Here is a 57,025-nt window from a genome sequence, read left to right on the forward strand (position 1 = left end):
AAATCCAAGCGCAATCAAATTGGCAAAACGACCCATGAAACGAGTTACTTTCCCTGGGAAAGCATTGGATTCGTGAAGAATTACTTTTATTCCACAAAGCCTAGCTGCCACAATTGTTGGAGCTGCTATATAACCACCTGTAGTAAAAATAACGTCAATTTTTCGATCTTTGATCAACGTAACAGTCGACTTAATCGCAATAATTAACCTTACAGAATTGACAATTTTATTAAGAAAACTTCCTTGTAATCCTCCAGCTCTAATGGTTTTTAAATGATATTTTCTAGGAACTAAATCAATATCTAATCGATCAGTAACACCAAGCCAATAAATTTCCCAACCAATAGGTAAAGATTCTGCAATAGCCAATGCGGGGAAAATGTGCCCGCCAGTTCCACTAGCGGCAATTAAAAGATTCTTCATGAAAAACAAACACCTCCGTATAAACTTAATTTATAAATATTCTTCTGAAGAAATAAGTGCAGCATTTGCTTAAAGCCCTCTTTACCACGTTTCTAATAGGCATTAATACCATTCATATGCCATCATATGCACAAAAAATTGATTTTGGGAATATTGAAGAACGTCTAGAACGTGCATTAAACAAAAAAGATAAAAAGGTTTTAGAAAATTTATTTTCTAAAACCTTTTTATTAGAGATAACGCAAAAAAAAGAAGATTTTCTTAATCGATTCCCTGATTCGGAATGGATTATCAAGCGTAAGGAAATAGATAAGGATGCAAGGTTGATTTTAAATGTTTTGATTAAGGGTATAAGAGAGATTGATAATCAGAAATTCATATTAGAATCAAACCAAGATATAGCTATAACGATTGAAGAAGGAAAAATAAATAACTATCAAATCATTAAAGAGGTTGCAATACTGAGAAGCATTAAGAGCGAGTTAAAACTTAACATATCAATACCTGACAAGGTACTTACAGGTTCTAAATATGATGCTGATGTCATATTAGAGTATCCATTAGAAGATGATTTTATTGCAGGAGGCTTAATTAGTGTAGATAGAAATGAAATTAATAAAAATTTTAATCCTTATATCAATTTATTGCCTCTTAGTGCAGGAGGAATTTTTAAATCCATACAAGCACCGTTTAGTCCAGGTAGTCAAACTTTAGCGGCATTAATAGTTCATTCGAAAGGCATAGTATCAATTACAAAAACAATAATGGTAGTATCTGAAATGAAATAAAGTATATGAATTATATGGATAAAATATAAATATCTAATTAATTAATATTGAAAGTATTTTCTGACTATTGATCATCAAGGGCTGCAACACCAGGCAGTGATTTTCCCTCCAGCAACTCAAGGCTTGCTCCCCCACCAGTTGATATATGAGACATTGCTGCTGCGAGACCAGCCTTTTCTACGGCTGCAACTGAGTCTCCTCCTCCAATAATAGTACAGCAACCTTGTTTCCCTAATTCTGCCAATGTTGTAGCTATTGAATTAGTACCATTTGCAAACTTTTCAAATTCAAATACACCCATAGGACCATTCCAAATAACAGTTTTGCAATCAGTTAAAGCATCTTGAAAAAGACTTACTGAATCAGGACCAATATCTAGGCCCATCCATCCATCTGGAATTGAGTCTATTGAAGAAATTTGGCTAGATGCCTCTGGTGAGAAATCATCTGCAAGAACAACATCAGTTGGTAAAAGGAATTGAACGCCTTTTGCTTTTGCTTTCAATTCAAGCTCTTTTGCTAATTCAAGCTTGTCTTCCTCTACCAAACTCTTTCCAACAGATAGTCCCCTTGCTTTATAAAAGGTAAAAATCATACCTCCACCTATCAAAACCTTATCGCATTTATCTATAAGAGATTCAAGAACTCCTATCTTGCTACTTACCTTGGAGCCACCAACAATCGCTGCCAAAGGTCGCTTTGGCTCATCAATCGCACCTTGCAAGTATTGAAGTTCCTTTTCCATTAAATATCCAGCAACACAAGGACTTAAAAACTTTGTCACCCCCTCTGTAGATGCATGGGCACGGTGAGCTGCACCAAAAGCATCATTAACGTACAAATCAGCAAGAGAGCCTAATTCTTTTGCAAACTCTGAATCGTTCTTCTCTTCTCCAGCTACAAAGCGAACATTTTCAAGAAGAAGAACTTCTCCATTCAACATCTTCTGAACTTGTTCTTGAGCTGCTTCACCAAAACAACTTTGAGTTTTAGCAACTGTTTTGCCTAGTAATTCACCCAATCTTGTAGCAACTGGTGTCAAACGCATTGTTTCGTTGACTTTTCCTTTAGGCCTTCCAAAATGAGCGGCCAGAATTACACGCGAACCTTTACTTATAAGATCGTTAATCGTTGGTAAAGCAGCTCTAATCCTTGTGTCATCAGTTATTTCACCTTCATCATTAAGTGGAACATTAAAATCAACCCTAACAAGTACTCGCTTGCCGCATAGGTCCTCTGCTCCAAGACTAGACAGGGAACGCTTTGCCATGGGTGCCTCAAAAATTAAAAACTGGCTGACAATAACGCTTCACATGCCTCATTTGTATATTTTGGAGACAGAGAAAATAACTGGCTATTCCCTAAAGGGCCTATAACACAAGAAAATTGAAGAAATTCATCAAGAGTATTCAAATAAAAATTGAAATAATTTTATGAGAATTTTGTACGATAACTCAATTCGTCAAGAGTATTGAAAAGCAATCACACTTCAACTTACTTGTACACTAATTAATCCTCTATGTCCCCTTAAAGTTAAAGATTCATCTTGGTTGATAGAATCCTCTTTATATATTTTTAATTCTTAAAAGTCGAATAAAGATATTTGAAGAAAGGATAAAAATCAAAGCCTCTATAATAATTCCTGTGGACCTTCTGTATCTATAATTAGTGACATGAGTGCTCCGATAATTCAATGGTACCCAGGCCACATTGCAAAAGCAGAAAAACAACTCAGTAAAAATCTAGAAAAAGTTGATCTAATTATTGAAGTTCGTGACGCGCGTATCCCATTAGCTACATCTCATCCACACTTAGGGAAATGGATTAAAGGGAAAAAACATCTTCTAGTAATTAATCGCCGAGATATGATCAGTGTTGAAGCAATGAAGAAATGGGATAAATGGTTTAGAGACAAAAACGAAACACCATGGTGGTGTGATGCAAAATCAGGTACTGGTGTAAAACAAATTCTAGATGCCTCTACACAAGCTGGTGAAGAACTAAACGAAAGAAGAAAGTCTAGGGGAATGCTAAGTCGACCTGTTAGAGCTCTTACATTAGGATTCCCGAATGTCGGTAAATCTGCTTTAATTAATAGATTGGTACGCAAAAAAGCTGTCGCAAGTGCTCGCAAAGCTGGTGTTACAAGATCATTGCGATGGGTAAAAGTTGGTCAAGACCTCGACTTACTAGATGCGCCTGGAGTATTGCCATCAAAATTAGATGATCAACATGCCGCTTTATTACTCGCTTTATGCGATGATATTGGACAAGCTGCATATGATACAGAGTTAGTAGCTATTGAATTTTTAAAAATATTAATAGAGCTAGAATTAATTAATTATTCAGGCTTTTCTAGAGATGTATTAAAGGAGCGATATGGAGTAGATGACAAATTAGATAGACACAATGTTCATGAATGGCTCATCTCAGCAGCTTCCCTCCATACTTCTTCAGACACAAGTAGAATGGCTCAAAGGTTATTGGATGACTTTCGGAAAGTGCTACTTGGCCTTATCTCTCTCGAATTACCTTGATAATTGATAGCAAACAACAAGTCTTTGGAGAAGGAGATGGGGAGCTCTTAATACTCCATTATCATAAACCTCTACCTATGCGATTAGATCGCTGGCTTGTAAGTCAACGACCAGAACAAAGTCGTGCACGCATACAAAAGTTTATCGAAGCTGGATTTGTACGTGTTAATGAAATCACAGGAAAAGCAAAAACACCACTGAGGAATGGCGATGAGATCCAGTTATGGATGCCACCTCCCGAACCTCTCCCATACTTACTACCTGAAAAAATAAATTTAGATATACTTTTTGAAGATGACCACATAATAGTTGTCAACAAACAAACAGGAATAGCTGTTCACCCAGCTCCTGGTCATAAGGATGGAACACTAGTTAACGGTTTATTACATCACTGCAAAAACTTACCGGGTATTGGAGGTAAATTGAGACCTGGAATAGTTCATAGACTCGATAAAGATACAACCGGATGCATTGTTATTGCAAAAACGCAGAATGCTCTTGTAAAACTACAAATTCAAATTCAAAAAAGGATTGCATCCAGGAAGTATATAGCCATAGTCAATGGAGCTCTTCAAGATGCAGAAGGAACAATAATTGGAGATATTGGTCGACATCCTATTAATAGGAAAAAGTATTCTGTTGTTACTGATGGATCTGGACGTTATGCATGTACTCACTGGAAATTGGTAGAGCGACTAGATGATTACTCCCTAGTACAGTTCCAACTTGATACAGGGCGTACTCATCAAATTCGAGTACATTGTGCGCATATAGGACATCCAATTCTAGGAGATCCCATTTACAGTAGATGTAGAAAACTTCCTATTGTTTTATCTGGGCAAGCGCTACATGCTATACAACTTGGTCTAGTACATCCTGTTCACGAGCAACATATGGTTTTTGAAGCACCAATACCTAATGAATTGGAACGTCTACTAAAAATTCTAAGGGTTAGAAAAGTAACCCATTAAGATAGTTTTGGACAAGCATTGATTAAGTTTTTTGTAATCGAACTTTGAGGGTTATGGAAAATTTCTTCGCTTAGACCTTCTTCAATAATTTGACCATTATCCATAACAAATATCCTGTCACAAAAGCCATTAGCCAACAAAAGATCGTGAGTTACAAAGAGAATTGCAAGTCCAAGTCTTTTTTGTAAAGACTTCAATAAAGATAAAATTTCTACTTGTATTTCAGCATCTAACATACTGATACTTTCATCGCAGATAAGTACTTTTGGTCTCAAGCTAATAGAGCGAGCAATTGCTACACGCTGTTGCTGGCCTCCAGATAATTCATGGGGATACCTCTTTTCAAATAACTCAGGAGGTGTAAGACCTACATCTGTAAGTAATTCTCTTACTTTTTCTTTCGCTTGTGATTTATTACACAGCTTGTGAAGCAAAAATGGATCAGCAATTGCTTCGCTGACTATCATTTTTGGATTTAAGCAGGCTAATGGATCTTGAAAAACCATTTGAATTGCAATCCGCTTTTGCCTTAATAAAGGATGATGAGAATCCAAAAGTTTTATGCCACTTAGTTTGACAATTCCTCCTCTGATTGGCACTAAACCCATAAGAGCTCGGCATAATGTACTTTTTCCACAACCCGATGCACCAACAATCCCTAGGGTTTCTCCCTTAAGTAATTTAAAACTTATATTATCTACAGCTTTAAACCATTTAAACTGCCAAGGCCAACCAGAACAAGCATACCAACATCTGAGATTTTCGGCCTCCAGGATTATACTATGTCTAGATGTAGTGCTCAGTCTTTTCAATTGTCTACTTTTAGTAGCCTTTACAAGTTCTTTCCCGATTAATGATTGAGGTTGATTCAACAAAATTTCACTAGGAGCACTTTCAACAATCTTCCCTTGATCTAGAATCGCTGTCCTATGACACCATTTCCCCGCTAAAGCTAAATCATGGCTTATCAGTAACATCGCAGTACCAAGTTCATCACAAAGCCGAGTCAATTCGCTCATAATTTGACTTGCAATTAAAACATCCAAACTTGTAGTTGGTTCATCAGCAATCACTAAAGGAGGATTAAATGCAATCGCGAGAGCTATTCCTAGGCGTTGGCGCATTCCTCCACTAAATTCATGTGGGTAAGAGTCAAAAAGTCCAGGATCAATACCAACAAGATCTAATAACTGACAAGCTCTATCATATTTATATTTAAAGTCTTTATTTTTTGTATGTGAATTAATAGTATCTAGCAAATGGTTCCCAATACTCATCAAAGGATTCAATCGGGTCATTGGATCCTGAAAAATCAATCCAACAGACTCTCCCCTAAATTTTTGTAATGTGAATTTATCTAGATCTTTTAAAGATTGTCCACCCACAAATACTTTCCCCTCATATGTACACTTCGGAGGCAATAATTGGAGTATTACTTTTGCTAAGGTGCTTTTCCCACAGCCTGAACTCCCAATTAAAGCAACTCTCTCTCCACGTCGAATATTCAAGTTCAGTCCATTTAATGTCCAGTTCATACTGGTTGGATAACGTATACGAAGATTATCTATTTTCAAAGGGTCTTTTAAAGAATTGATCATTGATGTAGCAAGGATTGCTTGAACTGAATAAGATAAATAAATGGGCAAAAGTGCATGATTGAGGCAACCTCTATCAACAAGTTAGGTCAGGGAAAAAAGTCCTATGGCTCTTCATTTGCTTACGAGCCGCAACTTAAGGCAAACCCCATGAAAAAGTCAGAGGATTACAAAATTCCTTTACCAGACTGGCTTCAAACTTGTATTAACAGTAGTCCTCATACTCTAGGTGAATCTTGTCCATTACATTCAGAAACATTAATATCAATTGCTTTTGATTTAGCTTTCGAACTCCATCAAGGTCAATTCCGGGCTAGCGGTGACCCCTATATCAGTCACCCTATAGCCGTCGCTGATCTACTTAAAGAAATTGGTGCGAGTCCAAGTGTTATTGCTGCGGGCCTACTGCATGATGTCGTTGAAGATACGGAAATAACACCAGAAAAGCTTGAAGGTTATTTTGGTACTGAAGTTAGAGAGTTAGTGGAAGGTGTAACTAAATTAGGAGGCATACACTTTACTAATAGGACTCAGGCTCAAGCTGAAAATTTGAGAAAAATGTTTTTAGCAATGGCAAGTGATATAAGGGTTGTGCTAGTCAAACTAGCTGACAGGCTTCATAACATGCGAACAGTAGGTTCATTACCAAGAGAAAAACAAGAACGTATAGCACTAGAAACACGAGAAATATATGCTCCATTAGCTAATCGACTAGGGATAGGTAGATTTAAATGGGAACTTGAAGATTTAGCTTTTAAATATCTTGAACCTGACTCTTTTAGAGAGATACAGGAGTCAGTATCTGTCAAGAGAAGTGAAAGAGAAGAAAGGTTGAATGTGACTACAAGAGTTCTCGAAGAGAAACTTTCTACAACAGGTTTAACCAAGTGTGATGTTAGCGGTAGGCCAAAACATCTTTATGGAATATGGAGCAAAATGCAACGACAACAAAAAGCCTTTCACGAAATATATGATGTTGCAGCGTTAAGAATTATCACTCCTAATGTGGAGTCTTGCTATAGGGCATTAGCCGTAGTACATGACACTTTCAGACCCATTCCAGGCAGATTTAAAGATTATATTGGACTTCCCAAGCCAAATGGGTATCAATCACTTCATACAGTTGTCATTGGTCGTCATAGGCCTATAGAGGTCCAAATCAGAACTCCCGAAATGCATCAGGTCGCTGAGTTTGGTATTGCAGCTCATTGGAAATATAAAGAAGGTGGTTCCCCTGCTGCAAGCAATACTGAACGATTCAACTGGCTACGACAATTAATTGAATGGCAACAAGAAAGTGCTAATAGTGATCATAATGACTATCTAACTTCGATCAAAGAAGATCTGTTTGGAGAAGAGGTATTTGTATTTACACCTAATGGAGATGTCGTTGGGCTTAGAAAAGGTTCGACAGCCGTAGATTTTGCTTATCGGATTCATTCGGAAGTTGGTAATCATTGCAACGGAACAAGAATTAACGACAAACATTGTGCTTTATCTACTTCACTTAATACTGGAGACTTTGTTGAAATTCTTACAAGCAATTCAGCACATCCGAGCCTAGATTGGCTCAATTTTGTTGCCACGCCTACTGCACGGAATCGCATACGCCAATGGTACAAAAAAAGTCATAGGGAAGAGACTATACAGAGAGGAAAAGATTTACTAGAGAAAGAGCTTAGAAGAGATGGTTTTGATGGGCTACTTTATAGTGAATCAATGGAGAAAGTTGCTGAGAGATGTAATCTAAAATCAATTGAAGATTTATTAGCATCACTTGGGTTTGGAGGGATAACTTTACATCAAGTGACCAATCGCCTTCGGGAGGAAATCCATCTAAAGAATATTTCATCTGATATAGCTCTTAGCAATGAAGATATTGCACAAAAGATTGTAGACCAAGCTGATCAGTCAAGTTCAAAAAGACTCTCTAGTAATAAATCCCCGATTCTAGGAATAGAGGGACTTGAATATCGATTAGGAGGGTGTTGTAATCCTCTCCCAGGAGAAGAAATTATAGGTACTGTTGCATTAGGAAATCATGGCATAACTATTCATAGGCAAGAATGTATAAATGTAAGTTCAATTCCAACTGAGAGGAGATTAAGAGTCCAATGGAACAAGACAGATTTTGTGAAAGATGAGCGATATGAAGTGCAACTACGAATTGAAGTTATCGACAGAGTAGGTATTTTAAAAGATATATTGCTTCGTCTTTCCGATAGTCAAATTAATGTTAGTGATGCTCGTGTTAAAACTTCTTATGCTAAACCAGCATGTATTGACTTAAAGATAGAGCTCAAAAGTGCCGAACAACTGAAAGAAACTATTAATCAAATTAAATCTATGGCTGATGTTCTCGATATTGCTCGAATTAGCATAAGTTGAGACCGTAATTAGTAAAAGAATAATTAGGATCCTTTGAAAGCTTAATTAAATAAAGCTTATATGAATTGATAATTTGGAAGGAACGCTGGATTTGTTCAATGCAATCTTTTTCCTATTGGAAAATCCTTCAATAGGACGTACATGATGAAACCTATGAGTAATCCAAAAGTAATTCCTACAACCGTACTTCCAAGTAACAGTGTACTGCTTAAAACCCAGCCTTGTTCCCAAATATCTTGTAGAGTAAATCCTCTAAAATCTGTCCAATAGTTTGCATTCTGAAGAAAAATAGAGCCGATTTTATAATTGAACCAATATAAAGGTATATATGTGAACGGATTACTAATCCAAGTTCCAACAACTGCTAATAAGCGATTAGACTTAAAGAGACTTGCTAATATGACACTAAGTCCTGTTTGCAAACCAAAAAAAGGAAAGCATCCGCAAAATACTCCTATTCCTATTCCTCTTGCCCGCTCAGCAGAAGTACCATCTTGACTCCATATCCAAAAAAGAAATCTACGAGACCTTTTAAATAAGTTAATAAGAATTTGAATCATTTCACAACCTCATGAAAAGATAAAAGAAACAACCTGAGATAAGTTTATGAAATACTCTGAAGTAAATAATTAATGAATTTACCTTTCCATACCGAAGAAACAATCGCAGCTATTGCTACGGCAATATCCGCAGGGAAAGGTGGGATTGCTGTCATACGTATTTCAGGAAATTCAGCATTAGCAGTAGCAAAAAATATTGTCCATATACCTGGTACGAAACAATGGGAAAGTCATCATGTTCTTTATGGTCATGTACAAGATAAAGAAACTCGAGAAATAATTGATGAAGTTTTAGTGTTTTTCATGAAAGCTCCTAGAAGCTTTACAGGAGAAGACGTTGTTGAAATTCATTGTCACGGAGGACTAGTCGCTGTTCAAAGAGTCCTTCAGATAGTATTACAAAGCCCTTTAGCTCGAAGAGCACTTCCTGGTGAGTTTAGTGAAAGAGCTGTATTAAATGGTCGGCTAGATTTAACACAAGCAGAAGCAATAAGTGACTTAATTAGTGCACGAAGTGAAAAAGCTGCGAAATTAGCTGTTGTTGGAATATCTGGTGAAATAAATAAAAAAATTTCACACCTAAGAGAACAACTTCTTGATCAACTAAGTGAACTTGAAGCAAGAGTTGATTTTGAAGATGAGCTACCTCCCCTTGATCCCCAAAAATTATTAAATGAAATTCATAAAGTTGAGAATCAACTACAAGTACTTATAGATGATTCTAAAAGCACTTCATTTGTTCGCAACGGAATAAAAGCTGTCCTTGTTGGATTACCAAATGTGGGAAAAAGTTCATTACTAAATCGTTTAAGCAAATCTGAAAAAGCAATTGTCACAGATGTTCCTGGTACAACTAGAGATTTAGTCGAGATTGGAATTGTTCTTAAGGATGTCCCAATCACACTTGTTGATACAGCAGGCATACACTCTTCTAAAGATGCCGTAGAAAAAATAGGCATTGAAAGAAGTCATCAAGCAATAAAAGATGCTGATGTTATCGTTTTAATTTTTGATTTAAGTAGAGGTTGGAGTCAAGATGATCAAAATTTACTGGATCAAATACCATTAGAAATACCAAAAATTATTGTGGGAAATAAATCTGATATTGCTGCTCCATTGCAAAGCGTCAAGCCTAATATCAGGTTTAGTGCTTTAACAGGTGATGGTGAAGAGCAATTAATAACTAAAATCTTAACAGCTTGCGGAACGAGTAATATTGAGGAGTTAAGAATTAGTTTAAATGAAAGACAACTAGATTTAGCTATTCTAGCAAAATCTGCATTAGCTAGAACACAAGACTTAGCTTTTCAGGATTTACCTTGGGACTTTTGGACAATTGACTTAAGAGAAGCAATACACAAGTTAGGAGAATTATCAGGAGAGGAAATCACAGAATCTATACTAGATAGAATATTTTCAAGATTTTGTATAGGGAAATGAACTTTCGCTAAAGTGATTTTTATTTAAAGTATAACTTCCAATTTCACCAATTTTTTCTCAACGTGAACTTACTCACTCCATCCCTCAACAAACTTTTAGATCTTTGGATAGATGAAGATATTGGTCGTGGTGATCTAACTAGACTATCTGTTGACAATCAAATTGTTTCAGCATATTGGGTTGCAAAGGAAGAAGGTGTTTTTTGTGGTGGAACTTTAGTAGAACAGTTATTCCATAAATTTGATTCTGCAATACAAGTCAACTTAAAAGTTCAAGATGGGTGCAAATTTAAAGTCAATGAGCATATTTTGAGTCTCAAAGGATCTGCTGCTGCACTATTAGCTGCAGAAAGAACTAGTTTAAATTTAGCGATGCATCTTTCGGGAATTTCTACAGCCACTGCACTTCTTGTTGAGCAGCTCAAGGGTACAAACGTTCGTTTAGCCGATACTCGTAAAACGACTCCAGGACTTCGGGTTTTAGAAAAATATGCTGTAAGATGTGGTGGTGGCATCAACCATCGCATGGGTTTAGATGATGCGGCTATGCTTAAAGAGAACCATTTAGCATGGACAAATGGAATCGAAACCACAATTCAAACAGTACGAAAATCTTGTCCTTGGACATCAAAAATAATTGTTGAAGCTGAAACAACTGAGCAGGCTTTACAAGCTGTAGAAGGAGGAGCAGATGGAGTCCTTTTGGATGAAATGTCTCCTGAATTAATACTGACGCTTGTGCCAAGGTTAAGACATTTAGCTAAAGTTAAAAATCCCAACAGAAGTTCTAATCAAATTATTATTGAGGTCTCTGGAATAAACCCCAAGGAATTAAAAACCTACGCCAACACCGGTATTGATTTAATCTCAACAAGTGCACCTATAACTCGCAGTGCATGGATAGATTTAAGTATGCGTTTTGAAGAACATCACAATCAAAAATAATGCTAGAGCTCTCATCCAGTCTCAAAAAACAACTTGATTTGGCACTTCAAAATGCCTTTCCTGAAGAATGTAAGGCTGCATTAGCAGGCGGGAAAGCTCTTGACCCTTTATTAGCACCCGCTAGCAAGCCTGAGTTTGGTGATTTTCAAGTAAATGGGGCTCTAACATTAGCAAAAACGATCAAACAACCGCCTAGACAAATAGCACAATCAATTATTGATCAACTTAAAAAGAACGAAGAGTTTCTGAATGCTTTTGAATATCCAATAATTGCTGGTCCTGGTTTTATAAACATAACTATCAAAGTTAGTCAACTAATTGTAGAAATAAAAAAACTCTTAGAAAATGATCGTTTAGGTATCCCATCTATAGCATCTCAAGAAAACCAAAAGTTTAAAGGCCCAGTAATTGTGGACTTCTCAAGTCCTAATATTGCGAAGGAAATGCATGTAGGACATCTGAGATCAACAATTATTGGTGACTCACTAGCGAGGGTTCTCGAATTTAGAGGTTATAAAGTTCTTCGCCTAAACCATGTGGGTGATTGGGGCACACAATTTGGGATGTTAATCACATATCTCAAGAAAGTTGCTCCAAAAGCTCTTACAACTCCTGATCTGGTCAATTTAGGAGATCTAGTAACTTTCTATAGAGAAGCCAAAAAAGAGTTTGATGATTCTGAACAGTTTCAACAGTCTTCAAGGGAAGAGGTCGTTAAATTACAGCAAGGTGATTTGCTTAGCTTAAAAGCTTGGCAATTACTTTGTGACCAATCTCGCAAAGAGTTTAATAAAATCTACGATCGTCTTAATATCAAACTGATAGAAAGAGGGGAGTCCTTTTATAACCCATATCTACAAGATGTAGTTGATGATCTTCTAAAAGCTAATTTACTAGTTACAGATGATGGTGCACAATGTGTTTTTCTGGAAGGAATTAGCAGTAAAGAAGGTAAACCCTTGCCACTAATAATTCAAAAAAGTGATGGTGGTTTTAATTATGCAACAACAGACTTGGCAGCGATAAGATATAGATTTAATACGCCTCCCAATGGAGATGGGTCAAGCTACATCATTTACATAACTGATGCAGGGCAATCCAATCACTTCTATGGAGTCTTTCAAGTAGCTAAACGAGCTAAATGGATTCCAAGTAAATGTCATGTTGAGCATGTACCATTTGGCCTAGTGCAAGGAGAAGATGGCAAGAAGCTCAAAACTCGATCTGGCAAAACTGTAAAACTTAAAGATCTATTAAATGAAGCAGTGAGTCGAGCGAAAACAGATCTTCAAAAACGATTAAAAGCAGAGGGACGGACTGAAAGTATGGATTTTATTGAGCATGTATCAAATACAGTAGGCATTGCTTCCGTAAAATATGCTGACCTAAGTCAGAATCGAGTCACTAACTATCAGTTTAGTTTTGATCGTATGCTTGCTTTACAGGGAAATACAGCTCCCTATCTCCTTTATTCCTTAGTTCGAATTGCAGGTATTGCACGCAAAGGTGGGAGATTGGAAACCCTTGTAGATAATATGGAATTTAGTCAATCCCAGGAAATCAATCTAATCAAAGAATTACTTAAATTTGATGAAACCATATTTGCAGTGGAAAAAGAATTATTGCCAAATCGTCTATGTAATTATCTATTTGAACTGAGTCAAGTATTTAATCGCTTTTATGATCAAATACCTATCTTGAAAGCTAACGAGCCGTCCAAATCTAATAGATTAGTTCTTTGTCGTCTTACAGCAGATACTCTAAAACTTGGGTTAAATCTTCTTGGTATCGAAACTTTAGAAAGAATGTAATGAAATCCATTCAAGATCCATCAAAACTACCACTTCCTAGAAACGAAGTAGAGGTCATGAATAGCTATTCAGCCCCATTAGAAGGACGTAGAGATTTACTAAGACTAGATTTTAATGAAAATACACTCGGCCCCAGTCCATTAGTTATTGAGGCACTAAAAAAAATCCCTTCAAATCACATTGCAATTTACCCAGAATATAATGGTCTCAAAGCTGCTATTGCAGACAATCTAAATTTACATAATCGGACAAGTATCAAAAGTCAGCAAGTTGGGATTTTCAACGGAGTAGATGCAGCAATTCATGCCATTTTCCATGCTTACGGTGATGTTGGAGAACAACTCCTTACAACAATACCTACATTTGGTTATTACACTCCTTGTGCAAATATGCAAGGGATGGAAATTAATGCAGTCCCTTATCAAGGAGAGAATTTTCTTTTTCCCTTTGAGGAAGTCTCAAAAATTTTAGAAACTCAACAACCTAAACTTTGCGTAATATGTAATCCCAATAACCCTACTGGAACAAGACTTAGTCCTGAAAAAATTCTCAAACTCGCAACAATATCTCAGAAGACTTTAGTTGTAATAGATGAGTTATATGAAGCATTTACTGGTGATAGTATTTTACCTTTTACAGACTTCAATAAAACACCTAATCTAATAGTGCTTCGCTCTTTATCAAAAACAGCTGGACTCGCAGGGTTGCGTATTGGATTTGCAATTGGCAACCCTGAGGTTCTTAATTTAATTAATCGTGTAACAGGTCCATATGACATCAATAGTTTTGCAGTTACTGCAGCTTTTGCTGCTCTCAAAGATCAATCCTATGTAGATAATTATATTAAAGAAGTTTTAAATGCAAAGCTATGGATAAAGAAACAATTGAGCATGAATAAAATAGATCATCATATTGATGGAGGTAATTATCTTTTAATATGGCCAAATATATCCCCTAATAAAATAACAGCATCATTAAAACTAAAAGGGATACTTGTTAGAAGTATGGAAGGTAAATCCCTCATTGATGGTGCAATAAGAGTAAGTATTGGGACAATACCTCAAATGAAACAATTTCTAGAGGCATTCCTTCAGATTAATTAGATAGTCAATAAAGTTATAACCTAATCCATTAGTTTGATAGTCATATTCTTAGGAATCTTTCTTGATAATCTAAAACTTTTACCAACCCTTTGAACTTCTACATCATTCATGGCTTCCAAGAAGGGTTCAACACCTTGTTGATCACAAGTATTCGAAGATTTAGCCTGAGCATATTGCACTGGGAGAATTATTTTAGGCTTCAACTCTTTTGCCACAATTGAAGCTTCTCTTCCGTTATAAACCTTTGATCCTCCACCAACCGCAATAATCAAGACATCAGGCCGACCTATTAATAGTTTATCTTCTAACGATAAAGGAGCAGCAGCCCCTCCAAGATGAGCAAATTTCAACCCACCCTGCTCCCAGCTCCACAATGTTGCATGTCCAAAGCGTCTGCCGCCTAGACGATCATGGGGTACTTTGAACCCTTCTAAATTAAGACCATTTACAACATATGAACCAGGCTGAACAAAATACACTCCATTAGCAACTCTTGCACCTTCATCAGCCAATTGAGAACTAGCAAGAATAATATCAACGTTTATTTTAGGTTCGGTCAAACCCTTTGCACAACCTACTGCTTTGAATGGGTTAAGTAAAATAGATTTACCTTCTCCCTTTATTAAAAGAGCACTATGTCCATAATTTGTAATTTCCACTCCTTGTGCAAATGAGGGAGTCGCTACTACAAATAAAAAAGTCAACGCAGAAAAAATATGCTTAAAAGATGTCTTCAGGCTCAAGAGTTTAAGTGTCATGAAAAATCTAATTGTACTAAGTTCATTAGCAATATTTATATTACGCTTTAGCTGAGTCTAAAAAATTACTCAAAAGTGTATGTCCTCCCTCTGTTAACACACTCTCTGGATGAAATTGAACTCCTTGAAGATTATTGTATTTCGAATGGCGAATACCCATAATTGTTCCATCATCCAACCATGCTGTCACTTCAAGGCATTTAGGTAACGTCTCTTTATCAGCGATTAAACTGTGATATCTCGTTGCCAATAAAGGGTTAGGCAAGTTTTGAAAAAGGCCCTCGCAGTTATGCAAAACATGAGACGTTTTTCCATGCATCAACTCTCTAGCCCTAACAATCTTGCCGCCAAAAGCTTTTGCAATAGCTTGATGACCTAAACAAACACCTAGAATTGGAATATCCCCTGAGAGTTCAAATAAAATATCCATACAAATTCCAGATTGACTTGGATCTCCAGGGCCTGGGGAAAGAACAATATAGCTAGGATTAATATCCTTTATCTCCGCAATAGACAAAGCATCATTACGTTCAACTCTAACTTCTTTGGCTATAGGGTATTCGTCAGAGAGTTCCTCCAAATACTGAACAAGGTTGTATGTAAAACTGTCGTAGTTGTCAATAACAAGAATCATCAGATTTAAAATTCAGAAACTAAAGTCCTAATCGAATCCTTAAAGGCTGTAGCAATATAATGAAAGCTACCAAGACAGCACCAAAAGAAGCTATCAGAACTGCAGCAGCAGCACAATCTTTAGCAATTCGAGCAAGTGGGTGAAATTTGCGGCCAATCGCCAAATCAACAGTCGCTTCAATAGCAGTATTTATTAATTCAAGAATTAAAACTAAAGCAACCATGCAAGTAATTATCGACAAGTTTGTTGCATTAATTTCAAGAAATATTCCAACGATATATGTAAGAACACCTAAAATAATTTGAATACGGAAATTACGCTGGCTTTTCAGAGCATAGCCAATACCTTTCAGAGCATAAGAAAAGCTAGTAGGCAAATCTTTAGCTATTCTCCAAGAACTTCTTCGCAAATTAGTGCTAGGAAGACTAGAAAGATCTTTAATTTTTCCTCTTAAAAATCTAACCTTAGGAGAACTCATAATTGTTTAAATCATAGAACTGTGAGCAGCCAAGCTAAGTTTAAGAAGTTTGTCCTGAAATCTCAGCATCTCCTTAAGACTTTTCTGATCAGGGTGATCCCAGCCCAAAAGATGTAACAAGCCATGACTAACAAGCCATTGAAATTCAATAATTAATTCATGATTATGTTCTAAGGATTGCTTTTTAGCAGTGGGAACAGAAATAACTATATCTCCTAACTCAACCATATTATCTTCCATGTAAATCATATGAGGGTCCAATACAGGGAAAGAAAGGACATCAGTTGAATAGTTTTTTTTTAGCCATTTTCTATTTAATTCTTTAATTGTAATATCATCAGTAAATTTTAATCCTATGCTAAAAGAATTTAATTTTCTAATTTCATTTGGGCAAATACAATTAGAACTATTAAAAATATATATAAGCCAAGTTTTAATTACTTTATTCCAAAATTCACTATTTTTAAGTAATGATAAATCTAAAGGGTTTACGAATTGCATCAGATTTGGTTCTGAAATTGAAGTTAATGCAAGGTCAATTTCTAAGTCATATGATTCTTTAATTAGAAAACTCATTTATACTTTACTGTGGGATATGGGGCCTGGCTAAAGTTGCAATTAAAAGTATAAATACAATGAAACCAAAAAATGTTAAGCCGAGATGCATAATGCTTTGGCTACCTTTTCGAACCATATTTCTCATAGCTAACTTGACGAAGCTAGGAGGTGGTGCATTCTTAGAAGATTTTATTTTTTCAGTCAAATAAGTATTAATTTGATTAGTCATAATGATGACTCATTTTCTGTTTTGTCTGCTTCTTTCCTTAATAAAGCTTGAATAAAATGATCTAATTCTCCATTCATCACGGCCTCAACGTCTGTTGTCTCCTCAGAAGTACGTAAATCCTTGACCATTTGATAGGGATGAAAAACATAATTTCTAATTTGATTACCCCAAGCTGCTTCTACAACATCACCTCTAATGTCAGCTATCTCAGCAGCCCTCTGTTCTTGAGCAATCACCATTAATTTAGCCTTTAATAAAGCCAACGCTTTTTCTTTATTTTGTAATTGTGAACGCTCTTGTGTACAGCGAACTGCTAAACCTGAAGGTATATGAAGAATACGAACAGCTGTTTCAACTTTGTTCACATTTTGACCACCTGCTCCACCAGATCTACTTGTAGTAATTTCTATGTCTTTTTCTGGCAAATCCAGAACAACCTCTTTTTCAAGCTTCGGCATAACCTCAACTCCAGCAAAACTTGTTTGCCGCTTGCCATTTGCGTTAAAAGGGGAAATTCTTACTAAACGATGAGTACCTTTTTCATTCTGTAAATATCCATAGGCATATTTTCCATTAATCTCGATAGTCGCACTTTTAATCCCTGCTTCTTCTCCTTCAGAAAGTTCATTCACTGTTGTATTCATACCATGATCATCAGCCCATCTTGTATACATCCTTAAAAGCATTTGTGCCCAATCTTGAGCATCAGTGCCACCTGCTCCTGCATTTATAGAAAGGACAGCGCCTTCCTTGTCATATATACCGCTTAAAAGACGTTCAAGTTCCCATCTGTCCAATTCCTGTCTTAATTCATCCAAGCCTTCCTGAGCCTCAATCAGCATTTCATCATCAGACTCTGTTTCACAAATTTCCAAATAGACATTTGCATCTTCGATTTGTTTTTTCCATTTATGTAAGGTTTGAAGCTGATCTTTCACATCATCAAGCAATTGCATCTGCCTTTGAGCCTCTTCTTGATTAGTCCAGAAGTCTGGCTGAGAAGCAAGTTGCTCTAGATCAAGCTGTCGAGCTGTCAAGGCAGGAACGTCAAAGACACTCCTGGGCTTTGCCCAGACGATCAGCAATCACTGAAAGATCTCTTTTAAATTCAGTTACGTCAAACAAAATAAGTAAATAACCTCATCCATAAGAAACTATCAGGGGAGGTGCCTTAATAAGATCATAATCAATTCTTAAATCTGAAATGGCAAAAGTTGAAATCTACACATGGCGATTTTGTCCATTCTGTATTAGAGCTAAAGAGCTTTTAAAGAAAAAAAAGGTGGATTATATTGAATATGCAATTGATGGGGATAATGAGGCTCGCAGTGTAATGTCTGCACGTGCTAATGGGAGAACAACAGTTCCTCAAATTTTTATCAACAACAATGGAATTGGTGGTTGCGATGAGCTTTATCAACTGGAACAGAACGAGGATTTAGATCAATTACTTGCCTCATTGCGTTAAAACGATGAAACAACTATTTGTACTTGACCCCATCAAGCAAATCAATCCTTTAAAAGATTCATCTGCTGCATTAATGGAAGCAGCTCAAAGGCACGATATTGAAGTTTGGATTTGTTCGCCTTCAGACTTACAAGCAAGAGGTGATAAAGCCTGGGTAGCTGCGAGTTCAGTAAATACGAAGCCCTGGATTGAAGTACATCAATCTGAAAGTATTCCGTTATCGGATTTTTCTTGTATTTGGATGCGTAAAGATCCTCCTGTTGATGAAGCTTTTCTTTATGCAACTCATTTATTAGAAGTTGCAGAAAGAGATGGAGTTCTTGTTTTAAACAAACCTGCCTCATTAAGAGCATGGAATGAAAAGCTTGGAGCATTACGTTTTAGTGATCTAATGGCACCAACTTTTGTTGCAAGCAGAGTTTCAGAGTTAGCAGCCTTTGCACAAGATCAAGGTGAAGTAGTAATTAAGCCATTGGGAGGGAAAGGAGGCCAAGGTGTTGTTCGTGTTGCTAATGCAGCACCTGGTCTCGAAGCATTGTTAGAACTAATTACTTCTCAAGAACAGTTACCGGTAATGATGCAAAAATTCCTGCCCAATGTAATGGAAGGTGACAAAAGGATTCTCTTAGTAAATGGAGAGCCATTAGGTGCAATTAATAGACGCCCAAAAAAAGGAGATTTTCGAAGTAATCTCGCTCTTGGAGGAAAGCCAGAAGCAACTGAATTAACTAATCGTGATAAAGAAATATGCAGCAACCTTAAACCTTCTTTAAGGCAAGAAGGTTTGTTTTTTGTAGGTATAGATGTTATTGGTGGGATGCTCAGTGAAATTAATGTAACAAGCCCAACTGGCATTAGAGAAATAGAGCAATTAACGACTATTCCATTAGCAGATCAAGTTATAGAACATCTCTTGAAAATATTAGAATAAGCACCATTACCCAAATTCAGCTGATTAGCTAATACAGCAAACTTTAGAGCTACTTCCTGCATTTCTCCTTCGATCGAAGATCCCTTAACTAAACCAGCGCCTGCAATTAAATCAAGTTGATTTCCACGTGAATAGCCACATCTAATAGCAACTCTAAAATCGGCGTTTCCATTAATATCTACCCAACCAATAGGCGCTGCATAACAACCTCTTTCAAATGGTTCTAGAGCTCTTAACCAATTCAATGCATTTCTTCTTGGCAAACCAGCGACAGCTGGTGTTGGATGCAATGCACCTAACAAATGTAACGGCAATCTGTCTTTTGCTTTTGCAAAAATTGGCGTATGTATATGAATAAGATCACCCTGTTTAAATAGCTCAGGTGCTCTAGGACTCTCAGGCTCTAAACCAAAATCAACAAGCTGTTCAACAATAGAAGACACTACCAATGCATGTTCTCTAAGATTTTTTTCAGATCTCAATAAATCAATACTTTGAGAATTCTTATTCGCAGTACCTGCAAGAGCATCACTTCTAACTTGTCCTGATTTAACACTCAAAAGTCTTTCTGGAGAAGCTCCAAAAAACGATTGTTCCTTATTCGTTCTCCAAAGAAATCGACAACTAGCCTCTTGATGATGCCGAAGCTTAGCAAGCATAAACAATGGGTCAAAAGGTTTCTCTAGAACAATTGATTGCCTGACAGCTAGTACTAGCTTCTTCAATTCGCCACTATTAACTAACTCAATTCCCCTAGAAAGAGAAGGTCGGTAAGAGTTACACCAATTATTTCCCATAGAATGAACTAAATCCTTATCAAAAATCTGGCCAGAATGATCAAGAATTGAGTTACATAGATTATCTCTCATTAACCAAAGGTGTTCTGCTATTTCTCGAGCATCCGATTCGTGACTAACAACCGCATTAAGTCGTAGCCAAGCTAATTGATTTTCACTTGTCAATTGCCACCTAGGCAAAACAGCTTGCAAAGTTGTTTTGCCTCCAATGTCTGTGTCCTGTTTAGCTATCTGCTCAAAAAAAGAAAAAGCCAATAAAACTCTGGGCTTGGCATGATTAGGTCCGTTTGGAGCTGCATCTATAAGTCGAGAAAAAGTCTCATCACAAAATCGTTGCGCAAGGTCAAATCTTTGTTGACCACCTAAATCAAAATGCTGACATTGACCTGCCGCAGCGATACATAATGAAGGCATGCAGTCCCATAAGAAACTAAATTGTTCGTGTCTGGCAATTACTGGCAATTGAATTAACGGATCAATTAGCTTAATAGGTATGGCCAAACTTAAAACAAATTCATCAACATCCCTTTCATGCCAACACCTTGTTGATGCTGTCAAAATCTGGCTGAATGTTGAAACAGAATGCATATGGAATCAGGTCTTCATTAACAACCTATTCAAATGTATCAATCGTCACTAACAATAGAGGAAACTGATTTTATGCGATACACAAAAAAACAAGAATCGGTGAAATTATCAAAAACTGAAAACAAGCGCCTATGGCAAGCTGCTATTAAATGGCCATTGTACTCAGTCGCAATAATGCCAGTATTTCTTGCTGGAAGTTGGGCATATGCTAATGGTCAACCTATTCGCTGGGAACAATTTTTTGGATTTCTCATTGCTGCAATACTTTTATTAATTTGGGAAAATTTAACCAATGATATTTTTGATGCAGATACAGGAGTAGATCAATTTAAACTTCATTCAGTGGTCGCATTAGTTGGACGACGACAACTGATTGCAAGATTAGCCTACTTATCACTGGGATTGGGCTTATTACTTATATTCCTTTTAGGTACAAGAAGTAATCCATATGTATTACCTCTTGTAATGGGTAGTTGTTTCCTCGGGTATGTCTATCAGGGCCCACCCTTTCGACTGGGGTATCAAGGGCTTGGAGAACCCTTGTGCTGGCTTGCATTTGGACCTTTTGCAACATCTGCCGCTTTGTTAGTTATATCTCCAAGTAGTCAATATCAAAATCATATTCCTTGGAGTACAGCAGGCTTAATTGGGAGTGGGCCAGCACTTGCTACAACTTTGGTTTTATTTTGTTCGCATTTTCATCAAACTGTTCAAGATGCCGCACATGGCAAAAAAACCTCTTTAGTTCGTCTCGGAACTCATCGTGCAGCAAACCTTGTACCTTGGCTCATTGTATTAATTTTAGTACTTGAGATTGTACCAATTTTCACGAGAAGTCTTCCCATATCAGCTCTTCTAGGATTAATTGCACTCCCTTCCGGTATGAAACTAATAAATTTACTCAAAAAACATCACAATTTCCCTGAGCTCATTTCAGATAGTAAGTTTCTTGCGCTTAGATTTCAAACATTAAATGGATTTGGACTATGTCTTGGTTTTACATTAGCTCCCTATTTAGAAAGCAATATCGGAAATTTAATAATGAATAAATGAATCTGTCTTTACAAATAAAACCATTTGCTTTTTCTTTAAAAAGGCCCTTACAAACTGCACAAGGTATTCTGGCAAATAAAGAAGGTTGGTTATTAAAGGTTACAAATTCATCAGGGAAGTGTGGATGGGGAGAAGTCTCTCCAATTGATTCTCAAGAAATCAAGCAATGTAAAACAATACTAGATTCAATTAGTAAGTGTGCAGATCGAGATGTTTTAGAAGAGTCAATAACAAAAGGTCCAGGAGCTTTAGGTTTTGGGCTTGGATCAGCCTTGGCCGACCTAGATGAAGCAATGAGATCAGGCCCTGCTCAATGCTGGCTCCCCCCCCCGCAATCAGCAATTCTTCTCAGAAGCGGAAAATCTTTTTTAAAAGACTTAGAGTCTTACCTAGAACACTCTTACAAAAGGAAAGAAGTCTTAACTTTTAAATTAAAAGTTGCTATCAAGCCTAATGATATCGAAAGAACAATGATATCTAAAGTTTTAGAGCGACTACCAATGAATTATCGGCTCAGGTTGGATGCAAATTCAGGATGGGATCGGTGCCAAGCTCTAGAATGGGCAAATTATTTTCTCAATGATGTTCGTCTTGAATGGATAGAACAACCTCTGCATACAGACGATATTAAGGGTTTAATGGATTTGGCTAAGATTATTCCTATTGCTTTAGATGAATCACTGATCAAATATCCGGCATTACGAAAGAATTGGAAAAGCTGGCAAATTAGACATCCAACATTAGAAGGTGATCCAAGGGTATTGCTTAAGAGCTTGCAAGATGGGAAAACTAATATCGCTATAAGTACAGCATTTGAAACAGGGATTGGTCGTCGATGGGTTAATCATCTTGCAGCAATCCAGCAAACAACTCAAACACCTACAGCGCCTGGATTAGCTCCAGGCTGGCTTCCTAGCAGTAATTTATTTAGTCATAATCCAAAAATTGTTTGGGATACAGTATGAAAGAAATCAAATACCTACGATGCGATCCTTACAATGCCACAAAGTGCTCTAAGAAACTCTTTCAAGAGTTAAAACAAGGCCATTGGGTGGAATTACTGAATAAACAAGGAGAGCAAAGACGGCTACCAGTGGAAAAGTTTCCAAAAGGGCCTGGGGTAATTATTTCTAGTGGAGGAAGCACGGGAACCCCGCATAAATGTTTACATCCCTCAGATCATCTCAATAGATCTGCAATCGCAACAGCACACTGGCTTAAATCACAAGGAATAAAACCTGAAGAAAGTATCATATTTAATCCACTGCCTTTGAATCATGTAAGCGGCTTAATGCCATGGTGGAGAAGCCAATTCTGGGAAACAAAGCATGAATGGATTTCACCACTGTTAATGAAATCTCCCCCTTTATTAGAAGAATCTTTTAATTCAAGATTTTCAGACGATCAACATCCAAAGCTATTATCTCTAGTCCCCCTTCAACTAAAACGTTTGCTAGATAAATCTGCAGGAATAAGATGGTTGAAATTATTTGATGTTATTTGGGTTGGGGGATCATCACTTAACGAAGTACTAGCAGAACAAGCGAGAAAAGCCAAGATCAGATTAGCTCCTTGTTATGGAGCAACTGAAACCATGGCGATGGTTACTGCAGTAATACCTACTAGTTTTCTTCAAGGAGAAACAGGAGTGGGGTCTCCACTCGTAGATGTTGAGTTACGTATTGCTAGCAATCAAACTCTAGAAATACGTACGCCAAGAATCGCAAATGCAATTTGGACTAATGGTCAGTTAAAAAACATCAAAAGTAGTGATGGATGGTGGCGTTCAAGTGACGTAGCCAAGGTAATAAACAAAAAAGGGGAAGAAAGATTGATTATTCTTGGGAGGCTTGATAATGCAGTTCATTCTGGATCGGAAACTATTTTCCCAGACAAGATTGAAGAGAGGCTAAGCGACGTAGCTAAAAAAGCTCATATTCCTGTTGAATTAATATTAGTCACTTCAATTGCAGATAAAGAGTGGGAAAAAAGATTAATAGTACTTGTACGATTAAAAGAAGATTCTAATGAAAAAGATTCACTAAGAATATTCAATGAGCTGAAGTCCTTAGTTACATCATGGCAACCAGCCGAGCGACCAAAAGATTGGTATCACTGCAAAGAACTTACAATCGAAATGAATGGGAAATGGAATTTTGATAAATGGATAACATGGGTAAAAAATGAAAAACCAATTCTTTAAACAGAAGTAACACCTGAATTAAGTGATGAAGCTTCTAACCAACGATCAATATTATCTGGTAAAGGACACCGTTTTCTTGAATGCGAGTTAATCGATTTATGCCTAATAATGCCTACTGCTACATCTTTATTAGCTATTTTGAAGATTGTCTCAACTTTAAAAGAACCTGCATCAAGTCTTCTAGGTAGCAGTATTATGTCCAAATGGTCTCCTACAACAATAGGGGATAAAAAGCGTGCATCACAATGAACTATTGGCAAGTAGGTAGTAACAACATCTGTCTCTTGGACTAAATTTGGGAAAATTTCTTTAGGAGACAACCCATAAAGTTCCAGGCTCTCTTCCCAAGATTCATGACACCATTTTAGTAATTGATAAAAATGGATAACACCAGCAGCATCAGTGTCGCCAAAGCGAACAATACGTTTTAGGTTTAACCAAGACTCAGGATTGATAGACAACAAGACTTTCTTTAACGATCAACTGATCCCATAATGACATCAATAGAACCAAGTATTGCCATAATATCTGCAACTTTTGCACCCTTAAGGATATGTGGAAGAATTTGTAAATTATTTAAATCAGCTGCCCGAATTTTAAATCTCCAGGGAGTTACATCATTTTTCCCTTGAATAAATACACCAATTTCTCCTTTACCAGATTCAAGTCGAGTATAAAGTTCACCATTTGGGATTTTGAAAGTTGGTGCAACCTTTTTTGCTACATACTGATAATCAAATCCTGCAAAATCACTTTTTTTTCCATCCTTTAAACGATGAGCTTCTAAGTTCTCAGTTGGTCCTCCTGGAATCATTTCACAAGCTTGGTTTAAAATTTTTAATGATTGTCTCATTTCCTCTATGCGAACTCGATAACGGGCATAGCAATCTCCTTCTTTCTCGCAAGCAACTTGCCAATCAAAATCGTCATAACATTCATAGTGATCAACTTTTCTCAAATCCCATGGAACTCCTGATGCTCTCAGCATTGGCCCAGATAAGCTCCAATTAATAGCCTGTTCCTTTTCAATAGTTCCTAAACCTTCAATCCTTCTACGAAAAATTGGATTATTAGTAATTAATTTCTCATATTCATCAATCTTAGGACCAAACCATTCACAAAAATCCTTACATTTCTCTAGCCAACCCCATGGCAAATCACATGCAACCCCTCCTATACGGAAAAAATTATTATTTATGAGTCTTTGACCTGTAGCAGCCTCCCAAAGGTCATAGATCATTTCCCGCTCACGAAAAATATAAAAGAAAGGTGTTTGAGCTCCTACATCTGCAAGAAATGGCCCTAACCACAAAAGATGATTAGCTATTCTATTAAGTTCGAGCATCAATACTCTTATATAACTAGCCCTTTTGGGGACAGAAATATTAGCCAATCTTTCTGGAGCGTTAACAACTATTGCTTCATAAAACATTCCTGCCGCATAGTCCATCCGACTTACATATGGGACAAACATCACATTTGTTCTATTTTCTGCGATTTTTTCCATCCCACGATGTAAATAACCAATAACAGGTTCACAATCAACAACATCTTCACCATCAAGTGTTACTACTAAACGCAAAACACCATGCATAGAAGGATGATGAGGGCCAAAATTGACCACCATAGGCTCCGTACGTGTTTCCAGCTGCGTCATTTGGCCAAGGAAAACAGGGCAATAATGAGATATTAGTCAGTAGTTATGCAAGACGTATCTTCTCTTCATGCTTTCAACTTTAATCATTTGCCCGTCCTCGCAAATGAAGTTGTTGAATGGATGAATGAAATCCCTAAAGCTATTCGTAAAGAAGGAGTTCTGATTGATGCAACCATTGGTGGTGGTGGACACTCTGCTTTGCTTTTGAAAAGTTTTCCAGAAATAAGAGTTATTGGAATAGATCAAGACCCAATAGCGAGGGCAGCATCCTCCGAACATTTAAAGGAATTTGGAAACAGAGTAGAAATTGTAGATGCAAATTTTGGCCATTATATTCCAAGACAAAAGGTAATGATGGTATTAGCAGATTTAGGAATAAGTAGTCATCAACTGGACACTCCATTGAGAGGATTTAGTTTTCAATCTAATGGTCCAATTGATATGCGAATGAATCCAATAAATGGAGTTAGTGCGGAAAACTTAATTGAACAATTAGATGAAAATAGTCTTGCTGATATTATCTATAATTTTGGTGAAGAAAGGCTTTCAAGAAGGATTGCCCGTAGGATCAAAAAAGATCTAAAAGAAAATGGAGCTTATAAGGGAACAAAAGATTTAGCATATGCAATTGCTGGGTGCTATCCTCCTAAATTACGCAAAAGTCGAATTCATCCTGCAACAAAAACATTCCAAGCCTTACGTATAGCAGTAAACAATGAATTAGAGGCACTTGATACTCTTCTTTTAAAAGGCCCAGACTGGCTTATTTCAGGTGGTTTATTAGGTATAATAAGTTTTCATTCTCTTGAAGATCGTAGAGTAAAAAATGCCTTTAAATCTGATGATCGTCTTGAAAGGTTAACTAAAAAACCAATAACAGCGGCTCCAGAAGAAACGTCAAAAAACCCCAGAAGTAGGAGCGCAAAGCTTCGGGTTAGCAAGAAAAAATGATGAATCAGTTTCTCTGTAAATTTACAACTTTAGAAATAATTTCTATAGCTTTTTTAATATCATGCATTCTTGTTCCCCTACCTAAACTCAATCTTAAGGAGGCCTCAGTTTCTTTAAGATTAAGTCCAAGAGACAATAAAACATGTGAAGGTGCTCCATTACTACATGACGAGCCACTAGTACAATGAATAAACGATTTCAATTCTTTATGTAAGCGATTTCCATTCACGCCATTAAATGAAATATTGAGATTATGTGGAAGTCGTTTTTCCATTGAACCATTAATAATTAAATTAGGTAATCTATTTTTTAATCCACATAGAAGGTGATTGCGCAAAAGTTCTAAACTTTGATTGTTCTGATTAATATTTTTATATGCTATTTCTACGGCTTTGGCAAATCCAACAATAAGAGGAACTGGGAGTGTTCCTGGCCTCAAGCCTTCTTCTTGCCCCCCTCCCCATTGAAGAGGAATAATAGATAAACCATCTTGAATTATTAATCCACCAATCCCTTTTGGCCCGTAAATTTTATGTGCACTTAGACTACAAAAATCAATATCATTTTCTACAAAATCTAAAGGAACATAACCAAAGCCCTGAGCCGCATCAGTATGAAAGGCGATTCCTCTCTGCTTACATAACAAAGAGATTTCATGAATAGGTTGTATTACTCCAATTTCATTATTGGCAAGCATCACACTAACTAGAACAGTATCTTCTTCAAAGGCTTCTTCTAAAAGATCTAATGATATAAGCCCTTCTTGATTAGGTTTTAAAACTGTCAACCTAAACCCTTCTTTTTCTAATTGGCGCATTGGATCCAGTACAGCGCGATGTTCTGTTTCCATAGTTATCAAATGACCAGGAAAACCTTTTTCTATAACTCTTGAACGAGCATGACCAAGCAACGCTAAATTATTGGCTTCTGTCGCTCCGCTAGTAAAAATTAATCGTTCTGGCTTAACGTTTACATATGAAGCAATTTGTTCTCTAGCAAGACCAATAGCAGCAGATCCATGCAACCCCAAACGATTTTGACGATTGGACGGATTTCCCCAAAATTCATCCCAATAGGGCCTCATAGCCTCTATTACCTCTAAATCGCAAGGGGTACTCGATTGATAATCAAAAGGTAAAGGACAATTTGTCATAGATGAACTAGAAAGAGTTGTTCAGAGTTGAATATCCTTAGAGAAATCACTTTTTGATTCTCAAAAATTATCATTGCTTTGTTATGCCTGAAATTACTCCTCCAAATATAGAAGTTACTCAACAGCCAAGAGTTTTATTGGTTGACGACGAACCTGGAATTAGGACTGCCGTTCAAGCTTATTTAACAGATGAAGGATTCGATGTTACGACTGCAATAGATGGCGAAGATGGTTGGGAAAAAGCCCAAAAAATCAGTCCAGACGTCATAATTAGTGATGTAATGATGCCTAGATGTGATGGATATGGCCTCCTAAAGCTAATCAGAGAAGATGAAAGACTAGGGGGAACACCAGTAATATTTCTTACTGCAAAAGGAATGACTATTGATAGAACACAAGGATATCAAGCAGGTGTAGATGATTACATACCCAAACCCTTTGACCCTGATGAATTAGTAGCTCGAGTGCGCAATGTTGTTAAAAGGCAAGAAAGACTATTAACAGAAGCTGCAAGATTTGCTGACACAGATGTAGGACAAATGGCAAGGCAAATAACTGAAATCCGTTCAATGCTTACTCAAGCTGAAAACCCATCAAAGAAAAATGATCTAATACCAAATTTCACACCAAGAGAGGCAAGTGTCCTTCAACTAGTAGCAGAAGGTCTTATGAATAAAGAAATTGCTAGGCAATTAGAGACATCAATTCGTAATGTTGAAAAATATGTAAGTCGTCTTTTTATTAAAACCGGTACTTCAAGTAGAACGGAATTAGTTCGTTATGCACTTGAAAATCATTTAGTCACATAAAAGTTTTATTATTTAGATAACTTTCCTAAATTCTATTAATTTAGAAAAATAAAATGGAGCCTGATTAAGCTTACTTCTAACAACCTCAAATCCACATTCTCTAGCAGCTGCAATAATTCCATTTTCTCTAAGCGTATATGCTCTAGTAGTTTTACTTGGACCAGGAAATAGTTGGCCTATTCGTTTCAATAAAGCAAGAAAAGGTGTATAAGGCGCAAAGCTAACTATTAGCCTCTCTTCTGTAAGGCTACATAGGTGTTGAACCATTTCCTGAGCTGCCTGTTGTGGATAATGTATAAAAACATCTAAACAAATTACAGTGTGAAAAGACCCTTTCAAATTCTCTAAATCAGAAACATTAAAAGAAAATTTTCTTAAATCAAGTTTAGCTGCTTTAACTCGAGTTTTAGTTTCATTAACCATTGATTCAGAAATATCACTAGCTGAAATGGACCTAACACCTAATGCTGCCAAAGGTAAAGATAAGCTTCCTACTCCGCAACCTGCATCACAAAAACTCATTTTCGCTAAATCTCCTGACTCTTGAATCCAGTTCAATACATCATCTACAGTCTTCTGATGACCAATACGAATATTACGCTGAACATTATTAACTTCTTTGGTTTCACTATAAATTCGATTCCACCTCTCAAATCCCATGCCATTGAAATAGTCTGTCACTTCCTTCTTTTCAGCTTTCTTTTGGTCTTGGATCTGATTAATGGCCATGTAAGAAATAATTTAATCCGTCTGGATCTTAAACAGCTATATCACCAATAGGAGATTCTTAGAGAAAATAATGCATAAACTAAGCAAGCTAGTCATTATTAATATGTAAGCAATGTTAGAAAAGTGACTTTAAGAGACGTTGGGAAAAATCCATTAGTAGGGATTGTGATGGGGAGCGACTCTGACTTACCAACTTTACTTCCTGCTATTAAAGTTTTAGAAAGTTTCAACATCCCATCAGAACTAAGAATACTTTCTGCTCACAGGACTCCCGACAGGATGGTGAAATTCGCTGAAGAAGCAAATTCAAAAGGCTTAAAAGTAATAATTGCGGGTGCTGGAGGAGCGGCGCACCTTCCTGGCATGATCGCTGCAATTACTCCTCTACCGGTAATTGGAGTACCTGTTTTGAGTAAAGCCCTATCAGGAATTGACTCTATGTATTCAATTCTTCAAATGCCTGCAGGTATTCCAGTCGCTACAGTTGCTATTGGTAATGGGCTAAATGCTGGGCTATTAGCCATACAAATCCTTGGCATCTCAGATTTAAATCTTCAAAAGAAACTAATTGAATATAGAAAAAATATGCATAACGAAGTAGTATCCAAAGATGAACTATTAGGAAAGCTAGGTGCTACAAAATATTTGTCTAAGTCTTAACTATTAAGTCAATATTTATTGAAAAAATAAATTAGTTTTTTTGATCTTTAATAATGTCCATATCTATTAATTTATTTATGACAAGCTGAACAGAGTCTTGTAATGTTTCTGACCCTGTATTTACAATTAGTTCTGGAAATTCAGGCTCTTCATATGGACTGGAAATGCCTGTAAAATCTTTTATTTCTCCTTTTCTTGCTTTAGCATAAAGCCCTTTAGTATCACGTTTTTCACAAACTTTTAAATCAGCAGCACAATAAATTTCTATGAAATCTCCTTTCCCTACAAGATCTCTGGCTTTTTCTCTGTCAGCACGAAAAGGAGAAACAAAAGCTGTTAAAACAACTATCCCTGCATCTAAAAACAGTTTGGAGACCTCACCAATACGCCTAATATTTTCTTCTCGATCAAAATCAGAGAAACCTAAGTCTTTACATAAGCCATGTCGAATATTATCTCCATCTAAAACATATGTAGATATACCCGAGTTAAATAGGGCAATATTAACCGCATTAGCTAAGGTGCTTTTCCCTGAGCCAGATAATCCTGTGAACCAAATAATGACACTCTTATGACCTCGTTCAATAGATCTAGATTCTCTATTAACAGAAGCTTGGTGCCAAACAATATTATCAGATTTTGGAAGACCCTCTTCTTTTAAAATATTCATCATTAAATACAAAAACTATGACTTTGAATAGTATTGTCCCTCTTCACGGACACAAACTAAACAATTCTCAACCAGCTCGTTTCACTCTATAACCTTGATCGTTTAAAAAAGTTATGGCTTTCTCAGCATGATCGCCTTGAAGTTCTAGACAATTTTCTTTCACTGTACCTCCAGTGCCACAAATAGATTTTAACTTTTTAAGCAAAGATTTGAGTTCCTTTTTTCCAATAAATAAATCGCTAATTAAAGTAACTGTTTTTCCTGCTTTCCCAGACCTGGTGGTTGAGACACGAATCTGGAACTCTGCTTTATTGTGAATATTTGAGAATGAACTATTTTCTTTTTGTATTAAAGGGGCATCAAATTCACGCCAACTTCCCTTAGCCATTTAATTTAGTTCTTAATCTGTTTACTATCTTCCGTTAAATAAACTTGACTAGCACTATTCCGTCACAACCAAAAGATGAAGATCTTGCAATAAGCTCGCGCCCGTCAAAACTAGGTCGATTTGGAAAATATGGAGGCCAATATGTACCAGAGACACTTATGCCAGCACTTGCGGAACTAGAGAAAGCAGCTGATATTGCCTGGAAAGATTCTCATTTCCAAAAAGAGCTGAATCATTTATTGAGAACTTATGTAGGAAGAGCTACTCCACTTTATGAAGCAACAAGATTAACAAAACATTATGGCAACGCTGAGGGAGGGCCAAGAATATGGCTTAAAAGAGAAGATTTAAATCACACGGGAGCACATAAAATTAACAATGCTCTTGGACAAGCTCTTTTAGCCCTGCGTATGGGAAAGAAAAGAATAATTGCGGAAACAGGAGCTGGCCAGCATGGCGTAGCGACTGCAACTGTGTGCGCTCGTTTTGGCCTCGAATGTGTGATTTACATGGGGGAAGAAGATATGAGGAGACAATCTTTAAACGTATTTCGAATGAGGTTACTAGGGGCCAGAGTTCATCCTGTATCCAGTGGAACTGCAACCCTCAAAGATGCAACCAGTGAAGCGATTCGCGATTGGGTAACAAATGTTGATACCACTCACTACATTTTAGGTTCTGTTGCAGGGCCTCATCCTTACCCGAAGCTAGTGAGAGACTTTCATGCAGTAATTGGAAATGAAACAAAAGAACAATGCCAACAAGAATTTGGCCGACTCCCTGATGTATTAATTGCCTGCGTAGGAGGTGGGTCTAATGCTATGGGCTTGTTTCATCCGTTTATAGAAGAAAAATCAATAAGAATGATTGGAGTTGAAGCAGCGGGAGATGGAGTTGAGACAGGGCGACATGCGGCAACAATCACTGAAGGTCGAATAGGAGTACTTCATGGTGCAATGAGCCTGTTACTACAAAATCAAGATGGCCAAGTACAAGAGGCTCATTCAATTAGTGCAGGGCTTGATTACCCAGGAGTGGGACCTGAACATAGTTATCTCCGTGACATAGGTCGTGCTGAGTATGTAGCAGTAACTGACCAAGAAGCTTTAGCGGCTCTCAAGTTAGTAAGTCAACTGGAAGGAATTATCCCAGCGCTAGAGACAGCACATGCATTTGCGTGGCTAGAGATTCTTTGCCCAACTCTTAAATCAGGCACAGAGATAATTGTTAATTGCTCTGGAAGAGGTGATAAAGATGTTAATACCGTTGCCGAAAAAATAGGTTCAAACTTACAATAATAAGTTTGATATTTTTAGTCATACTTAATATCTAGGGACAGAATTATCAATTTCTAGACTCCAGGCATCAATTCCACCATCAAGATTCCAAACTTCTTGAATTAATCCATTTTGCAAAATCCAATTTCCAAATTGCATACTCCTAAAACCTGAATGACATATTACAACTACGGGCCTATCTATAGGAATAATATTAGATAAATTATCTTTCCAAATAGTAATTTGGCTCAATGGCAAATGACAAACTTTAAAGGTAAAAGGCGCAATTTTTAATTCTTCTTCTTCTCGAACATCAATTAAGAAAGGCATTAAAGAATTATTTGCAAGAGACTCATCGAGCTCTTTGGGAGACATCTGTTGAGGGATTAAGGACATTAAAAATAAATTATGAATCGGATCAAGAGTCCAATTTCAGAAGAAAAAGCGATTTATATAGAAATTTATAGCAAATTATCCTAGAGGTCAGAAAATATTTACTTTAAACAATTGAAAAAAAGAAATTAGAGCAATTGAACTTAATGCTCTTGCTAAAATAGAGTTTAATTATAGATAATTTTAAGTGGATACCGAAGTATCTTTTATAAAGCAGTGAAAGAGGTAACAACCATAGAAAAAATCCAAGAAAAAAATGGGATACCCTTAAGACCAGGCCTAGAAGGAGTTCCAGTAACCCAATCATCAATATGTGATATTGATGGAAATCAAGGCAGTTTGAAATATAGAGGTTACCCAATCACCGAATTAGCTTCCAATAGTAGTTTTTTAGAGACAACCTTCCTGCTGATTTGGGGAGAATTACCTAGCAAGCAAGAGTTAAGTGACTTTGAACGAGAAGTTCAAATGCATAGAAGACTAAGTTTCAGGGTTCGAGACATGTTGAAGTGCTTTCCTGAGTCTGGACATCCAATGGATGCTCTCCAATCTAGTGCAGCTGCTCTTGGGCTTTTCTATTCTCGTAGAGCTATTGATGACCCCAAATATATCTATAACGCTGTAATAAGACTTGTCGCAAAAATACCAACTATGGTTGCAGCTTTTCAATTGATTCGAAAAGGTCAAGACCCAATTCAACCGAGAGATGATCTCCCATATTCTTCGAATTTCTTATATATGCTTACTGAACAAGAGCCAGATCCTCTTTCAGCGAAAGTATTTGATAGATGTCTCATTTTGCATGCAGAACATAGTCTCAATGCAAGCACATTTAGCGCCCGTGTCACAGCAAGTACCTTGACAGATCCATATGCAGTAGTTGCCTCAGCTGTAGGGACACTCGCAGGTCCGCTCCATGGAGGTGCTAACGAAGATGTAATAGCAATGCTTGAAGAAATTGGAACACCTCATAAAGCTGGTGAATACTTGGACAATGCAATCAAAAACAAGCAAAAAATCATGGGTTTTGGTCATCGCGAATACAGAGTCAAAGACCCAAGAGCTTCAATTTTGCAAAATTTTGGGGAAGAATTATTTGCCAGGTTTGGTAAAGATGAGATGTATGAGGTTGCGAAATCGCTTGAAGAAGAAGCTATAGACCGGTTAGGCCCAAAAGGTATATACCCAAATGTTGACTTTTACTCAGGTCTTATTTACAGAAAACTTGGAATACCTCGTGATCTATTTACTCCGGTTTTTGCCATATCAAGAGTCGCAGGATGGCTAGCACATTGGCGCGAACAACTAGGTGCTAATAGAATTTTTCGACCTTCGCAAATATATACCGGTATGAAAACCAGAACATGGACTGCCTTAGAAGAAAGACCAAACAACAAAGATGAGTAAATTGAAGATTAATAAGTAATTTGCAATGGTCACTAGTTTAAAAACATCTTTAGTGGCTTCAGTTAATTCTGGAATCGATATTGAATTGAGCTTCAATGAAGCATTGAAATCTTTTGGAATTTCACCAGAAATTGCTCATATTCTTTGGATACCATTCCCGATGGGTTTAGTGCTTATAGGAGCTGTAATAGGAGTACTGGTAACTGTATGGCTAGAAAGAAAAATTTCCGCAGCGGCTCAGCAACGTATTGGCCCTGAGTATGCAGGCGCATTAGGAATTCTTCAACCCATGGCTGATGGATTGAAACTGCTTGTCAAAGAAGACATTATTCCAGCTAGAGCAGACAGCATCCTTTTCACTCTTGGACCGGTACTGGTATTAGTTCCTGTCATACTCTCTTGGCTCATAGTTCCCTTTGGGCAAAATTTAGTAATTAGCAATGTAGGTATTGGAATCTTTCTTTGGATTGCATTAAGCAGTATTCAACCAATTGGTCTTCTAATGAGCGGATATGCCTCCAATAATAAATATTCACTTCTAGGAGGACTTAGAGCCGCAGCGCAATCAATCAGCTATGAAATACCTCTTGCATTGGCAGTTTTAGCAATAGTTATGATGAGTAATTCTCTCAGTACGGTAGATATTGTTGAACAACAAAATGGACTTGGCTTTTTAAGCTGGAATGTATGGAGACAGCCAGTTGGGTTTGTCATTTTTTGGATTTGTGCTTTAGCTGAATGCGAAAGATTGCCATTTGACCTTCCAGAAGCAGAAGAAGAACTTGTGGCTGGATATCAAACAGAATACGCAGGAATGAAATTTGCTCTTTTTTACTTAGGAAGCTATATAAATCTTGTCCTATCTGCGTTGTTGGTTTCTGTACTGTATCTAGGAGGATGGGGATTTCCTATCCCAATTGAGTGGATAACAAATTTAAGTGGTCAACCAATAGATTCTCCACTTATTCAAATATTCGCTGGTTCATTGGGAATAGTAATGACAGTTCTGAAAGCATACTTACTGGTTTTTTTAGCCATATTACTTAGATGGACTACTCCCAGAGTAAGAATTGATCAATTACTAGATCTTGGCTGGAAATTTCTTCTTCCAATTTCTTTAGTAAATTTATTAGTTACTGCATCACTGAAACTGGCTTTCCCTATGGCTTTTGGTGGCTAAAAGCTATAATTGAAGACTTTTCATTAAGTAGTTTTACTCACACTATCTTGAAAAAAACTCTAAGTTGATTAGGCTTAATTCAAGCTCTTCGGCAATTGCAATTGATCGAATGCTCAATTTTTTTAAAAAAGTTTCTTTATATGCAAAGGATGCGGTAGGTGCTGCAAATTATTTAGCCCAAGGTTTAGCTGTAACTTTTGATCACATGAGAAGACGGCCTGTAACCGTCCAATACCCTTACGAAAAGCTTATTCCTTCAGAAAGATATAGAGGCAGGATTCACTATGAGTTCGACAAATGTATTGCATGTGAAGTTTGCGTAAGAGTATGTCCAATAAACCTTCCAGTAGTGGATTGGGTAATGAATAAAGAAACTAAGAAAAAGGAGCTACGTAATTATTCTATTGACTTTGGTGCATGTATTTTCTGTGGAAACTGTGTTGAATATTGTCCAACTAATTGTCTTTCAATGACAGAAGAATATGAAATGGCTGCTTTTGATCGCCATAGCTTAAATTATGACAATGTTGCATTGGGACGCCTTCCAACAAGTGTTACTACTGATCCTTCTGTAAAACCATTAAGAGAACTCACGTATCTACCAAAAGGCTCAATGGATCCTCACGAAATAAAAAATGAAGACAATAGAGTAGGTCAATTACCTTCTGAAGTTTTGGAATGGATGCAAATTAATAATACAGACGAGAATGTTGCAAATTCTGTAAATAGCTCACCTATAAATATCAAGAAATCAGTCGAATGAATATAGCTAATTCAACAGAGTTAATTTGTTTTTTAATTCTTGGTTTAATTATAATATCTGGTGCAATTGGTGTTGTTTTTTTAACCAATATTGTATATTCAGCATTTTTACTAGGAGGAGTATTTATGGCTGTAGCAGGTTTATACCTTTTATTAAATGCTAGTTTTGTTGCTGCAGCACAAATACTTGTGTATGTGGGTGCAGTTAATGTATTAATCCTTTTTGCCATAATGCTTGTCAACAAAAAAGAGGATCTTAAACCGATTAAAGGATTACAAGTTAGAAAAATCCTTTCAGGTATAGTATGCTCTGGACTACTAACATTATTAATTAGAGTAGATCTAATTACTAATTGGAATACACCTGGGCCAAAAGCAATTGGAGAACTTGCAACAGAAAGAATTGGAGAACATTTATTTACTGACTATCTTTTACCATTTGAATTAGCATCAGTCCTATTGTTAATGGCTATGATTGGTGCAATAGTATTAGCAAGAAGAGATGTATTAATTAGTGATATTGGTACAGGTGAAAATGTAGATCAAAGTCTGATCGAAAAAGTAAAAATACCTCTTTTAGTTGAAAAATCAACCAAATGAAAAACTAAGCATTTTCTAATTAACTAATTATGGAAAATTCATCTGGATTAATACCGTTACAAGCTTATTTAACACTTGCATCAATATTATTTTGTATAGGAGTGTGGGGATTAATTAACAGTAGAAATGCTGTAAGAGTCTTGATGAGTATTGAACTAATGCTGAACTCAGTAAATATCAATCTTATGGCATTTTCATCTTATATAGATGGAGATCTTATTAAAGGCCAAGTTTTCACTGTATTTGTAATTACAGTTGCGGCTGCAGAAGCTGCTGTTGGATTAGCAATTTTATTATCTTTATATAGAAATAGAGTAACAGTTGATATGGAAAGTTTTAACTTACTCAAGTGGTGATTTTTCTAAAAAGATGTTATTAAAAAATGTTTGGATAATATATCGTTCGAACAGTGAAGTAGCCGAGAAAGAAGCTTTAAGATGTTTTAAAAAGCTTGATTCTTTAGGAGTTAATGTTCTTCATCGCATTCTTGGCAATCAAACTTCTTCTATTAAGGATTTATTAAATTCCACCAAGGTTTTGCCTAACTTAGTAATAATTCTTGGTGGTGATGGAACAGTTCTTAGAGCTGCCAGACAACTTGCAATAAAAAATATACCAATTATTAGTTTCAATGTAGGAGGTAATTTGGGTTTTCTAACTCATGAAAAATCCTTACTTAATCATAAAGAGACCTGGCAAAAGATCTTAGATGGTCGCTTTAAATTACAAAAAAGAATGATGCTACATGCAAATCTAGAATTGAACTATAAATCAGTTAATAACTTACAAAAATGTTCTTATTGGGCTTTAAATGATTTTTATCTTAGGTCATATAAAGATGAATTTTCACCGACATGCAGAATAGGTCTAGAAATAGATGGGGAAATAGTAGATGAATACAAAGGTGACGGATTAATTATCTCTACTCCTACAGGTTCGACAGCATATACTCTCGCTACAGGGGGACCAATTGTTAATCCTGAAATAGATGCAATTGTCGTTAGTGCAATATGCCCAATGAGCCTATCTAGTCGTCCTATTGTAATACCTGCTTCATCAAAAATAATTATAAAGACTCTAGGAGACGCAAATGAAAAAGTAAAAATGTGGAAAGATGGAGAAACTGGAGCTATTACAAGACCTGGAGATAAATGTACAATTGAAAAAAGCAAACATAATGTAAGTATGATCGTTTTAGAAGGAAGTCCTACCTATTACAGAACTCTTTCTCAAAAGTTGCATTGGGCTGGCAGTCTAGTAAATAATTTAAAGAATAATTAGTAATGAATATTGAAATCGAAAGGCGTTTTATTGTTAGAAGTGAAGAGTGGAAGAAATTTATAAATTCTTCTCAAGAATTCAAACAAGGTTATTTAGTAAGTAAAAAGGATTCTTGGACAATACGAATACGAATTATTGACGAAAAAGAAGCATTAATAACACTTAAATATCCAAAAGAGAGAATTAGCAGATATGAGTTTGAATATGAAGTTCCAATAGAAGATGGCTATTCAATCTGGAATCTGGCAGAATTTAAAATATCAAAAACTAGATATCAATTGAGACTAAATGATCACACTTGGATAGTAGATAGCTTTAAAGAACAAAACTCACCCTTAGTGCTAGCAGAAATTGAACTAAATACTATTGAAGAAAAGATAGATATTCCGCAATGGTGCTCTTCAGAAATCTCCGATGCCAAGGAATTTAGTAATGCCTCACTTGCAAAATCGCCAATATCTTCATGGCCTATAGAAAAAAGACGCTCAATCCTTTAGATTCTCTTTATAATTACCTGTCTTGTTTGTGGCTATCAAGCGCATCAGGATTTATGAGGTCTAGTCATTGTATGGCCTTTATGATATTGACGGTGTTCTCCGTTTTCTTTGCTCAGACAGAGAGGCCTGTATTGCCTATGCAGAATTATTTAACTTACCTTCAGTTGAATATTCATTGATGTGCTTATCTGAATCCAAGCCTGCAACCATAAGAACTAAACGTTATCGCCAGAGGAGTCAGGCAAAGAGCAACAATTAAAACCATCTCTGCAGATCTTCCCATGATCCATAGCCCAATTAAGAAGAGCTACTCTATTTTTTGAGCCCGTCTTAGTGAACATATTGCTGACATGATTATCTACAGTCCTTTTACTAATCGTGAGTTTTTCAGCAATTTCCTGATTTGTCAGTCCATCTGCGACAAGCTCAATGATCTCCATCTCTCTAGCAGAGAGACCCATATGAGCCGGATTGGAGATTTCTCCTGTAAACATGTACTCCTCTTTCAACTCTTTTGATTCATATTAAGCAAAGTCGAGCATTTAATCACTGATAGTAATTTTCTAATGCAACAAGAAAGATGAAATCACCTCTACAAAAACGCCTTGAATCAGGGAAAACCACTATCACAGCTGAGATCATGCCTCCTAGGGGTACTGATGTTTCAACTGCAATAGAACATGGTAAAAAACTTAAAGAATATGTTCATGCAATAAACGTTACCGATTGCAGTAGGGCAATTGTAAGAATGAGTAGCCTGGCATTATGCAAATTGCTTAAAGATGAAGGAATCGAACCAATTTTGCAAATGTCATGCAGAGATAGAAATCGTATTGGGTTACAGGCAGATTTACTCGGCGCGAATGCACTTGGCATTCAAAACCTACTCTGTCTTACAGGAGATCCAGTAAGGATTGGTGATCAACCTGATGCAAAGCCAGTAAATGAATATGATTCAGTGAGGTTGCTAGAGCAAGTAGCTTCTCTTAACAACGGAATTGACCCAGTCCTAAAAGAATTACCCGACGGTTCGACAAATTTATTTGCAGGCGCTGCTGCAGATCCCAACTGCAAAGGGTTTGATGGACTAAGAAGAAGAATAGAACGAAAGAAAAATGCTGGGGCTTGCTTTTTTCAAACACAAATGGTTATGAACCCAAAGGTTCTTGAACGTTTTTGCAAAGAGATCGCTGAACCCTTAGAAATCAAAGTTTTAGCAGGTGTTTTCTTATTAAAATCAGCAAAAAATGCTGATTTCATTAATCGAGTAGTCCCAGGAGCTTCTATACCTGAATCTATAATTTCAAGACTAGACAAAGCTTCTGATCCATTTATTGAAGGGAAAAAAATAGCCGCAGAGCAAATAAACGATTTTCTTAGTTTGACCCAAGGAGTTCACATAATGGCAGTAAAAGCAGAAAGCTCAATTCCAGAAATTCTTAATCGAGCAAATATCAATTTGAAGCAGACATAAGATCTGTACCTAACAACTCTGCCATAGCCTTTTGTTGGGGTGAAGGTTCTCCTAAGTCTTGCCTTCTCGCATCAGTAATTAACCAATCAAGCGCTGCTTCCTGAAGATCAAAATGATCGCCATTTTTATCAACACAATATCTTCCAAAAACCAACTTCTCTACAAGTTGCACTCCTGCACCGATTCTTGAGTAATCAAAAATAATTGAGTTATCTATCGTTGCGCCTTCACAAATATGACAACTTGGACCAATCATAGAAGGTCCAATAATAGTTGCTCCATCTTCAATACGAGTCATCCCTCCTACATAAACTGGTCCTTCTACCTTTATCTTGTCCCAATTAGCCGCAACATTTAAGCCGGTATAAACTCCTGGAATAGCCTCTTTCCCAGGGATATCAACCTGCCTAACTCGTCCACAAAGAACACTGCGAATTGCTTGCCAATAATCAGGTACTTTCCCAATATCTACCCACTCAAAATCCATGGGCAATGCATAAAAAGGGGCTCCTAAACTTACTAGCTTGGGGAATAAATCTGCTCCAATATCAAATGCTTTAGAAGAAGGAATATGATTAAAAATCTCCGGTTCAAACAAATATATTCCTGTATTAATCATATTTCCAAGAGCTTTATCGATTGAGGGCTTTTCCTGAAAAGCTTTCACTCGATCATCCTCATCAGTGACAACAACTCCATAACTGCTGACTTGCTCTTTTGGAACTCTCTTAGTAATTAAGCTTGCCAAGGCACCCTTTTCTTTATGTCTTTTAACGGCTTCTGAAAGATCAAGATCAATCAAAGCATCACCACAAAGTACAACAAAAGTATCATCAAAAAATTCTTGAAAATCTTGAATCTTTTTTAAGCCTCCTGCTGAGCCAAGAGCATCACCAATGAGCTCACCATCCTCTATTCGGCCTTCAAAGCTATATGCAATCTCAACACCAAACCTTTGTCCATCTCGAAAATAATTTTCTATCTCTTCTGCTAAATGAGAAACATTCACCATAACTTCTTTAAAACCATGCTCTTTTAGCAGTTCCAAAAGAAACTCCATCACAGGTTTCTGAAGGATCGGGATCATCGGTTTAGGAATCACATGAGTGATTGGCTGAACTCGAGTTCCCTTTCCTGCCGCCAGGATCATCGCCTTCATTGGCGTTGTAGGCCTCAGTTAGTTAGGTGAAACTATAATGACACTTCACAGGTCTCTAAGCTGCAGCTGCCGGAGAAGTTTCTGTCACTTCTAAATTATTTAATGGAAGTTGAGCTACCGTCCCTGGTGAGAGTATTCTCTTTAATTTCAATTCAGCAAAAAGAGATCCTTCCTGCTGAAGTTGAATTTTGCCTTGGGAACTCAAAAAAAGTAAAGCCCAAAATACACCGACTCGATCAGTATCTAAATCTCCCGAAGCATGAGTTTTCCATCGATTAACTAATAAATCAAAATCAACCCAATGCAAAGCATCTTCCCAAGTGTTCAAATAAATCGCCAGTGCTGCTGTTGTCTCAGGTAAATTTTCTTTATGAGCAAGAGAGCTAACTTGAGCAATAATTTCTCTTTCACTGAATCTCTTCTGACGCCTTTGCCTTCGATTATTTAATTCATCTGATTCAATTGATTCTGCGATTGATTCAAGTTGCTCAATCAACTCTCCTAACGTTACTGGCCTTCTTAAAGGTGGGAGAGCAGCAGGTCTTCTTAATAAATGTTTCTCTGGCCTTTTTGGTAATTCGAAACTTGGATCTAACCAACCCTGCTGAGCATCATCATCACAGCCAAATTCCTCAAAAGATTCAATAGGGAATGTTTCAGCTTCTAGAACTTCTGCCTTTAAAGAAACTAAAACAGATGCAGCTAAAAAAGCTTCACTACTTTCTGCTAAATCAACTTCAAAACTTCCTCCCCCCATACCCAATTGAGAAGAAACTTTCCTAGGAATTTCTATGCGCTGTCTTAATTGATCTAAAAAACCATCTACGACAGGAATGACATCAACATCCCAAGGATCTATATCTCCTCTTTCAGCAGCATCTCTTAAAAGACGTATGGCAAATCTTGCTCCTGAATCAAGTTCTGGTTTGGCACCACTTACATACAAAGCAATTAAGAAGCTAGGTAAAATTTATCGAGAGAAAGGAGTTAAAGCCACCGAATAATTAGAGTTTAATAATTTAAAAGTAATTTCAAATTCTATTGAACTCTTTTAATCTTGAATTCTGGAGCAGTTATTAATGCTGGATGTGGTTGAGTCTGAATTCTAGGAATCGATGTTGAAGTTTTAACACGCTCTATTGCTCCTAAGTCTCGTTCAACTAAACCATCAATAGAGGCAATATAAGAGTCCGTCATAATTCTTGGATACAAACCTATTCCAATAATGGGAACCAACAAAGAACTAATTATGTAAATCTCTCGAGGCTCAGCATCAACAAGCTTGTTATTAGTTATCAATTCAGAGTTTTCCTTCCCGAAGAAAATTTCCCTAAGCATTGATAACAAGTAAATAGGGGTAAGTATGACTCCAATAGCAGCAAATCCAGCCATAACGACTCTAAATGGCAAGGTATATACCTCGTCAGTAACAAAACCAGCAAAAACCATTAATTCCGAAACGAATCCACTCATTCCAGGCAAAGCCAATGATGCCAATGAGCAAACAGTCCAAAGAGCAAACATTATTTTCATTTTTTGACCAACTCCACCCATTTCGTTCAATTGAAGAGTTCGGGTTCGGTCATATGTAGCTCCAACCAAAAAGAAAAGACTTGCTCCAATTAATCCATGACTAATCATCTGAAGCATTGCGCCGCTAGTTCCCAAAGAACTAAAACTCCCAATACCTATTAAGACAAATCCCATATGACTTATAGAACTGTACGCAATTTTTCTTTTTAGATTTCTCTGAGCAAAAGAAGTCAAAGCAGCGTAAATAATGTTGACTACCCCTAGAACAATTAATAAGGGTGCAAATTGCGCATGAGCCTCTGGCAACAACTGAGCATTAAATCTCAATAGTGCATATCCTCCCATTTTCAACAAAATACCAGCTAAAAGCATATGAACTGGAGCTGTTGCTTCACCATGTGCATCAGGTAACCAAGTATGAAGCGGAACAATGGGAAGCTTCACACCAAAAGCAATCAATAAACCCCCGTAGCAAAGCAACTGAAACCCAGTATCAAAACCTTGTTGAGCAAGATGGGTATATTCAAAATTCGGAGTACCGCCTCCGAAGAAACCCATTCCTAGTGCTGCAAGTAAAATAAATAACGAACTACCAGCTGTATAAATAATGAATTTTGTAGCCGCATATTGACGTTTCTTTCCTCCCCAAATAGCTAAAAGCAAATAAACAGGCAACAATTCAAGTTCCCATGCCAAGAAAAAAAGCAACATATCTTGAACAGCAAAAACTGCTATTTGACCCCCATCCATAGCAAGGATCAAAAAGAAGAATAATTTTGGTTTAAAAGTTACTGGCCATGCTGCCAATACAGCTAAAGCAGTAATAAAGCTGCTTAGCAAAATTAAAGGCATCGAAAGGCCATCAGCTCCTACTGCCCATGTCAATCCAAGATCAGGTAACCAACTAACTCTTTCTGCAAGCTGTAAACCGTCTTGCTTTATGTCATAACCTTTTATATAGGCAGTTACCGTAATCAAAAAAGTAATCAGAGAGATAGCCAATGCAAACCATCTCACTTTTTTCCCATCACCCTCATCAGGAAAAAATGGAACAATAAATGCTCCTACTATTGGGAAAAGAATCGAAAAGCTAAGCCAAGGGAAATCACTCGTCATCAGACCAGGGTCTAAGACAGAATTGGTTAAAAAAATTGCACTAGAAGTAAACTGGGGCACTTATTAGAGTTGGTTCCACTAGTTGGAGTGTAGAAATCCTTTGAGTTCTGACATCATCTAGATAGGGGATGACACACAATTACTTAAGAACTAAAAGGTTGATGGCCCTAAAACTCCAAAGAGAGCAACTAAAGCTATTACACCGCCAAAAACAATGAGCGCATAAAATTGAGCCCTGCCAGTTTCAAAATATTTCAACCCTTCTCCACTACCAAGAGTTAAAAGACCAGTCAGATTAACAACTCCATCAACTACTTTTGCATCTACCTCCAAAACTTCACGTGCCAATTTTCTACTGCCACGAACAAAAATCTTTTCATTAATCTCATCTAGATACCATTTATTTGATAGAAAACGGTTAACCATAGAGAATCTTTTGACTACTAGTTGCTCTAGATCTAATCTTTTGAGGTAATAAGCAAAAACCGCAAGGGTAATTCCTGAAACTGATATAGCTACTGAAGCAACTGCTAATGGTAGGAATTGAGCCCAGCTAAAATGATTAGACATTTCTAATGCATCTATGGGATCCAAGAGAAAAGCAAATGTACTTTTCCAAGGAGTACCTAAGAAACCAATAAATACTGAGGGTATTGCTAAAGCTATTAATGGATAGGTCATAGGCCAAGGAGATTCATGCAATTCACCTTGATGATGTTGTTGCAGGTCATCTTCATGCTCTACCTCTTTACCAGCAGCATTAAGTAATTGTTTTTGAAGAGTTTCATCATTCCCTCTAAATGAACCCTCAAAAGTTAAGAAATAAAGTCTAAACATGTAAAAGGCTGTAAGCCCAGCGGTTATAAATCCAATAAACCAAAGAATTGGGAATGAATTAAAAGCCTCTCCTAAAATTTCATCCTTACTCCAAAAACCTGCCAAAGGAGGAATTCCACTTATAGCAACACAACCTATAAAAAAGGTAGTAGAAGTGATTGGCATTTTTTTTCTAAGCCCCCCCATTAATCGCATGTCTTGAGCAAGTATGGGCTCATGACCAACAACCTCTTCCATAGCGTGAATAACCGAACCTGACCCCAAAAAAAGCATGGCTTTAAAAAAAGCATGAGTTACCAAGTGGAACATCCCAGCGATTGGCGCACCGCATCCCATAGCAAGCATCATGTAGCCAAGTTGAGAAACCGTACTGTAAGCAAGGCCTTTCTTAAGATCCATTTGAGTCAATGCAATCGATGCACCTAACAAACATGTAATAGTGCCTACAATCGCTATAAAAAGTCCAATAATGGGGAATTGACTGTATAGAGGCTCAAGTCTTGCAACAAGAAATACGCCTGCAGCGACCATTGTTGCAGCATGAATCAAAGCAGATATAGGAGTAGGGCCTTCCATAGCATCTGGAAGCCAAACATGAAGGGGAAACTGAGCCGACTTAGCCATCGGTCCCATAAAGACCAAAAGACAAATTGTCACTGCTGCCCAAACTGGAACACTACCAGCTTCTATGGCATCAGAAAGACCAGTAGCTATTCCTTGAAAATCAAAACTGCCTGTAGCCCAAAACAGTCCAAGTATTCCTAATAAAAGACCAAAATCTCCAACTCTATTTACGACAAAAGCTTTTTGAGCTGCATGAGCAGCTCCTTCTCGTTGATACCAAAAACCAACTAACAAATATGAGCACATTCCTACCAATTCCCAAAAAACATATATCTCAAGAAGGTTTGGACTAACTATTAACCCCAACATTGAGCTACTAAATAAGGACAAATAAGTAAAAAAACGAACATATCCCTCATCATGTGCCATATAGCCATGTGAATAAATCATTACCAATAATGCAATAGTCGTTACTAAAGCCAGCATTACCGATCCAAGTGGATCAATAACAAAGCCCATTGGTAAAACAAAATCTCCAGCGCTTGCCCAAACAAACAAATGTTCAACAGAAGGTCCTCCAGCCATTTGTTCAGCAAGAACGAAATAACTCATTACAGCCGAAGCACCTACCAATGAAATCAAAGAGGTTGCAACTATTTTTCTTAACTTGTTTATTTCTTTGTTGAAGCTTATTAATCCCATCCCAGAAATTATTCCACCGATTAAAGGTAGAACTGGAATAAGCCAAGCTAATTCTGCGGCCGATGGCATTCTGATGCTTATTTTTTCTGAAGTCTAAGCACTTCATCTATAGAGTTCATTGAAATAAATTCAGAAAGGTTGAACTGCCCAAAGAAATAAAGCGATGAGACCACCAAATAACGCCAATCGCGATGCATATCCCTAGCTGAGAAGGCCTTAAAAACTCTTGAATGACTAATGTCTGACGACCGTCCAAGACTGCTAAGAATGGAATTACCGAAGTGTTTTTCTTCAATTCCTCAAATTCCTCTCCGAATTTGGCTTTTAATCTTCTATCTCCATGCCATATAGCAAAAAGATGATGCGCTATTAAGCCAATACAAGTAACGACCATAAAACTACTGCCAATCCACAGAACATGAGCTAAGCACCACAAAATTTGCCCAATCGCTTGTGGGTGTCTACTTATTCTTATAATTCCTTGCCCATATAATCTGACTTTGGGTTTAATTACTGCAGGTATTTCTAGAAGATTGTAAGTAGCTGGATATAAGAACAAAAAACTGATTGCAGTCAATATCCAAACAATCGGAATAACCCCAGTTATTCCATGGACGTTCCATAATCTAATTCCGTCATATCGATGAGCTAAGAAGTATCCAATCAAAATAGTTGCAGAGGGGATACTGGCTAAAGCAAATATCAGTCGCCAAGCTCTAGGACCAATTAATTTTTCTGCCTTCCCTCTAAGAGCAGCCCCACCACTGTGGACAATTGCAAAAACAATTATTAATCCCAACATCACAAAACTTGTGTGATGAATGTCACCAAGGAACATGTTTAAAAGAGCTTCGAAATCATTTTTAAATTCTGTTGTCTAGACATTGAACACGTAAAGTTTTTAATTTAAATGCTGTCTATTAGACGGCGATTATGTCTGAACTTCCCTTTACGCTAGATCAACTTCGTATTTTGAAAGCAATAGTTAATGAGGGAAGCTTCAAAAAAGCTGCCGATAGCCTATATGTGACTCAGCCGGCTGTAAGTCTGCAAATTCAAAATCTAGAAAAACAATTAGATATTACTATCTTTGATAGAGGAGGGAGAAAAGCTCAATTAACAGAAGCTGGAAAACTACTAATAATTTATTGCGAGAAAATACTTATTCAGTGCCAAGAGACTTGTAAAGCAATTGAAGACCTGAATAACTTGCAAGGTGGATCATTAGTTGTAGGAGCCAGCCAAACAACAGGAACTTACCTAATGCCAAGAATGATAGGTCTTTTTAGAAATCAATATCCTCTAGTAGCAGTCCAATTGCAAATTCATAGCACTAGAAGAACTGGCTGGAGCGTAGCTAATGGTCAAATTGATTTAGCAATCATTGGAGGTCAGTTACCTAATGAATTAAACGAAGTTCTTAATGTCACTCCATACGCAAATGATGAGCTTGCCTTAGTACTTCCTATTGATCATGATTTAGCTCAATCTGAGCAACTTGTAAAAGAAGATTTATACCAATTATCTTTTGTTACTTTAGATAACCAAGCTACTACAAGAAAAGTAGTAGATAAACTCCTTATAAATTCAGGGTTAGATATTCAAAGATTAAAAATAGAAATGGAACTCAATTCATTTGAAGCAATAAAAAATGCAGTTCAATCTGGATTAGGAGCAGCATTTCTTCCTGTCGTTTCAATTGAAAGAGAACTTTCTGCTGGCACTATTCACAAACAAAAAGTTACTGATCTCGAAGTTAAAAGAGAGCTCAAATTAATTACTAATCCTAGTCGATACAGCTCAAGAGCCGCGAATGCATTTGTAGAAAATATTCTACCCATTTTTGCTAGTGAAGAATCACCTCTCAAAAAATTCTAAATTTCTAGAAAATAAATATATCTAATTAGAAGCGTTTCGCCTCTTCAGTTACACCAACAGCATCATCTCCTTCTCCTTTAATAAGAAACTTATTATCTTCAAAATCAGCTTGATAAACGCATTTCACAATAGGTTTATCTCTAAGAGAACCAATATAAGCAAAAGTATTCATGCGCTGCTTACATTCTCTTACATCCTGACTTGAAATCGCACCCTGTTGTTGCAACACAGTCCAATTTTCTCTTCTAATAACGCATCCTGGCTGGAGAGCCGGTTGCGTAACAAAACTAGTTGATGGATTAAGCGTGGTAAAAATCTCAATATCTTGAACAAAAGCACTAGCTCCATAACTTTTACATATTTCAGGATCTGGAACAGCCAAATCAAGTTGATTTTGGCTTGCAATATTGCCAGTAGAACCTCCTGTATTAGTACTAACTAAAGTCCCTAGGCCTATTCCTAAAACGAGAACCCCTGCAAGTATTGAAATAGTCGCTGTATTCAATTTAATTGCACCACCAGTTGAAGCTTGGGAAGGCTGGCGTGAATCACGCCCATCTAAATAATCTCCATAGGATTCTCTTGATGAATATCGCCTCGATCCACCATCTCGCCGTCCTCTACCTGCCCCACCTTTCCCTGATGAAGGTAAGCGATTATATGGATAGCGGCTCATAATAAATCAGGAGTCCTAGGAAGTCCCATTGAATAATTAAGGACCCTTGAGTCTGGGTTATAGCTTATTTCTCCTACTTGAAGCAATTGTCTAATTGCTCCTTCCAACTCAGAACCAATTTTCCTCAGGGCATAATCACTGAGTTCTTTGCCAGTCTGGTTTTCCACTAATTCACGAAATTTAGAATTGATCTTATCGATGGCTGTCTCTGTCCATATAAATTCATTATCTGGATCAAGATCCATTGTCAGATGATCCTCATCTGAGACTAAATCATGATTCTCAACTCTCGCTGTAAATAGGCGAACATGACGTGTAGTGCTTTTTAAGAGGGTATCTGACATGCTTTTTTTTTTTTGGAAACGAGAACGATAAATAAAAGATCTTATTATCAATTAAATTTTAAATCAGATCTCTTCTTATAGTTGAATTTAGGTATTTAAAAATTATGCGTGTTGCTATTGCGGGAGCAGGACTAGCCGGATTGTCATGTGCAAAATACTTAGCCGATGCTGGACATACTCCCATCGTTTATGAAGCAAGAGATGTTTTAGGTGGAAAAGTCGCAGCGTGGAAAGATGAAGAAGGAGACTGGTATGAAACGGGTTTGCACATATTTTTTGGAGCCTATCCAAATATGTTGCAGTTATTTCGAGAACTAAAAATTGAAGATCGACTTCAATGGAAAAGTCATTCAATGATATTCAATCAACCTGAAGAACCCGGTACATATAGTCGTTTCGATTTCCCTGACTTGCCAGCTCCCATTAATGGAGTAGCAGCAATATTAAGTAATAATGACATGCTTTCATGGCCAGAAAAAATATCTTTTGGTTTAGGTCTTTTGCCAGCAATGATAAGAGGGCAGCAATACGTGGAAGAAAGTGATAATTACTCCTGGACAGAATGGTTGAAAAAACAAAATATTCCGGAAAGAGTTAATGATGAAGTATTTATTGCTATGAGTAAAGCATTGAATTTCATTGGGCCTGATGAAATTTCCTCAACTGTTTTACTCACAGCATTAAATAGATTTCTTCAAGAAAAAAATGGTTCTAAAATGGCATTCCTTGATGGCGCACCACCTGAAAGACTTTGCCAACCAATCGTTGATTACGTGAATAGTCTTGGTGGAGAAGTAGTTCTTAATAGTCCTCTCAAAAAAATCAATCTTCAGGAAGATGGCACTGTTGCAAATTTTGAAATTGGGGGAATTAAAGGGAAAGAGTTAGAAAGCATCGAAGCTGATGCCTTCGTTAGTGCAATGCCAGTAGATATTTTTAAACTGCTTATTCCAGAAAAATGGAAATCAATCGATTTATTCTCAAAACTAGATGGACTTAAAGGAGTTCCAGTAATAAATATTCATTTGTGGTTTGATCGCAAGCTTACTGATATTGATCACTTGCTCTTTAGCCGATCTCCTTTGCTAAGTGTTTATGCAGATATGAGTATCACTTGTAAAGAATATGAAGATCCCAATAGATCAATGCTTGAACTTGTTTTTGCGCCTGCGAAAGAATGGATAGGCAGAAAAGATGAGGAAATTATTGAAGCAACTATGAATGAGTTAAAAAAACTTTTCCCTATGCATTTTGAAGGAGAAGATAAAGCAATATTGAGAAAATATAAAGTTGTAAAGACCCCTCTTTCGGTTTACAAATCTGTACCTGGTTGCCAAAAATTAAGACCTAGTCAGGCAACTCCTATCAAAAATTTCTTTCTGACAGGAGATTACACAATGCAACGCTATTTAGCATCAATGGAGGGAGCAGTGTTAAGTGGAAAACTTTGTGCGGAAGCGATATCCAACCGCGACAAATGATGAAGGCCTCAGCAGAATTAATCTCTGCTAAAGCTTTTTATTATTGATAAAAGCTTTTTGAACTAAAGAAAAACAATTCTCATTACTATCTCCTTGGCAAACCTACACTTCGACTTAACAGAAGCTTATGAGTCCTGCAGAAAGGAAACCGCTCACTGGGCGAAAACCTTTTATCTAGGAACGATGCTTTTGCCTCCTCGAAAAAGAAAAGCGATTTGGGCTATTTATGTTTGGTGTAGAAGAACTGATGAGCTAATGGATAGCCCTGAAGCTCAATCTTTACCATTAGATGAACTGTCTGGACGATTAGACAAATGGGAAATTAAAACTAAAAAAGTTTTCGAAGGAACAGTTGCTGATGAACTTGATGCTGTAATGGCAGATACGCTGCAATGTTTCCCACAATCAATACAGCCTTATTTGGATATGATTGAAGGGCAAAGAATGGATTTAAGCTATAAAAGATATGAAACTTTTAAAGACTTAGAACTTTATTGCTACAGAGTTGCAGGAACTGTAGGTCTAATGACGCAAGGAGTAATTGGAATTGATCCAGCTTATATTTCCAAAAATGAGCAATCACATCCTGACACTTCTCAAGCTGCAATTGCTTTAGGGATTGCTAATCAACTAACAAATATTCTGAGAGATGTTGGTGAAGATAGGGCTAGAGGAAGAATTTATCTACCACTTGAAGATCTAAAACGTTTTGGTTATTCAGAAGACGATCTAATGGCTGGGAAAATTAATGATGAATGGAAAAATTTAATGGCTTTTCAACTCAAAAGAGCCAGAGAGTGGTTCGCTAAATCAGAAGAAGGTATTCGTTGGCTATCAGTAGATGCTAGGTGGCCTATTTGGACATCATTAAGACTCTATCGAGGAATACTAGATTCAATAGAAAAGCTTGATTACGATGTTTTTAATAATCGTGCTTATGTAAATACAATCACCAAGGCAATTAACCTTCCGATCTCTTATTTAATTTCAGTTGGAAATGAACGTTTTAAATTAAAATATATTGCTAAAAATTAATTATTTGAAAGTCTATTAGCCTATCGATTAAGCAGGGGTCTTCTGATTTGCTAGTAATTCCTTCAACTTAGAAAGTTCGCCTGCCCATCTGGGGTCTGGGGCCTCCTTGTTGGGGGCATCACTATGAACCACTTTCTTAACTTCTTTTCTATTAGCTTGTGAATTTCCACCTGCTGAATTGTTATTCCTACGACCTCCATTATTAGATTCTTTTCTTTCTGAACGTTCTACCCGCAAATTACTGCCATTAAATTCATATCCATTCAATTTTTCAATCACTTCATTAGCTACCTTTACATCACTAGTGCTTGCGAAACCAAAACCTCTGCATGCTTTTGTTTCCCGATCAAAAACTGCTTTGAAGCGAATTCCTTCACTTACAGAAGCAAGAAGCTCTTCAAGCTCTTTGATTTTGAAATTTTGCGGCAAGTTACCGATGTAAAGGCGAACGCTCATGGAAAAGAAGGTAAATAAGAGAGAAAAAGCATCATTAGGCAGGAACCTAATTCCAAGTGTGTGTAGTTAATCACAAAAAGGGTTGCTTTTGTTGCCACAAGTAATGAGCCAATTGAACAGCTTCTTCTCGAGTATGCAAACGATCAAATGCTTTTTCTATAGATAAGCATTCAAGAATCTCACCTAATAGAGGTCCTTGGTTTACTCCTAAGATTTCTTGAAGTTCAAATCCATCCAATGGAGATGAAGGATGAAAAAGTGGGTCATCAGGGTCTCTCCATCTTTTTAACCAAATTATTTGATCTTCTTTGGATAAATCAATAATCAAGGCTGGTAAATACTTCTCAAGCTCAATATGTAATTTATAACGATCATATTCTGTAATATTTGCAAATGCTATTTCTTTATTATTATTCTGCCATTTTCGTAAAATCTTACAAGTCTGTATATCTTTTTTACTGAAACATAATCTATTCAATCCAGTATCACTTAGCAAATAAACCAATCGATATAAAGGCAAAGCTAATGCCATTTCACTCAAATAAAAGCTTTTCGCATGCTCAGAAGGATGAAATTCAGGTATAAAAACTTTACTTTTATCCTGCCAAGGGCTCAAGAGACCTATTTGATCAATCTGTGGAATTACAGAATCAGCCCAATTGCCTTTTACAAGTTTTTGAATCTCATTTTTAATCCTTTCAGGCGCAACTTCCGGCAAAAGATTTGAATGTCTTTGTAAAATTGACTCTGTTAGAAAATCTAAAGATAAATTAAACTCACTCATTAACCTGAAACCTCGCAATATTCTCAAGGGATCCTCTATTAAGTTTTCTTCATTAATTGCAACAACCAGTTTATTTTTTAAGTCCATGATCCCATTAAATGGATCAACTATCTGGGGTTCTGAGCCCAGGGTTAGAGCTATTGCATTAATGGTGTAATCACGCCTAGATAGATCTTCCAATAAATTATCTCCTACTTGTCTGGCAACATCGATAGTCCAATCATTTAAAACCAATCTTGCAATATCTCTTTTCTCATCTAAAACAACACATTTTCCCTCTAACTTCTCAGCTAATTTCCTGACAAGATGAATTGCATCAGAGTGAACTATAAAATCTAAATCAGGCTTAAGATTCAATTTATTCAATAAAGCATCACGAACAGCTCCTCCCACTAAGGCACAATCACTTGGAAGTTCCTTACAATCAAAAGGCCAACTTGATAGATTTAATCTTTCAACTAACACTCGAGTTAGTAGACTTAGATCATCCTCATTCATTGCAAAATCCAATCCAGTCAAAGAAATGTGTATCTGCGTAGACTGTCAATGGGTAGATAGATGCAAGACTTACCATGCCGTAGAAAGGCAACATGGAGCACAGCATTTAACCTCCAATCCAGATTTTCAGGGAAACAATCCGCGTATTCATATAATTGTGAGGAATTTACCAAATAAAGACATTGAAACAGAATGGGACGTAAGAGGTTGTGGCAGTTTTGCAAAAGATAAAGGGAAATGGCTGAGATTACGTCCTGGAGAGGAGCTTCCTACCTGAATTGACTAAAAAAAATTTCCTCTTGGCTCTTCATAGTTCGTCTGCAATTCTTGGAGTGTCAATGATTGATTTAAGAGATCCTTCTAAAGAGATTCAAACTTCAACCTTTGATATAGGAAGAAAGCTTTCAAATGACATTTTTAGTTGTATTGAAGAAATATTACCCCGCAAACATTGGAATCAAATCCAACGATTATCAGTTGCTACTGGGCCAGGGAGCTTCACAGGAACTCGCATCTCAATAACACTTTGCAGAACAATTGCACAACAAATGCAATGCCATTTAGATGGTATTAGCAGTTTTGCATTAATGGCCAGAAGGTTACATCAAGAAGAATTGAAAGATAATTCAATTAAGCCTTTTTGGATTACAAGCATTCTCAAGCGAAGAGGAATAATTGGTGGCCTTTATCAAATTAAGAAAGAATCAGATTTACCTTATTGCGATCAAATAATAGAGATTCAGTCTCCTAAACTTCTCCAGAATAAAGAAAATAAATACAATGAATTAAAAGCGAATTATGATATTAAACTGGATACAATAGAGCTATTAAAAATCTGTCATTCAGCCAATAAAATTAAGAAAGAAAGTCCATGGCAAAAAGTTTTACCAATTTACCCTTGCTCTCCAGTTGATGAAAATAGAAAATAACGTTTCTATTTTCATCAACTTCATTTATGCGGTAAAAGACCCTGATCTATTAAAGAATTAATAGTTTCCTTTAAATGATTTGTTGTTTGCTCTAATTCAAGTTTTGATCTTTTAACTGGAGGAGGAATAGGTTTTCCAATTCTTAAATGAATAGGTATAAAACGTGGCCACCTATTACCTTTCCCCAGAGCTCGATGACTATTAATAATAGCAACGGGCAAAAGATAGGCTCCACTTCTTGAAGCTAATAATGCTGCACCTGCCATAGGGGTATTTACACGCCCATTTTCTTGCCTTGTTCCATCAAGAAAAACACCGATTGCTCGTCCTTTCTTCAGAATGTTTGTAGCAGTTTTAATTGCTTCACGATCACTACTGCCTCGACTGACAGGATATGCTCCACAAGATCGAATAATTTGAGAAAGAAGCGGAATTGCAAATAATTCTTTTTTAGCCATAAATGAGACTGGCCGCCCTAAGGCATGTCCCAGAATTGGCGGGTCTAAATCAGAACCATGATTTGCAACCACTACAAGTGGTCCTAATTTAGGGACATTGAAATTACCAAAAGTTCTTCCTCTAAAAAACAACCTGAAAAGTGGAAAGACAAAGCAATAGCTGACTATTGAATAAAAAAAACTTTGTTTATCTTTAGGCCATTGGTTATTGAGTGATGTTGAGTTTTTAATTATTTCTGTCAAAATTCAAATTCCCAAGTCACTAGATGAACCTATTTGATTTATTCCTACTCCTTTAATTGAGCGTTTAGCAAGACCAGACAAAACATTGCCAGGACCAATTTCTACCATGGTCGAAATACCTTCATTAACAAAAATCTCCATTGTTTCTCTCCAACGAACACCTGTAATCATTTGTTTTTTAAGTTTCTGCTTAAGAAGTGATCCACGTCTAGAAGGCATGGGATCTGAATTACTAAGAATGGGAAAATTCGCATCACGGAAGTTCACTTTATCCAATTCTTGATCAAAAAATTGTGATGCCTTCTGCATCAAAGGTGAGTGAAAGGCACCAGAAACTTGTAATGGTATAACTCTCTTACATTTAAGTTGACTAGAAACTATCTTTACTCCTTCGGGTGTGCCAGAAAGAACTACTTGGGAAGAACTATTATCATTTGCTATAACAACTCCCTCAGTAGAGAGAACTAGATCATCAAGTTGATTTCTATCAAATCCCAAAACAGCAGTCATAGCTCCATCTTCTGATGCAGCCATTAGTTCAGATCTTGTTTTAAGTAAATTCAAAGCAATTTCAACATCAAAAACATTTGCTGCATACAAGGCAACAATCTCGCCAAGACTATGTCCTGCAAGGAATGAAGCCTCACGACCTTGCCTTTTGAGTTCATCTACCAATAAAGATTCAACGACAAATAACGCAGGTTGAGTATTTCTAGTGTCATTCAGATCATTTAAGGGACTAATTCCTTCTTTCTCTTCTAAACAAATTTTCAAGAGATCTCTACCAAGAAGATCTGAAGCTAATTCAAACCTTTCTTTAGCACCAGGAAGGTTAATTACACCTTCGGCCATTCCTAATTTCTGCGATCCTTGGCCAGGGAATACCCATGCAATTGTCATAAAACCTCAAATTAATAGTTTAAAGACTAGTTCGGACCAATCCATCTCAAAAGAGCTGCTCCCCAGCTTAATCCAGCGCCAAATCCACTCGTCGCAATTAAATCACCAGATTTAACTCGACCATCTCTGACAGCCTCATCAAGCATCAAAGGAATGGTTGCAGCAGAAGTATTTCCGTAATTAGCTAAATTACTTAAAACTTTTTTATTGGGTATTTTAAAACGATCTGCCACAGAATCAAGAATGCGTTGATTCGCTTGATGTAAAAGCAACCAGTCCAACTGAGACGGTTTGATGCTATTCGAAATCAGAAGTTCATCTAAAACCAAAGGAACTTCGCGAACTGCAAACTTATAAACTTCTTGTCCATTCATTTGAATTGGAGAAAAACCTCCTTTTTGATACATTTTTCCAGGCACTAAAGTTTGAAACACATCAAGATTAGGAACATTTAGACAATCACCTCTGGAACCATCAGATTTCAATCTGAAATCAATGAATCCATCTAATCCATTAGGCTTCGCCTCCATAGCCAGGGCTCCAGCACCATCTCCAAAAAGGATGCAGCTTCCTCTATCGTCCCAATCAACCCATCTACTAAGTTGATCTGCACCTATTACTAATGCTCTCTTCACCGAACCATTTAACAGATATTGAGAAGCTGTAACCAAAGCAAATAGAAATCCACTACATGCAGCAGTTAAATCAAATGAAACGGCAGAAGTAGCTGACAAATTAGCTTGGATTTTTGGAGCAGAACCAAATAAATCATCAGGAGTAGAAGTAGCAAGTATGACTAAATCAATACTCTCTGGCTCCCAATCAGCCATTTGCAACGCTTGCCGAGCTGCTGTTGTGCTTAATTCTGTAAGTGATTCGTTTTTACCTAGTACTCGTCGCTGAGAAATACCAGTCCGACTTTTTATCCAAGAATCATTAGTCTCTACACGCAGACCAAGTTCATCGTTTGAGATGACTTGGGTTGGTTTAGCGCTCCCAGTGCCTACGAAATTGACACCAAAATTGTTTTTAGGTGCTCGTGTCAAAGTTGAAAAAGATTCAATATTTTATTAGTCAATCACACCCTCGTCACTTGCAGTTCGTAAATTCTAGTTACTTAAGGCTAAAGGCTGCTGAAGTTTGGCCAAATCCTCCATTACTCCATGGCTTGCTGCGGAGTGAGCAAGCCTAAGCGCGCTAACAACTGATAGGGATTTACTACTTCCATGACCAATAACGCAAATTCCATTTACACCTAACAAAAGAGCACCTCCGTGTTCAGCATGA

The 57,025-nt window shown here is 36.9% G+C and carries 62 protein-coding genes (2 of these 62 cut by a window edge); 30 read left to right on the forward strand and 32 right to left on the reverse strand.

What is annotated here, in order from left to right; translation table 11 throughout:
• Positions 1-423, reverse strand: partial view of an undecaprenyldiphospho-muramoylpentapeptide beta-N-acetylglucosaminyltransferase gene (murG, locus tag SOI85_RS05230; RefSeq protein ID WP_320663372.1) — the start only. Its footprint begins 666 nt before the window's first position; only the first 423 of its 1,089 coding nucleotides appear in the window; it begins with the start codon at positions 421-423; its stop codon lies off the left edge, out of view.
• A gap of 56 nt (positions 424-479) precedes the next feature.
• Between murG and SOI85_RS05235 the strand changes: the two genes are divergently transcribed.
• Positions 480-1,211 carry a hypothetical protein gene (locus SOI85_RS05235; protein ID WP_320663373.1) on the forward strand — a complete coding sequence of 244 codons (732 nt, stop codon included), beginning with the start codon at positions 480-482 and terminating at the stop codon, positions 1,209-1,211.
• 64 nt (positions 1,212-1,275) lie between these two features.
• Here SOI85_RS05235 and SOI85_RS05240 read toward each other — a convergent pair whose 3' ends face one another.
• The gene (locus tag SOI85_RS05240) at positions 1,276-2,481 is read right to left on the reverse strand and encodes a phosphoglycerate kinase (RefSeq protein WP_320663374.1); all 1,206 of its coding nucleotides are present in this window, start codon (positions 2,479-2,481) and stop codon (positions 1,276-1,278) included.
• A gap of 403 nt (positions 2,482-2,884) precedes the next feature.
• Here SOI85_RS05240 and ylqF point away from each other — a divergent pair, with 403 nt between their 5' ends.
• Positions 2,885-3,748 carry a ribosome biogenesis GTPase YlqF gene (gene ylqF, locus SOI85_RS05245; protein ID WP_320663375.1) on the forward strand — a complete coding sequence of 288 codons (864 nt, stop codon included), beginning with the start codon at positions 2,885-2,887 and terminating at the stop codon, positions 3,746-3,748.
• Positions 3,745-4,719 (forward strand): RluA family pseudouridine synthase, encoded by a 975-nt coding sequence (locus tag SOI85_RS05250; protein ID WP_320663376.1) that lies wholly within the window; start codon positions 3,745-3,747, stop codon positions 4,717-4,719. Before ylqF ends, SOI85_RS05250 begins: the two co-directional genes overlap by 4 nt.
• Here the strand turns inward: SOI85_RS05250 and SOI85_RS05255 are convergent.
• On the reverse strand, positions 4,716-6,317 hold the full coding sequence (locus SOI85_RS05255) for an ABC transporter ATP-binding protein (protein WP_320663377.1): 1,602 nt from the start codon (positions 6,315-6,317) through the stop codon (positions 4,716-4,718). The two genes, SOI85_RS05250 and SOI85_RS05255, sit on opposite strands and share 4 nt — an antisense overlap.
• A gap of 54 nt (positions 6,318-6,371) precedes the next feature.
• Here SOI85_RS05255 and SOI85_RS05260 point away from each other — a divergent pair, with 54 nt between their 5' ends.
• Entirely contained in the window at positions 6,372-8,702 is a 2,331-nt protein-coding gene (locus tag SOI85_RS05260; RefSeq protein WP_414477774.1) for a RelA/SpoT family protein, read from the forward strand.
• A 95-nt stretch (positions 8,703-8,797) separates the two neighbouring features.
• On the opposite strand, the gene SOI85_RS05265 is transcribed toward SOI85_RS05260, so the two are convergent.
• On the reverse strand, positions 8,798-9,262 hold the full coding sequence (locus tag SOI85_RS05265; protein ID WP_320663378.1) for a DUF2062 domain-containing protein: 465 nt from the start codon (positions 9,260-9,262) through the stop codon (positions 8,798-8,800).
• Positions 9,263-9,334: 72 nt separating this feature from the next.
• On the opposite strand from SOI85_RS05265, the gene mnmE reads away from it, so the two are divergent.
• The 4 genes from mnmE to SOI85_RS05285 all read left to right on the forward strand — a co-directional run bounded on the left by mnmE (position 9,335) and on the right by SOI85_RS05285 (position 14,560).
• Positions 9,335-10,702 carry a tRNA uridine-5-carboxymethylaminomethyl(34) synthesis GTPase MnmE gene (gene mnmE / locus SOI85_RS05270; RefSeq protein ID WP_320663379.1) on the forward strand — a complete coding sequence of 456 codons (1,368 nt, stop codon included), beginning with the start codon at positions 9,335-9,337 and terminating at the stop codon, positions 10,700-10,702.
• 62 nt (positions 10,703-10,764) lie between these two features.
• Positions 10,765-11,646, forward strand: a complete 882-nt coding sequence (nadC, locus tag SOI85_RS05275) for a carboxylating nicotinate-nucleotide diphosphorylase (protein WP_320663380.1) — start codon at positions 10,765-10,767, stop codon at positions 11,644-11,646.
• Positions 11,646-13,457: an arginine--tRNA ligase gene (gene argS / locus SOI85_RS05280; protein ID WP_320663381.1), complete on the forward strand. Its 1,812-nt coding sequence runs from the start codon at positions 11,646-11,648 to the stop codon at positions 13,455-13,457. Before nadC ends, argS begins: the two co-directional genes overlap by 1 nt.
• Positions 13,457-14,560, forward strand: coding sequence for a histidinol-phosphate transaminase (locus tag SOI85_RS05285; RefSeq protein ID WP_320663382.1), 1,104 nt, complete (start codon positions 13,457-13,459; stop codon positions 14,558-14,560). The genes argS and SOI85_RS05285 overlap by 1 nt, the downstream gene beginning before the upstream one ends.
• 20 nt (positions 14,561-14,580) lie before the next feature.
• Here the strand turns inward: SOI85_RS05285 and SOI85_RS05290 are convergent, their stop codons facing one another.
• From SOI85_RS05290 to prfB, 6 genes are all read right to left on the reverse strand, one after another.
• The gene (locus SOI85_RS05290) at positions 14,581-15,318 is read right to left on the reverse strand and encodes an MBL fold metallo-hydrolase (protein ID WP_414477775.1); all 738 of its coding nucleotides are present in this window, start codon (positions 15,316-15,318) and stop codon (positions 14,581-14,583) included.
• A gap of 40 nt (positions 15,319-15,358) precedes the next feature.
• Entirely contained in the window at positions 15,359-15,952 is a 594-nt protein-coding gene (locus tag SOI85_RS05295; RefSeq protein ID WP_320663384.1) for an aminodeoxychorismate/anthranilate synthase component II, read from the reverse strand.
• A 19-nt stretch (positions 15,953-15,971) separates the two neighbouring features.
• Complete coding sequence (locus tag SOI85_RS05300; protein WP_320663385.1) at positions 15,972-16,430, reverse strand: diacylglycerol kinase family protein; 459 nt, start codon at positions 16,428-16,430, stop codon at positions 15,972-15,974.
• Positions 16,431-16,436: 6 nt separating this feature from the next.
• On the reverse strand, positions 16,437-17,006 hold the full coding sequence (gene ybeY / locus SOI85_RS05305) for an rRNA maturation RNase YbeY (RefSeq protein WP_320663386.1): 570 nt from the start codon (positions 17,004-17,006) through the stop codon (positions 16,437-16,439).
• A 7-nt stretch (positions 17,007-17,013) separates the two neighbouring features.
• On the reverse strand, positions 17,014-17,217 hold the full coding sequence (locus tag SOI85_RS05310) for a DUF3285 domain-containing protein (RefSeq protein ID WP_320663387.1): 204 nt from the start codon (positions 17,215-17,217) through the stop codon (positions 17,014-17,016).
• Positions 17,214-18,342 (reverse strand): peptide chain release factor 2 gene (gene prfB / locus SOI85_RS05315; RefSeq protein WP_320663388.1). Its coding sequence is split into 2 segments (ribosomal slippage): positions 17,214-18,266 and positions 18,268-18,342, totalling 1,128 coding nucleotides; the frame shifts between segments, so codons are not numbered across the junction. Before prfB ends, SOI85_RS05310 begins: the two co-directional genes overlap by 4 nt.
• 79 nt (positions 18,343-18,421) lie before the next feature.
• Between prfB and grxC the strand changes: the two genes are divergently transcribed.
• On the forward strand, positions 18,422-18,685 hold the full coding sequence (gene grxC, locus SOI85_RS05320; RefSeq protein ID WP_320663389.1) for a glutaredoxin 3: 264 nt from the start codon (positions 18,422-18,424) through the stop codon (positions 18,683-18,685).
• Positions 18,686-18,689: 4 nt separating this feature from the next.
• Entirely contained in the window at positions 18,690-19,616 is a 927-nt protein-coding gene (gene gshB, locus SOI85_RS05325) for a glutathione synthase (protein ID WP_320663390.1), read from the forward strand.
• On the opposite strand, the gene SOI85_RS05330 is transcribed toward gshB, so the two are convergent.
• A complete protein-coding gene (locus tag SOI85_RS05330) occupies positions 19,580-21,001 on the reverse strand; it encodes an isochorismate synthase (RefSeq protein WP_320663391.1) in 1,422 nt (473 codons plus the stop codon). The genes gshB and SOI85_RS05330 overlap by 37 nt on opposite strands.
• 72 nt (positions 21,002-21,073) lie before the next feature.
• Here SOI85_RS05330 and menA point away from each other — a divergent pair, with 72 nt between their 5' ends.
• From menA to SOI85_RS05345, 3 genes are read left to right on the forward strand one after another with little or no spacing between them, the layout of a single operon-like run.
• A complete protein-coding gene (menA, locus tag SOI85_RS05335) occupies positions 21,074-22,054 on the forward strand; it encodes a 2-carboxy-1,4-naphthoquinone phytyltransferase (RefSeq protein WP_320663392.1) in 981 nt (326 codons plus the stop codon).
• Positions 22,051-23,019 (forward strand): o-succinylbenzoate synthase, encoded by a 969-nt coding sequence (locus tag SOI85_RS05340; protein WP_320663393.1) that lies wholly within the window; start codon positions 22,051-22,053, stop codon positions 23,017-23,019. The genes menA and SOI85_RS05340 overlap by 4 nt, the downstream gene beginning before the upstream one ends.
• Positions 23,016-24,257: an AMP-binding protein gene (locus SOI85_RS05345; protein WP_320663394.1), complete on the forward strand. Its 1,242-nt coding sequence runs from the start codon at positions 23,016-23,018 to the stop codon at positions 24,255-24,257. Before SOI85_RS05340 ends, SOI85_RS05345 begins: the two co-directional genes overlap by 4 nt.
• Here the strand turns inward: SOI85_RS05345 and SOI85_RS05350 are convergent.
• Entirely contained in the window at positions 24,254-24,712 is a 459-nt protein-coding gene (locus SOI85_RS05350) for an acyl-CoA thioesterase (protein WP_320665124.1), read from the reverse strand. The two genes, SOI85_RS05345 and SOI85_RS05350, sit on opposite strands and share 4 nt — an antisense overlap.
• 17 nt (positions 24,713-24,729) lie before the next feature.
• A complete protein-coding gene (locus SOI85_RS05355) occupies positions 24,730-25,914 on the reverse strand; it encodes an NAD(P)H-quinone oxidoreductase subunit H (RefSeq protein ID WP_320663395.1) in 1,185 nt (394 codons plus the stop codon).
• Between the two features lie 45 nt (positions 25,915-25,959).
• On the opposite strand from SOI85_RS05355, the gene rsmH reads away from it, so the two are divergent.
• The gene (gene rsmH, locus SOI85_RS05360) at positions 25,960-26,865 is read left to right on the forward strand and encodes a 16S rRNA (cytosine(1402)-N(4))-methyltransferase RsmH (RefSeq protein WP_320663396.1); all 906 of its coding nucleotides are present in this window, start codon (positions 25,960-25,962) and stop codon (positions 26,863-26,865) included.
• 4 nt (positions 26,866-26,869) lie between these two features.
• Here rsmH and SOI85_RS05365 read toward each other — a convergent pair whose 3' ends face one another.
• Positions 26,870-28,018, reverse strand: coding sequence for a cysteine desulfurase family protein (locus SOI85_RS05365; RefSeq protein ID WP_320663397.1), 1,149 nt, complete (start codon positions 28,016-28,018; stop codon positions 26,870-26,872).
• 83 nt (positions 28,019-28,101) lie between these two features.
• On the opposite strand from SOI85_RS05365, the gene SOI85_RS05370 reads away from it, so the two are divergent.
• Entirely contained in the window at positions 28,102-28,827 is a 726-nt protein-coding gene (locus tag SOI85_RS05370) for a response regulator transcription factor (RefSeq protein WP_320663398.1), read from the forward strand.
• Positions 28,828-28,839: 12 nt separating this feature from the next.
• Here SOI85_RS05370 and bchM read toward each other — a convergent pair whose 3' ends face one another.
• Positions 28,840-29,556 carry a magnesium protoporphyrin IX methyltransferase gene (gene bchM, locus SOI85_RS05375; protein ID WP_320663399.1) on the reverse strand — a complete coding sequence of 239 codons (717 nt, stop codon included), beginning with the start codon at positions 29,554-29,556 and terminating at the stop codon, positions 28,840-28,842.
• A gap of 123 nt (positions 29,557-29,679) precedes the next feature.
• Here bchM and purE point away from each other — a divergent pair, with 123 nt between their 5' ends.
• Entirely contained in the window at positions 29,680-30,216 is a 537-nt protein-coding gene (gene purE, locus SOI85_RS05380) for a 5-(carboxyamino)imidazole ribonucleotide mutase (RefSeq protein WP_414477776.1), read from the forward strand.
• Between the two features lie 31 nt (positions 30,217-30,247).
• Here purE and cysC read toward each other — a convergent pair whose 3' ends face one another.
• Both cysC and SOI85_RS05390 read right to left on the reverse strand, forming a co-directional pair.
• On the reverse strand, positions 30,248-30,886 hold the full coding sequence (gene cysC / locus SOI85_RS05385; protein ID WP_320663400.1) for an adenylyl-sulfate kinase: 639 nt from the start codon (positions 30,884-30,886) through the stop codon (positions 30,248-30,250).
• Between the two features lie 67 nt (positions 30,887-30,953).
• Positions 30,954-31,274 carry a translation initiation factor gene (locus tag SOI85_RS05390; RefSeq protein WP_320663401.1) on the reverse strand — a complete coding sequence of 107 codons (321 nt, stop codon included), beginning with the start codon at positions 31,272-31,274 and terminating at the stop codon, positions 30,954-30,956.
• Between the two features lie 44 nt (positions 31,275-31,318).
• Between SOI85_RS05390 and trpB the strand changes: the two genes are divergently transcribed.
• The gene (trpB, locus tag SOI85_RS05395; protein ID WP_320663402.1) at positions 31,319-32,572 is read left to right on the forward strand and encodes a tryptophan synthase subunit beta; all 1,254 of its coding nucleotides are present in this window, start codon (positions 31,319-31,321) and stop codon (positions 32,570-32,572) included.
• Between the two features lie 24 nt (positions 32,573-32,596).
• On the opposite strand, the gene SOI85_RS05400 is transcribed toward trpB, so the two are convergent.
• Complete coding sequence (locus SOI85_RS05400; RefSeq protein WP_320663403.1) at positions 32,597-32,947, reverse strand: rhodanese-like domain-containing protein; 351 nt, start codon at positions 32,945-32,947, stop codon at positions 32,597-32,599.
• 258 nt (positions 32,948-33,205) lie between these two features.
• Here SOI85_RS05400 and SOI85_RS05405 point away from each other — a divergent pair, with 258 nt between their 5' ends.
• The 7 genes from SOI85_RS05405 to SOI85_RS05435 all read left to right on the forward strand — a co-directional run bounded on the left by SOI85_RS05405 (position 33,206) and on the right by SOI85_RS05435 (position 38,671).
• A complete protein-coding gene (locus SOI85_RS05405; protein ID WP_320665126.1) occupies positions 33,206-34,351 on the forward strand; it encodes a citrate synthase in 1,146 nt (381 codons plus the stop codon).
• 25 nt (positions 34,352-34,376) lie between these two features.
• Positions 34,377-35,531, forward strand: coding sequence for an NADH-quinone oxidoreductase subunit NuoH (gene nuoH, locus SOI85_RS05410; RefSeq protein ID WP_320663404.1), 1,155 nt, complete (start codon positions 34,377-34,379; stop codon positions 35,529-35,531).
• 109 nt (positions 35,532-35,640) lie between these two features.
• Entirely contained in the window at positions 35,641-36,294 is a 654-nt protein-coding gene (ndhI, locus tag SOI85_RS05415) for an NAD(P)H-quinone oxidoreductase subunit I (RefSeq protein WP_320663405.1), read from the forward strand.
• Positions 36,291-36,893, forward strand: coding sequence for an NADH-quinone oxidoreductase subunit J (locus tag SOI85_RS05420; RefSeq protein WP_320663406.1), 603 nt, complete (start codon positions 36,291-36,293; stop codon positions 36,891-36,893). Before ndhI ends, SOI85_RS05420 begins: the two co-directional genes overlap by 4 nt.
• Before the next feature lie 29 nt (positions 36,894-36,922).
• The gene (gene nuoK / locus SOI85_RS05425) at positions 36,923-37,249 is read left to right on the forward strand and encodes an NADH-quinone oxidoreductase subunit NuoK (protein WP_320663407.1); all 327 of its coding nucleotides are present in this window, start codon (positions 36,923-36,925) and stop codon (positions 37,247-37,249) included.
• 13 nt (positions 37,250-37,262) lie between these two features.
• The gene (locus tag SOI85_RS05430) at positions 37,263-38,174 is read left to right on the forward strand and encodes an NAD(+) kinase (RefSeq protein WP_320663408.1); all 912 of its coding nucleotides are present in this window, start codon (positions 37,263-37,265) and stop codon (positions 38,172-38,174) included.
• Between the two features lie 2 nt (positions 38,175-38,176).
• Positions 38,177-38,671: a CYTH domain-containing protein gene (locus SOI85_RS05435; RefSeq protein ID WP_320663409.1), complete on the forward strand. Its 495-nt coding sequence runs from the start codon at positions 38,177-38,179 to the stop codon at positions 38,669-38,671.
• 215 nt (positions 38,672-38,886) lie between these two features.
• Here the strand turns inward: SOI85_RS05435 and SOI85_RS05440 are convergent, their stop codons facing one another.
• Positions 38,887-39,165, reverse strand: coding sequence for a response regulator transcription factor (locus SOI85_RS05440; protein WP_320663410.1), 279 nt, complete (start codon positions 39,163-39,165; stop codon positions 38,887-38,889).
• 86 nt (positions 39,166-39,251) lie between these two features.
• Here SOI85_RS05440 and SOI85_RS05445 point away from each other — a divergent pair, with 86 nt between their 5' ends.
• Positions 39,252-40,145 (forward strand): methylenetetrahydrofolate reductase, encoded by an 894-nt coding sequence (locus SOI85_RS05445; RefSeq protein ID WP_320663411.1) that lies wholly within the window; start codon positions 39,252-39,254, stop codon positions 40,143-40,145.
• On the opposite strand, the gene SOI85_RS05450 is transcribed toward SOI85_RS05445, so the two are convergent.
• The 5 genes from SOI85_RS05450 to SOI85_RS05470 all read right to left on the reverse strand — a co-directional run bounded on the left by SOI85_RS05450 (position 40,126) and on the right by SOI85_RS05470 (position 46,894).
• Positions 40,126-41,304, reverse strand: coding sequence for an NDP-sugar synthase (locus SOI85_RS05450; RefSeq protein ID WP_320663412.1), 1,179 nt, complete (start codon positions 41,302-41,304; stop codon positions 40,126-40,128). The genes SOI85_RS05445 and SOI85_RS05450 overlap by 20 nt on opposite strands.
• A gap of 55 nt (positions 41,305-41,359) precedes the next feature.
• Entirely contained in the window at positions 41,360-42,250 is an 891-nt protein-coding gene (locus tag SOI85_RS05455) for a segregation/condensation protein A (protein ID WP_320663413.1), read from the reverse strand.
• A 92-nt stretch (positions 42,251-42,342) separates the two neighbouring features.
• The gene (locus SOI85_RS05460) at positions 42,343-43,953 is read right to left on the reverse strand and encodes an NAD(P)H-quinone oxidoreductase subunit 4 (protein ID WP_320665127.1); all 1,611 of its coding nucleotides are present in this window, start codon (positions 43,951-43,953) and stop codon (positions 42,343-42,345) included.
• A 150-nt stretch (positions 43,954-44,103) separates the two neighbouring features.
• Positions 44,104-46,125 carry an NAD(P)H-quinone oxidoreductase subunit 5 gene (locus tag SOI85_RS05465; protein ID WP_320663414.1) on the reverse strand — a complete coding sequence of 674 codons (2,022 nt, stop codon included), beginning with the start codon at positions 46,123-46,125 and terminating at the stop codon, positions 44,104-44,106.
• Between the two features lie 46 nt (positions 46,126-46,171).
• A complete protein-coding gene (locus tag SOI85_RS05470) occupies positions 46,172-46,894 on the reverse strand; it encodes an NnrU family protein (protein ID WP_320663415.1) in 723 nt (240 codons plus the stop codon).
• A 95-nt stretch (positions 46,895-46,989) separates the two neighbouring features.
• On the opposite strand from SOI85_RS05470, the gene SOI85_RS05475 reads away from it, so the two are divergent.
• The gene (locus SOI85_RS05475) at positions 46,990-47,934 is read left to right on the forward strand and encodes a LysR family transcriptional regulator (protein WP_320663416.1); all 945 of its coding nucleotides are present in this window, start codon (positions 46,990-46,992) and stop codon (positions 47,932-47,934) included.
• A 25-nt stretch (positions 47,935-47,959) separates the two neighbouring features.
• On the opposite strand, the gene SOI85_RS05480 is transcribed toward SOI85_RS05475, so the two are convergent.
• Positions 47,960-48,610, reverse strand: coding sequence for a DUF3172 domain-containing protein (locus tag SOI85_RS05480; RefSeq protein ID WP_320663417.1), 651 nt, complete (start codon positions 48,608-48,610; stop codon positions 47,960-47,962).
• Complete coding sequence (locus SOI85_RS05485; protein WP_320663418.1) at positions 48,607-48,954, reverse strand: NAD(P)H-quinone oxidoreductase subunit M; 348 nt, start codon at positions 48,952-48,954, stop codon at positions 48,607-48,609. Before SOI85_RS05485 ends, SOI85_RS05480 begins: the two co-directional genes overlap by 4 nt.
• Positions 48,955-49,058: 104 nt before the next feature.
• Between SOI85_RS05485 and pds the strand changes: the two genes are divergently transcribed.
• Together pds and SOI85_RS05495 are read left to right on the forward strand one after the other, a co-directional pair.
• A complete protein-coding gene (gene pds, locus SOI85_RS05490; RefSeq protein WP_320663419.1) occupies positions 49,059-50,435 on the forward strand; it encodes a 15-cis-phytoene desaturase in 1,377 nt (458 codons plus the stop codon).
• A gap of 93 nt (positions 50,436-50,528) precedes the next feature.
• Positions 50,529-51,470 carry a phytoene synthase gene (locus tag SOI85_RS05495; RefSeq protein WP_414477777.1) on the forward strand — a complete coding sequence of 314 codons (942 nt, stop codon included), beginning with the start codon at positions 50,529-50,531 and terminating at the stop codon, positions 51,468-51,470.
• Positions 51,471-51,497: 27 nt separating this feature from the next.
• On the opposite strand, the gene SOI85_RS05500 is transcribed toward SOI85_RS05495, so the two are convergent.
• Entirely contained in the window at positions 51,498-51,926 is a 429-nt protein-coding gene (locus SOI85_RS05500) for an RNA-binding protein (protein WP_320663420.1), read from the reverse strand.
• Positions 51,927-51,996: 70 nt separating this feature from the next.
• Positions 51,997-53,208 (reverse strand): CCA tRNA nucleotidyltransferase, encoded by a 1,212-nt coding sequence (locus SOI85_RS05505; protein WP_320663421.1) that lies wholly within the window; start codon positions 53,206-53,208, stop codon positions 51,997-51,999.
• Positions 53,209-53,233: 25 nt separating this feature from the next.
• Here SOI85_RS05505 and SOI85_RS05510 point away from each other — a divergent pair, with 25 nt between their 5' ends.
• Entirely contained in the window at positions 53,234-53,485 is a 252-nt protein-coding gene (locus tag SOI85_RS05510) for a Ycf34 family protein (protein WP_320663422.1), read from the forward strand.
• A gap of 1 nt (position 53,486) precedes the next feature.
• Positions 53,487-54,137, forward strand: a complete 651-nt coding sequence (tsaB, locus tag SOI85_RS05515; protein WP_320663423.1) for a tRNA (adenosine(37)-N6)-threonylcarbamoyltransferase complex dimerization subunit type 1 TsaB — start codon at positions 53,487-53,489, stop codon at positions 54,135-54,137.
• Between the two features lie 20 nt (positions 54,138-54,157).
• Here the strand turns inward: tsaB and SOI85_RS05520 are convergent, their stop codons facing one another.
• The 4 genes from SOI85_RS05520 to plsX form a co-directional block, all read right to left on the reverse strand.
• The gene (locus SOI85_RS05520) at positions 54,158-54,838 is read right to left on the reverse strand and encodes a lysophospholipid acyltransferase family protein (RefSeq protein ID WP_414477778.1); all 681 of its coding nucleotides are present in this window, start codon (positions 54,836-54,838) and stop codon (positions 54,158-54,160) included.
• Between the two features lie 3 nt (positions 54,839-54,841).
• Complete coding sequence (gene fabD / locus SOI85_RS05525) at positions 54,842-55,738, reverse strand: ACP S-malonyltransferase (RefSeq protein WP_320663424.1); 897 nt, start codon at positions 55,736-55,738, stop codon at positions 54,842-54,844.
• A gap of 26 nt (positions 55,739-55,764) precedes the next feature.
• The gene (locus SOI85_RS05530) at positions 55,765-56,784 is read right to left on the reverse strand and encodes a beta-ketoacyl-ACP synthase III (RefSeq protein ID WP_320663425.1); all 1,020 of its coding nucleotides are present in this window, start codon (positions 56,782-56,784) and stop codon (positions 55,765-55,767) included.
• 63 nt (positions 56,785-56,847) lie between these two features.
• A protein-coding gene (gene plsX, locus SOI85_RS05535) for a phosphate acyltransferase PlsX (protein ID WP_320663426.1) crosses the window boundary here: on the reverse strand, positions 56,848-57,025 show its 3' end. It continues 1,157 nt past the right edge of the window; 178 of the gene's 1,335 nt are visible here — the last part of the coding sequence; its start codon lies beyond the right edge, outside the window; it ends in the stop codon at positions 56,848-56,850.

The sequence above is a fragment of the Prochlorococcus sp. MIT 1223 genome (assembly GCF_034092465.1).
GTDB lineage: Bacteria > Cyanobacteriota > Cyanobacteriia > PCC-6307 > Cyanobiaceae > AG-402-N21.

What these genes read in the sequence shown, in the direction of transcription:
- SOI85_RS05240 (WP_320663374.1), bottom strand. Translation starts at nt 2,481, where the DNA reads ATGGCAAAGCGTTCCCTGTCTAGTCTTGGAGCAGAGGACCTATGCGGC.
- ylqF (WP_320663375.1), top strand. Translation starts at nt 2,885, where the DNA reads ATGAGTGCTCCGATAATTCAATGGTACCCAGGCCACATTGCAAAAGCA.
- SOI85_RS05255 (WP_320663377.1), bottom strand. Translation starts at nt 6,317, where the DNA reads ATGATCAATTCTTTAAAAGACCCTTTGAAAATAGATAATCTTCGTATA.
- SOI85_RS05260 (WP_414477774.1), top strand. Translation starts at nt 6,372, where the DNA reads ATGATTGAGGCAACCTCTATCAACAAGTTAGGTCAGGGAAAAAAGTCC.
- SOI85_RS05265 (WP_320663378.1), bottom strand. Translation starts at nt 9,262, where the DNA reads ATGATTCAAATTCTTATTAACTTATTTAAAAGGTCTCGTAGATTTCTT.
- mnmE (WP_320663379.1), top strand. Translation starts at nt 9,335, where the DNA reads ATGAATTTACCTTTCCATACCGAAGAAACAATCGCAGCTATTGCTACG.
- argS (WP_320663381.1), top strand. Translation starts at nt 11,646, where the DNA reads ATGCTAGAGCTCTCATCCAGTCTCAAAAAACAACTTGATTTGGCACTT.
- SOI85_RS05285 (WP_320663382.1), top strand. Translation starts at nt 13,457, where the DNA reads ATGAAATCCATTCAAGATCCATCAAAACTACCACTTCCTAGAAACGAA.
- SOI85_RS05290 (WP_414477775.1), bottom strand. Translation starts at nt 15,318, where the DNA reads ATGACACTTAAACTCTTGAGCCTGAAGACATCTTTTAAGCATATTTTT.
- SOI85_RS05295 (WP_320663384.1), bottom strand. Translation starts at nt 15,952, where the DNA reads ATGATTCTTGTTATTGACAACTACGACAGTTTTACATACAACCTTGTT.
- SOI85_RS05300 (WP_320663385.1), bottom strand. Translation starts at nt 16,430, where the DNA reads ATGAGTTCTCCTAAGGTTAGATTTTTAAGAGGAAAAATTAAAGATCTT.
- ybeY (WP_320663386.1), bottom strand. Translation starts at nt 17,006, where the DNA reads ATGAGTTTTCTAATTAAAGAATCATATGACTTAGAAATTGACCTTGCA.
- SOI85_RS05310 (WP_320663387.1), bottom strand. Translation starts at nt 17,217, where the DNA reads ATGACTAATCAAATTAATACTTATTTGACTGAAAAAATAAAATCTTCT.
- grxC (WP_320663389.1), top strand. Translation starts at nt 18,422, where the DNA reads ATGGCAAAAGTTGAAATCTACACATGGCGATTTTGTCCATTCTGTATT.
- gshB (WP_320663390.1), top strand. Translation starts at nt 18,690, where the DNA reads ATGAAACAACTATTTGTACTTGACCCCATCAAGCAAATCAATCCTTTA.
- SOI85_RS05330 (WP_320663391.1), bottom strand. Translation starts at nt 21,001, where the DNA reads ATGCATTCTGTTTCAACATTCAGCCAGATTTTGACAGCATCAACAAGG.
- menA (WP_320663392.1), top strand. Translation starts at nt 21,074, where the DNA reads ATGCGATACACAAAAAAACAAGAATCGGTGAAATTATCAAAAACTGAA.
- SOI85_RS05340 (WP_320663393.1), top strand. Translation starts at nt 22,051, where the DNA reads ATGAATCTGTCTTTACAAATAAAACCATTTGCTTTTTCTTTAAAAAGG.
- SOI85_RS05345 (WP_320663394.1), top strand. Translation starts at nt 23,016, where the DNA reads ATGAAAGAAATCAAATACCTACGATGCGATCCTTACAATGCCACAAAG.
- SOI85_RS05355 (WP_320663395.1), bottom strand. Translation starts at nt 25,914, where the DNA reads ATGACGCAGCTGGAAACACGTACGGAGCCTATGGTGGTCAATTTTGGC.
- rsmH (WP_320663396.1), top strand. Translation starts at nt 25,960, where the DNA reads ATGCAAGACGTATCTTCTCTTCATGCTTTCAACTTTAATCATTTGCCC.
- SOI85_RS05365 (WP_320663397.1), bottom strand. Translation starts at nt 28,018, where the DNA reads ATGACAAATTGTCCTTTACCTTTTGATTATCAATCGAGTACCCCTTGC.
- SOI85_RS05370 (WP_320663398.1), top strand. Translation starts at nt 28,102, where the DNA reads ATGCCTGAAATTACTCCTCCAAATATAGAAGTTACTCAACAGCCAAGA.
- bchM (WP_320663399.1), bottom strand. Translation starts at nt 29,556, where the DNA reads ATGGCCATTAATCAGATCCAAGACCAAAAGAAAGCTGAAAAGAAGGAA.
- cysC (WP_320663400.1), bottom strand. Translation starts at nt 30,886, where the DNA reads ATGAATATTTTAAAAGAAGAGGGTCTTCCAAAATCTGATAATATTGTT.
- SOI85_RS05390 (WP_320663401.1), bottom strand. Translation starts at nt 31,274, where the DNA reads ATGGCTAAGGGAAGTTGGCGTGAATTTGATGCCCCTTTAATACAAAAA.
- SOI85_RS05400 (WP_320663403.1), bottom strand. Translation starts at nt 32,947, where the DNA reads ATGTCCTTAATCCCTCAACAGATGTCTCCCAAAGAGCTCGATGAGTCT.
- nuoH (WP_320663404.1), top strand. Translation starts at nt 34,377, where the DNA reads ATGGTCACTAGTTTAAAAACATCTTTAGTGGCTTCAGTTAATTCTGGA.
- ndhI (WP_320663405.1), top strand. Translation starts at nt 35,641, where the DNA reads ATGCTCAATTTTTTTAAAAAAGTTTCTTTATATGCAAAGGATGCGGTA.
- SOI85_RS05420 (WP_320663406.1), top strand. Translation starts at nt 36,291, where the DNA reads ATGAATATAGCTAATTCAACAGAGTTAATTTGTTTTTTAATTCTTGGT.
- nuoK (WP_320663407.1), top strand. Translation starts at nt 36,923, where the DNA reads ATGGAAAATTCATCTGGATTAATACCGTTACAAGCTTATTTAACACTT.
- SOI85_RS05430 (WP_320663408.1), top strand. Translation starts at nt 37,263, where the DNA reads ATGTTATTAAAAAATGTTTGGATAATATATCGTTCGAACAGTGAAGTA.
- SOI85_RS05435 (WP_320663409.1), top strand. Translation starts at nt 38,177, where the DNA reads ATGAATATTGAAATCGAAAGGCGTTTTATTGTTAGAAGTGAAGAGTGG.
- SOI85_RS05440 (WP_320663410.1), bottom strand. Translation starts at nt 39,165, where the DNA reads ATGTTTACAGGAGAAATCTCCAATCCGGCTCATATGGGTCTCTCTGCT.
- SOI85_RS05445 (WP_320663411.1), top strand. Translation starts at nt 39,252, where the DNA reads ATGAAATCACCTCTACAAAAACGCCTTGAATCAGGGAAAACCACTATC.
- SOI85_RS05450 (WP_320663412.1), bottom strand. Translation starts at nt 41,304, where the DNA reads ATGAAGGCGATGATCCTGGCGGCAGGAAAGGGAACTCGAGTTCAGCCA.
- SOI85_RS05460 (WP_320665127.1), bottom strand. Translation starts at nt 43,953, where the DNA reads ATGACGAGTGATTTCCCTTGGCTTAGCTTTTCGATTCTTTTCCCAATA.
- SOI85_RS05465 (WP_320663414.1), bottom strand. Translation starts at nt 46,125, where the DNA reads ATGCCATCGGCCGCAGAATTAGCTTGGCTTATTCCAGTTCTACCTTTA.
- SOI85_RS05470 (WP_320663415.1), bottom strand. Translation starts at nt 46,894, where the DNA reads ATGTTCCTTGGTGACATTCATCACACAAGTTTTGTGATGTTGGGATTA.
- SOI85_RS05475 (WP_320663416.1), top strand. Translation starts at nt 46,990, where the DNA reads ATGTCTGAACTTCCCTTTACGCTAGATCAACTTCGTATTTTGAAAGCA.
- SOI85_RS05480 (WP_320663417.1), bottom strand. Translation starts at nt 48,610, where the DNA reads ATGAGCCGCTATCCATATAATCGCTTACCTTCATCAGGGAAAGGTGGG.
- SOI85_RS05485 (WP_320663418.1), bottom strand. Translation starts at nt 48,954, where the DNA reads ATGTCAGATACCCTCTTAAAAAGCACTACACGTCATGTTCGCCTATTT.
- pds (WP_320663419.1), top strand. Translation starts at nt 49,059, where the DNA reads ATGCGTGTTGCTATTGCGGGAGCAGGACTAGCCGGATTGTCATGTGCA.
- SOI85_RS05500 (WP_320663420.1), bottom strand. Translation starts at nt 51,926, where the DNA reads ATGAGCGTTCGCCTTTACATCGGTAACTTGCCGCAAAATTTCAAAATC.
- SOI85_RS05505 (WP_320663421.1), bottom strand. Translation starts at nt 53,208, where the DNA reads ATGAATGAGGATGATCTAAGTCTACTAACTCGAGTGTTAGTTGAAAGA.
- SOI85_RS05510 (WP_320663422.1), top strand. Translation starts at nt 53,234, where the DNA reads ATGTGTATCTGCGTAGACTGTCAATGGGTAGATAGATGCAAGACTTAC.
- fabD (WP_320663424.1), bottom strand. Translation starts at nt 55,738, where the DNA reads ATGACAATTGCATGGGTATTCCCTGGCCAAGGATCGCAGAAATTAGGA.